Source organism: Rhizobium sp. CFBP 13644, from assembly GCF_014842165.1.
GTDB lineage: Bacteria > Pseudomonadota > Alphaproteobacteria > Rhizobiales > Rhizobiaceae > Agrobacterium > Agrobacterium tumefaciens_C.
On record NZ_JACYVF010000014.1, the window covers coordinates 1 to 56,320 of the forward strand.

Annotated in this window: 56 protein-coding genes, 2 tRNA genes and 1 pseudogene (1 of these 59 cut by a window edge); 33 read left to right on the forward strand and 26 right to left on the reverse strand. The window is 55.4% G+C overall.

The window, feature by feature from the left end; translation table 11 throughout:
* The 4 genes from IFT53_RS22305 to IFT53_RS22320 form a co-directional block, all read left to right on the forward strand.
* The coding region (locus IFT53_RS22305; RefSeq protein WP_192096963.1) for a hypothetical protein at positions 1 to 425 on the forward strand (425 nt) is incomplete at its 5' end.
* A gap of 143 nt (positions 426 to 568) precedes the next feature.
* A complete protein-coding gene (locus tag IFT53_RS22310; protein ID WP_192066572.1) occupies positions 569 to 1,681 on the forward strand; it encodes a phosphotransferase family protein in 1,113 nt (370 codons plus the stop codon).
* Between the two features lie 71 nt (positions 1,682 to 1,752).
* The gene (locus IFT53_RS22315; RefSeq protein ID WP_192066574.1) at positions 1,753 to 2,727 is read left to right on the forward strand and encodes a T3SS effector HopA1 family protein; all 975 of its coding nucleotides are present in this window, start codon (positions 1,753 to 1,755) and stop codon (positions 2,725 to 2,727) included.
* Positions 2,728 to 2,740: 13 nt separating this feature from the next.
* Positions 2,741 to 4,015: a lanthionine synthetase LanC family protein gene (locus IFT53_RS22320; protein ID WP_192066576.1), complete on the forward strand. Its 1,275-nt coding sequence runs from the start codon at positions 2,741 to 2,743 to the stop codon at positions 4,013 to 4,015.
* Between the two features lie 379 nt (positions 4,016 to 4,394).
* Here the strand turns inward: IFT53_RS22320 and IFT53_RS22325 are convergent, their stop codons facing one another.
* Complete coding sequence (locus tag IFT53_RS22325) at positions 4,395 to 5,195, reverse strand: NAD-dependent epimerase/dehydratase family protein (RefSeq protein WP_192066577.1); 801 nt, start codon at positions 5,193 to 5,195, stop codon at positions 4,395 to 4,397.
* A 291-nt stretch (positions 5,196 to 5,486) separates the two neighbouring features.
* Between IFT53_RS22325 and kdgD the strand changes: the two genes are divergently transcribed.
* Both kdgD and IFT53_RS22335 read left to right on the forward strand, forming a co-directional pair.
* Positions 5,487 to 6,392 carry a 5-dehydro-4-deoxyglucarate dehydratase gene (kdgD, locus tag IFT53_RS22330; RefSeq protein ID WP_192066665.1) on the forward strand — a complete coding sequence of 302 codons (906 nt, stop codon included), beginning with the start codon at positions 5,487 to 5,489 and terminating at the stop codon, positions 6,390 to 6,392.
* Positions 6,389 to 7,522 carry a mandelate racemase/muconate lactonizing enzyme family protein gene (locus IFT53_RS22335; protein WP_192066579.1) on the forward strand — a complete coding sequence of 378 codons (1,134 nt, stop codon included), beginning with the start codon at positions 6,389 to 6,391 and terminating at the stop codon, positions 7,520 to 7,522. The genes kdgD and IFT53_RS22335 overlap by 4 nt, the downstream gene beginning before the upstream one ends.
* Positions 7,523 to 7,540: 18 nt before the next feature.
* Here IFT53_RS22335 and IFT53_RS22340 read toward each other — a convergent pair whose 3' ends face one another.
* The 6 genes from IFT53_RS22340 to clpP form a co-directional block, all read right to left on the reverse strand.
* Entirely contained in the window at positions 7,541 to 8,347 is an 807-nt protein-coding gene (locus tag IFT53_RS22340; protein WP_244656372.1) for a dienelactone hydrolase family protein, read from the reverse strand.
* Positions 8,348 to 8,425: 78 nt separating this feature from the next.
* Positions 8,426 to 10,624: an esterase-like activity of phytase family protein gene (locus IFT53_RS22345; RefSeq protein WP_192066581.1), complete on the reverse strand. Its 2,199-nt coding sequence runs from the start codon at positions 10,622 to 10,624 to the stop codon at positions 8,426 to 8,428.
* A 224-nt stretch (positions 10,625 to 10,848) separates the two neighbouring features.
* The gene (gene hupB, locus IFT53_RS22350) at positions 10,849 to 11,142 is read right to left on the reverse strand and encodes a DNA-binding protein HupB (RefSeq protein WP_446737711.1); all 294 of its coding nucleotides are present in this window, start codon (positions 11,140 to 11,142) and stop codon (positions 10,849 to 10,851) included.
* Between the two features lie 183 nt (positions 11,143 to 11,325).
* Entirely contained in the window at positions 11,326 to 13,743 is a 2,418-nt protein-coding gene (lon, locus tag IFT53_RS22355; RefSeq protein ID WP_042619696.1) for an endopeptidase La, read from the reverse strand.
* Positions 13,744 to 14,156: 413 nt separating this feature from the next.
* Positions 14,157 to 15,434, reverse strand: coding sequence for an ATP-dependent Clp protease ATP-binding subunit ClpX (clpX, locus tag IFT53_RS22360; RefSeq protein ID WP_042618478.1), 1,278 nt, complete (start codon positions 15,432 to 15,434; stop codon positions 14,157 to 14,159).
* Positions 15,435 to 15,791: 357 nt separating this feature from the next.
* Complete coding sequence (gene clpP / locus IFT53_RS22365) at positions 15,792 to 16,424, reverse strand: ATP-dependent Clp endopeptidase proteolytic subunit ClpP (protein WP_042618479.1); 633 nt, start codon at positions 16,422 to 16,424, stop codon at positions 15,792 to 15,794.
* Between the two features lie 456 nt (positions 16,425 to 16,880).
* Between clpP and IFT53_RS22370 the strand changes: the two genes are divergently transcribed.
* From IFT53_RS22370 to IFT53_RS22380, 3 genes are all read left to right on the forward strand, one after another.
* Positions 16,881 to 18,128: a diguanylate cyclase gene (locus IFT53_RS22370; protein WP_192066582.1), complete on the forward strand. Its 1,248-nt coding sequence runs from the start codon at positions 16,881 to 16,883 to the stop codon at positions 18,126 to 18,128.
* Between the two features lie 62 nt (positions 18,129 to 18,190).
* A complete protein-coding gene (gene ggt, locus IFT53_RS22375) occupies positions 18,191 to 19,948 on the forward strand; it encodes a gamma-glutamyltransferase (protein WP_192066584.1) in 1,758 nt (585 codons plus the stop codon).
* A gap of 41 nt (positions 19,949 to 19,989) precedes the next feature.
* The gene (locus IFT53_RS22380) at positions 19,990 to 21,243 is read left to right on the forward strand and encodes a cytochrome P450 (RefSeq protein ID WP_192066585.1); all 1,254 of its coding nucleotides are present in this window, start codon (positions 19,990 to 19,992) and stop codon (positions 21,241 to 21,243) included.
* 11 nt (positions 21,244 to 21,254) lie between these two features.
* On the opposite strand, the gene IFT53_RS22385 is transcribed toward IFT53_RS22380, so the two are convergent.
* The 3 genes from IFT53_RS22385 to IFT53_RS22395 all read right to left on the reverse strand — a co-directional run bounded on the left by IFT53_RS22385 (position 21,255) and on the right by IFT53_RS22395 (position 23,438).
* Positions 21,255 to 21,611: a cupin domain-containing protein gene (locus IFT53_RS22385; RefSeq protein ID WP_192066587.1), complete on the reverse strand. Its 357-nt coding sequence runs from the start codon at positions 21,609 to 21,611 to the stop codon at positions 21,255 to 21,257.
* 21 nt (positions 21,612 to 21,632) lie between these two features.
* Complete coding sequence (locus IFT53_RS22390) at positions 21,633 to 22,916, reverse strand: O-acetylhomoserine aminocarboxypropyltransferase (protein ID WP_192066589.1); 1,284 nt, start codon at positions 22,914 to 22,916, stop codon at positions 21,633 to 21,635.
* 87 nt (positions 22,917 to 23,003) lie between these two features.
* Positions 23,004 to 23,438: a CoA-binding protein gene (locus tag IFT53_RS22395; RefSeq protein ID WP_192066590.1), complete on the reverse strand. Its 435-nt coding sequence runs from the start codon at positions 23,436 to 23,438 to the stop codon at positions 23,004 to 23,006.
* A gap of 212 nt (positions 23,439 to 23,650) precedes the next feature.
* Here IFT53_RS22395 and IFT53_RS22400 point away from each other — a divergent pair, with 212 nt between their 5' ends.
* The 3 genes from IFT53_RS22400 to rpsI all read left to right on the forward strand — a co-directional run bounded on the left by IFT53_RS22400 (position 23,651) and on the right by rpsI (position 25,666).
* Positions 23,651 to 24,487, forward strand: coding sequence for an EamA family transporter (locus tag IFT53_RS22400; protein ID WP_192066592.1), 837 nt, complete (start codon positions 23,651 to 23,653; stop codon positions 24,485 to 24,487).
* Positions 24,488 to 24,731: 244 nt separating this feature from the next.
* Positions 24,732 to 25,196 carry a 50S ribosomal protein L13 gene (rplM, locus tag IFT53_RS22405; RefSeq protein ID WP_192066593.1) on the forward strand — a complete coding sequence of 155 codons (465 nt, stop codon included), beginning with the start codon at positions 24,732 to 24,734 and terminating at the stop codon, positions 25,194 to 25,196.
* Between the two features lie 2 nt (positions 25,197 to 25,198).
* Entirely contained in the window at positions 25,199 to 25,666 is a 468-nt protein-coding gene (gene rpsI / locus IFT53_RS22410) for a 30S ribosomal protein S9 (protein WP_192066595.1), read from the forward strand.
* Between the two features lie 120 nt (positions 25,667 to 25,786).
* Here the strand turns inward: rpsI and IFT53_RS22415 are convergent, their stop codons facing one another.
* Positions 25,787 to 27,871, reverse strand: a complete 2,085-nt coding sequence (locus tag IFT53_RS22415) for an acyltransferase family protein (protein ID WP_192066597.1) — start codon at positions 27,869 to 27,871, stop codon at positions 25,787 to 25,789.
* 176 nt (positions 27,872 to 28,047) lie between these two features.
* Here IFT53_RS22415 and argC point away from each other — a divergent pair, with 176 nt between their 5' ends.
* The gene (gene argC, locus IFT53_RS22420) at positions 28,048 to 28,974 is read left to right on the forward strand and encodes an N-acetyl-gamma-glutamyl-phosphate reductase (protein ID WP_192066598.1); all 927 of its coding nucleotides are present in this window, start codon (positions 28,048 to 28,050) and stop codon (positions 28,972 to 28,974) included.
* A gap of 132 nt (positions 28,975 to 29,106) precedes the next feature.
* Here argC and IFT53_RS22425 read toward each other — a convergent pair whose 3' ends face one another.
* Positions 29,107 to 30,225 carry a COX15/CtaA family protein gene (locus IFT53_RS22425; protein WP_192066600.1) on the reverse strand — a complete coding sequence of 373 codons (1,119 nt, stop codon included), beginning with the start codon at positions 30,223 to 30,225 and terminating at the stop codon, positions 29,107 to 29,109.
* Between the two features lie 150 nt (positions 30,226 to 30,375).
* Between IFT53_RS22425 and IFT53_RS22430 the strand changes: the two genes are divergently transcribed.
* Positions 30,376 to 30,588, forward strand: coding sequence for a DUF2842 domain-containing protein (locus IFT53_RS22430; RefSeq protein ID WP_042618492.1), 213 nt, complete (start codon positions 30,376 to 30,378; stop codon positions 30,586 to 30,588).
* A gap of 3 nt (positions 30,589 to 30,591) precedes the next feature.
* Here the strand turns inward: IFT53_RS22430 and IFT53_RS22435 are convergent, their stop codons facing one another.
* Positions 30,592 to 31,233, reverse strand: coding sequence for a tyrosine-protein kinase family protein (locus tag IFT53_RS22435; protein WP_192066602.1), 642 nt, complete (start codon positions 31,231 to 31,233; stop codon positions 30,592 to 30,594).
* A 196-nt stretch (positions 31,234 to 31,429) separates the two neighbouring features.
* On the opposite strand from IFT53_RS22435, the gene IFT53_RS22440 reads away from it, so the two are divergent.
* From IFT53_RS22440 to IFT53_RS22460, 5 genes are all read left to right on the forward strand, one after another.
* Complete coding sequence (locus IFT53_RS22440; protein ID WP_192066604.1) at positions 31,430 to 32,002, forward strand: polysaccharide biosynthesis/export family protein; 573 nt, start codon at positions 31,430 to 31,432, stop codon at positions 32,000 to 32,002.
* A 323-nt stretch (positions 32,003 to 32,325) separates the two neighbouring features.
* Positions 32,326 to 33,879, forward strand: a complete 1,554-nt coding sequence (locus IFT53_RS22445; RefSeq protein ID WP_192066605.1) for an undecaprenyl-phosphate glucose phosphotransferase — start codon at positions 32,326 to 32,328, stop codon at positions 33,877 to 33,879.
* Between the two features lie 65 nt (positions 33,880 to 33,944).
* The gene (locus tag IFT53_RS22450; protein WP_192066607.1) at positions 33,945 to 34,094 is read left to right on the forward strand and encodes a hypothetical protein; all 150 of its coding nucleotides are present in this window, start codon (positions 33,945 to 33,947) and stop codon (positions 34,092 to 34,094) included.
* A gap of 167 nt (positions 34,095 to 34,261) precedes the next feature.
* Entirely contained in the window at positions 34,262 to 34,849 is a 588-nt protein-coding gene (locus tag IFT53_RS22455) for a hypothetical protein (RefSeq protein ID WP_192066609.1), read from the forward strand.
* Between the two features lie 294 nt (positions 34,850 to 35,143).
* Positions 35,144 to 35,220: transfer RNA gene (locus IFT53_RS22460), tRNA-Pro, on the forward strand.
* A 105-nt stretch (positions 35,221 to 35,325) separates the two neighbouring features.
* Here IFT53_RS22460 and IFT53_RS22465 read toward each other — a convergent pair.
* Positions 35,326 to 35,922 carry a dual specificity protein phosphatase family protein gene (locus IFT53_RS22465; RefSeq protein WP_446737712.1) on the reverse strand — a complete coding sequence of 199 codons (597 nt, stop codon included), beginning with the start codon at positions 35,920 to 35,922 and terminating at the stop codon, positions 35,326 to 35,328.
* Positions 35,923 to 36,023: 101 nt separating this feature from the next.
* Complete coding sequence (locus tag IFT53_RS22470) at positions 36,024 to 36,611, reverse strand: YqaA family protein (protein ID WP_192066611.1); 588 nt, start codon at positions 36,609 to 36,611, stop codon at positions 36,024 to 36,026.
* A 449-nt stretch (positions 36,612 to 37,060) separates the two neighbouring features.
* Here IFT53_RS22470 and IFT53_RS22475 point away from each other — a divergent pair, with 449 nt between their 5' ends.
* Positions 37,061 to 37,708 carry an exopolysaccharide biosynthesis protein gene (locus IFT53_RS22475; RefSeq protein ID WP_042618498.1) on the forward strand — a complete coding sequence of 216 codons (648 nt, stop codon included), beginning with the start codon at positions 37,061 to 37,063 and terminating at the stop codon, positions 37,706 to 37,708.
* On the opposite strand, the gene IFT53_RS22480 is transcribed toward IFT53_RS22475, so the two are convergent.
* Positions 37,695 to 37,979: a hypothetical protein gene (locus IFT53_RS22480; protein WP_192066612.1), complete on the reverse strand. Its 285-nt coding sequence runs from the start codon at positions 37,977 to 37,979 to the stop codon at positions 37,695 to 37,697. The two genes, IFT53_RS22475 and IFT53_RS22480, sit on opposite strands and share 14 nt — an antisense overlap.
* A 176-nt stretch (positions 37,980 to 38,155) precedes the next feature.
* Here IFT53_RS22480 and IFT53_RS22485 point away from each other — a divergent pair.
* Together IFT53_RS22485 and IFT53_RS22490 are read left to right on the forward strand one after the other, a co-directional pair.
* Positions 38,156 to 38,230 (forward strand) — tRNA-Asn (locus tag IFT53_RS22485).
* A 175-nt stretch (positions 38,231 to 38,405) separates the two neighbouring features.
* Entirely contained in the window at positions 38,406 to 38,657 is a 252-nt protein-coding gene (locus tag IFT53_RS22490) for a hypothetical protein (RefSeq protein ID WP_244656373.1), read from the forward strand.
* Positions 38,658 to 38,726: 69 nt separating this feature from the next.
* Here IFT53_RS22490 and IFT53_RS22495 read toward each other — a convergent pair whose 3' ends face one another.
* Positions 38,727 to 39,047, reverse strand: a complete 321-nt coding sequence (locus IFT53_RS22495; protein ID WP_192066614.1) for a DUF2934 domain-containing protein — start codon at positions 39,045 to 39,047, stop codon at positions 38,727 to 38,729.
* 132 nt (positions 39,048 to 39,179) lie between these two features.
* On the opposite strand from IFT53_RS22495, the gene IFT53_RS22500 reads away from it, so the two are divergent.
* The gene (locus IFT53_RS22500) at positions 39,180 to 39,428 is read left to right on the forward strand and encodes a hypothetical protein (RefSeq protein WP_236727962.1); all 249 of its coding nucleotides are present in this window, start codon (positions 39,180 to 39,182) and stop codon (positions 39,426 to 39,428) included.
* Here IFT53_RS22500 and IFT53_RS22505 read toward each other — a convergent pair whose 3' ends face one another.
* Both IFT53_RS22505 and IFT53_RS22510 read right to left on the reverse strand, forming a co-directional pair.
* Positions 39,429 to 39,872 carry a TIGR02594 family protein gene (locus IFT53_RS22505; RefSeq protein WP_446737710.1) on the reverse strand — a complete coding sequence of 148 codons (444 nt, stop codon included), beginning with the start codon at positions 39,870 to 39,872 and terminating at the stop codon, positions 39,429 to 39,431. It abuts the gene before it with no gap.
* A gap of 296 nt (positions 39,873 to 40,168) precedes the next feature.
* Entirely contained in the window at positions 40,169 to 40,435 is a 267-nt protein-coding gene (locus IFT53_RS22510; RefSeq protein ID WP_042618502.1) for a DUF982 domain-containing protein, read from the reverse strand.
* A gap of 186 nt (positions 40,436 to 40,621) precedes the next feature.
* Here IFT53_RS22510 and IFT53_RS22515 point away from each other — a divergent pair, with 186 nt between their 5' ends.
* The 4 genes from IFT53_RS22515 to sseA all read left to right on the forward strand — a co-directional run bounded on the left by IFT53_RS22515 (position 40,622) and on the right by sseA (position 45,419).
* Positions 40,622 to 42,070, forward strand: a complete 1,449-nt coding sequence (locus IFT53_RS22515; protein ID WP_192066616.1) for a cryptochrome/photolyase family protein — start codon at positions 40,622 to 40,624, stop codon at positions 42,068 to 42,070.
* Between the two features lie 121 nt (positions 42,071 to 42,191).
* The gene (locus tag IFT53_RS22520; protein ID WP_192066617.1) at positions 42,192 to 43,229 is read left to right on the forward strand and encodes a cysteine synthase A; all 1,038 of its coding nucleotides are present in this window, start codon (positions 42,192 to 42,194) and stop codon (positions 43,227 to 43,229) included.
* 13 nt (positions 43,230 to 43,242) lie between these two features.
* Complete coding sequence (locus IFT53_RS22525; RefSeq protein WP_192066619.1) at positions 43,243 to 43,980, forward strand: alanyl-tRNA editing protein; 738 nt, start codon at positions 43,243 to 43,245, stop codon at positions 43,978 to 43,980.
* 17 nt (positions 43,981 to 43,997) lie between these two features.
* Entirely contained in the window at positions 43,998 to 45,419 is a 1,422-nt protein-coding gene (gene sseA / locus IFT53_RS24110; protein WP_192066621.1) for a 3-mercaptopyruvate sulfurtransferase, read from the forward strand.
* A gap of 54 nt (positions 45,420 to 45,473) precedes the next feature.
* On the opposite strand, the gene IFT53_RS22535 is transcribed toward sseA, so the two are convergent.
* Positions 45,474 to 46,358: a DUF4344 domain-containing metallopeptidase gene (locus IFT53_RS22535; protein WP_192066622.1), complete on the reverse strand. Its 885-nt coding sequence runs from the start codon at positions 46,356 to 46,358 to the stop codon at positions 45,474 to 45,476.
* A 149-nt stretch (positions 46,359 to 46,507) separates the two neighbouring features.
* On the opposite strand from IFT53_RS22535, the gene IFT53_RS22540 reads away from it, so the two are divergent.
* The 5 genes from IFT53_RS22540 (at position 46,508) to msrQ (ending at position 51,335) form a co-directional block, all read left to right on the forward strand.
* Entirely contained in the window at positions 46,508 to 46,975 is a 468-nt protein-coding gene (locus IFT53_RS22540) for a DUF1203 domain-containing protein (RefSeq protein ID WP_192066624.1), read from the forward strand.
* A 92-nt stretch (positions 46,976 to 47,067) separates the two neighbouring features.
* Positions 47,068 to 47,403, forward strand: a complete 336-nt coding sequence (locus tag IFT53_RS22545) for a PilZ domain-containing protein (protein WP_192066625.1) — start codon at positions 47,068 to 47,070, stop codon at positions 47,401 to 47,403.
* 128 nt (positions 47,404 to 47,531) lie between these two features.
* On the forward strand, positions 47,532 to 49,520 hold the full coding sequence (locus IFT53_RS22550; protein ID WP_192066627.1) for a bifunctional 2',3'-cyclic-nucleotide 2'-phosphodiesterase/3'-nucleotidase: 1,989 nt from the start codon (positions 47,532 to 47,534) through the stop codon (positions 49,518 to 49,520).
* A 211-nt stretch (positions 49,521 to 49,731) separates the two neighbouring features.
* Positions 49,732 to 50,673 (forward strand): protein-methionine-sulfoxide reductase catalytic subunit MsrP, encoded by a 942-nt coding sequence (gene msrP, locus IFT53_RS22555; protein WP_192066629.1) that lies wholly within the window; start codon positions 49,732 to 49,734, stop codon positions 50,671 to 50,673.
* Between the two features lie 2 nt (positions 50,674 to 50,675).
* The gene (gene msrQ / locus IFT53_RS22560; protein WP_192066631.1) at positions 50,676 to 51,335 is read left to right on the forward strand and encodes a protein-methionine-sulfoxide reductase heme-binding subunit MsrQ; all 660 of its coding nucleotides are present in this window, start codon (positions 50,676 to 50,678) and stop codon (positions 51,333 to 51,335) included.
* Here the strand turns inward: msrQ and IFT53_RS22565 are convergent.
* Positions 51,307 to 51,714 carry a ribosomal maturation YjgA family protein gene (locus IFT53_RS22565; RefSeq protein ID WP_192066632.1) on the reverse strand — a complete coding sequence of 136 codons (408 nt, stop codon included), beginning with the start codon at positions 51,712 to 51,714 and terminating at the stop codon, positions 51,307 to 51,309. The two genes, msrQ and IFT53_RS22565, sit on opposite strands and share 29 nt — an antisense overlap.
* 61 nt (positions 51,715 to 51,775) lie before the next feature.
* On the opposite strand from IFT53_RS22565, the pseudogene IFT53_RS22570 reads away from it, so the two are divergent.
* Positions 51,776 to 52,648, forward strand: a pseudogene (locus IFT53_RS22570) (DUF817 domain-containing protein).
* Positions 52,649 to 52,923: 275 nt separating this feature from the next.
* On the opposite strand, the gene rplQ reads toward IFT53_RS22570, so the two are convergent.
* The 5 genes from rplQ to IFT53_RS22595 form a co-directional block, all read right to left on the reverse strand.
* A complete protein-coding gene (gene rplQ / locus IFT53_RS22575) occupies positions 52,924 to 53,349 on the reverse strand; it encodes a 50S ribosomal protein L17 (RefSeq protein WP_192066634.1) in 426 nt (141 codons plus the stop codon).
* Between the two features lie 174 nt (positions 53,350 to 53,523).
* Complete coding sequence (locus tag IFT53_RS22580) at positions 53,524 to 54,534, reverse strand: DNA-directed RNA polymerase subunit alpha (RefSeq protein ID WP_042618512.1); 1,011 nt, start codon at positions 54,532 to 54,534, stop codon at positions 53,524 to 53,526.
* 188 nt (positions 54,535 to 54,722) lie between these two features.
* Positions 54,723 to 55,112, reverse strand: coding sequence for a 30S ribosomal protein S11 (gene rpsK, locus IFT53_RS22585; protein WP_042618513.1), 390 nt, complete (start codon positions 55,110 to 55,112; stop codon positions 54,723 to 54,725).
* Between the two features lie 134 nt (positions 55,113 to 55,246).
* Complete coding sequence (gene rpsM / locus IFT53_RS22590) at positions 55,247 to 55,615, reverse strand: 30S ribosomal protein S13 (protein WP_042618514.1); 369 nt, start codon at positions 55,613 to 55,615, stop codon at positions 55,247 to 55,249.
* A gap of 224 nt (positions 55,616 to 55,839) precedes the next feature.
* Positions 55,840 to 56,320, reverse strand: partial view of an adenylate kinase gene (locus IFT53_RS22595; protein ID WP_192066636.1) — the 3' portion only. It continues 134 nt past the right edge of the window; 481 of the gene's 615 nt are visible here — the last part of the coding sequence; its start codon lies off the right edge, out of view; the stop codon is at positions 55,840 to 55,842.

Consider the following 56,320-nt stretch of genomic DNA (forward strand, 5'->3'; position numbering starts at 1 on the left):
ACGGCGCAGCCGCCAATGCTGCACCTCAGCAGCAGCAGCAGAACGTGACGCTGACGCCTGTTTGCCAGATCACGAACATCACGCCGGTTTGCTCAACGGGTATTCCCATCATCTGCAGCGGCGCAGCCGCCGCTCAGGCAGCCGTCACGCCTGCGACGTCCGTCGGATGCGGAACTCTTGCCACCGTTTGCAACCCGACGCACATGCATTGCACGGGTCCAGGCACGGCACCGCAACCTCAGAGCGTGACGCTGACGCCCATTTGCCAAGTCACCCTCACGCCGGTTTGCTCAACAGGCATTCCTATCATCTGCAATGGTGCAGCCGCCGTCCAGCAAGCTGCTGACAGGCCTGTGACTTCGATCGGATGCGGAACTCTCGCTACGATTTGCAACCCGACGCACATGCATTGCACCGGGCAATAAGCACCCGCTGAGACAGCTTTAGCTTTCACGTCAATGTAAGCCTGCCCATCGGCCGCCTGCGGCCGATGGGATCGTTTTAGGCCGGGCTTTGCGCCCGGTTTCCGTGCGTTTTCTAGATATCAACATCTGCCTTGGGGAAAACAATGTATCTGACCAGCGGCACGCTTGTGCCTTATCTCATCGATCGAAGCATACTCTCCGCAGCCGAGCTTCTCGATGATGACATCACGATTTTGGAAGCCGGGCGTCGTAACCGTAATTTCAAGGTTGCCCGCCGGGATGGTTCAGGCATTTTCGTCAAGCAGGTTCCGTTGATGGCGGCTGAGACGACACAATCCGTCAAGCGCGAGGCAGCTCTCTACGCCCTCGTTGAAAACAACGACGCGGCGGACAGCCTGAAATCCCTGATGCCAAAACTGCGGCACTATGACAAACACCGGCATTTGCTGGCCGTCGAGCTTGTTCCAAACTCCCGAAGCCTGACATTCTATCAAATGCAGGTCGCAGGCGTTGCGGGCGCAATGGAAGATATTGCCGCCCAATTGGGAAGGCTGCTTTCATCCTGCCACAAGCAATCATCCGACATCCTTGCGGAACCCTCACGACAAGGGGTTTTCCCCGCTCAACCGCCATGGATCCTGAATTTCTCGCATTATGGCGAGACCATGATGCCGAATATGAGCGGTGGTGCGAAGGCCGTGCTTGCAGCGTTACGCCAGCAGCCGGGGCTGAAAGAGCACATGTCGCTTTTGCAATCCGAATGGAGCCGGTCCTGCCTGATCCATGGCGATATGAAGTGGGAAAACCTGCTGATTTCGCAAGATCAGAACGGCGCCGCAGCAAAGCTTCAGCTGATTGACTGGGAACTGGCTGACCTTGGCGATGCCGCATGGGATGTGGCTTGCGTGCTCGCGAGCTTCATGCAGCCTGTGATCGTCGGGCGGTTTGACATGCAGGGGCGCCCCACCGGCCCTGCAACAGCTGACGAGGTTTCGCGCGCACAAGCGTGCTGCCGCACCTTCTGGCAGACGTACATGAAAGAACTAGCCCTGACTGCGGAGCAGCAGGCGCAGGCAAAGCAACGCTGCGTTCGCTTTGCCGCGGCCCGGCTTGTTCTCACAGCCTACGAGATTGCCCAATCCACTGCGGAAATCTCACCCTCAGCGCTTCTGGCGATCCAGACGGCAGCCAGCATTTTCAACGACCCCGGCAGCGCTGCCACCTCATTGTTCGGCCTTGAAGAGACAGGAGCATGACCATGCGAGCTTTCGACAGACTACTTATCGCAGAAACCGCTCGGCTACCCCTATCATTGCAGGCATCTCTGATGACCATTCTGGGTTCCATCAAGATCATCGGGGTGTCGCAATTCCAGATCGGCACACGAGACATCGTCACACTGCCGCCCATGGCGGCTGCAGAGCAGGCACGCTCCGTTACCAGCCGCCTTTCCGAGAGCCTCTGGCCAGCGCTTTATGAGGCAGCCTATTCAAGGCCTTTCAGCGCACACGCCCCTTCCCCGCTGGCCACACCCGCCGACCTTGACCTGCTATCGCAGCTTCGCGCGGCGTTTCCCGAAGGCGCGCGTTGGTCTGCGCAATGGCAGGTTTACAAGGTCGAGGCGAATGGCTCTGTCCACGTGCGCAAGGGTGATTGCTGCCGCCATGTTTTTCCCGGTGCCTTTGCGGCGGCATCGCATGGCCCTGTGCAGGCCAATTCGAATGTTTCCATTCTGTTGCCAATGGCTTCGTCACAAATGCAATCGGCTTTCTATCACATCACGGGCAACAGCCCGCATTGCGACCATGATGACGCGGCCTTGGCACGCCTCTACCTCAATACGCGTGCGACCTCGGTGGTGACATTGATGGCACGGATGGCCGGACTGCTAAACACCTATGCCGTGCCCTTTCGGGCAAAGACATTGCTGGACCCGGCGACCTATGACCGCACGGACAGCACAGTGTTCTACCTTCCACGAAGACACCTGCCATTCGCCTTGTCACTGCTCAGAGACACGCTTGTGGAAGCGGCTGCGGATCTGGACCCGGATGTTCCGCTCTTCTCGAAACGCATCGCGGATGGCGTTGGCGGTGCAGATGACCCGGGCTATGGCATGAGCTTTGGCCAGACGCGCACCATGCTGCTGGCAGACGCCATCGTCAGCGCCTGGGCAAGTGGCGACCAGACCGCGCAGACGCGACTTGAGCATCTCGAGCGGCGCTTCGTGGAGGAAAGCCTTTCACCCAACGCACCGCATTTGAGCGCTGGCAACAGCGACATCTACGCCATACCGGCCTGAAAGGATTTAGCAGATGAGCTTGATGACACTCCCCACAGCACAGATTGCGCATGGCCAGAGCGGATACCTTGAGGCGGCCAGCCGCATTGGAATGCAGCTTTGCCGCGACGCGATGTGGCACGATGGCCGCTGCACATGGATGGGCTGGGCGATGACGTTAGCCGATGGCAGCGCAACGGCGGCATATCGAACAGCATCCGCTTCACTCTATGACGGTGTTGCCGGAATTGCGCTTTTCCTCGGCCGGCTTGCCGTTCATGCACCTTCTGCGCCTCTTCTCGCCACGGTCGATGGTGCCGTGCGACAGGTACAGTCACGGCTTGCGGATTTCGACGCCCTGTCACAACGGAGTTTTTATACGGGTAGCCTCGGTGCGGCCTATATGTTGTACCAGTTGGGACGCGGCCTCAATCGGCCAGAATGGACAGAACAGGGGCTGGAGCTGGCTGAACGCCACGCGGCACTCCCCTTCGGCGATGACGCGCTGGATGTGATCGCCGGATCTGGAAGCGCTATTCCTGGCCTTATCTATATGGGCAAACATTTTTCCCGCCCGGTATTGACGGCTGCGGCAGTTCGCCATGCCGAACAATTATTGGCAAAGGGCGTGGTGGATGCGCGAGGCCTCTCCTGGCCATCGCTCTTGCCAAAGCATAACAATCTTCTTGGATACGCCCATGGCGTTTCCGGCATGGCGATGGCGCTTCTGGAAGCCTATGCGGTAAGCGGCGATGATGCTTTGCTGCACGGCGCACAGGAAGCCATCCGCTATGAGCGCAATTGCTTCGACCCGGCCCAGCAGGGTTGGCCGGATTTCCGTGTTGATACGATTACCGCCGGTGCCGCAACGCTTGCCCCCACCTGCAACTGCACCTGGTGCAGCGGTTCAACCGGCATCGGGCTAACGCGCCTTCGCATGATGGAGTTGCTGCCTGCAGATTCCGGTGCCGCAGAAGAGGTCAATATTGCGCTTCAGGGTGCCTCACGCTTGCTGATGTCGACAACGACCCCGCAAGACCTTTGCCTTTGCCACGGCCTTTGTGGCACAGCGGATTTCGTTCTCAGCGCAGGTGTTCAGCTGAACAGGCCAGATATTGCGATCTTTGCCGATCAGGTGGGTGACTTCATCATCGAGCATTACCTGAATGCAGAGCAGCCCCTTCCGTGCGGTGTGCAGCAAAGAGGTGAAGCACCGGGCCTGATGATGGGCAAGGCGGGAATCGGCTATTTCTTTCTGCGGCTGATCGAGCGGCAGACATTGCAATCTGTTCTTCTTTTGAAAGGTTGATACCCTGCCGTCGCCGCATTGTGTGCCATAAAAACACGGCGGCGGCGGCACCTCTTATGGAAATTTAGTATTTCATTAAGTACTTTTTCAGCTTGCGTGTATGGCGTCGTATCTCGACACAACGTTAACGCCATCACCCATGAATTCACCTGTTAGATTCAATATTTCTAAAGAATTGTTCGCACATATTGGCGACGTCGACTTCATGATGAAGTCGCGTTGCTACAGGATGAACCATGTTTGCGAACTCGATCGTTACGCTGGCGCTGATTGCGCTGCCAATCTATGTCTTTTTTCGCTGGGTACAGTACGATTCAGAAAGACAGGATAAGCCGAAATAGGTTTCCTTACGGCTATCCCCTCCCCCCAAAGCCCGCAATTACCCGTCTGCCGGATGTCCATAAGTGGTGAACACACCGCCTTGATAGATGTGGGCTGGATCCTTTGGATCTTCTTTTCCGGCTTCGAGAAGCACCTCGGCGCGCCACTTCGCCGAGCTGTCCTGCGGCTTCCAGCCAAGGAATGCTGCGCCGCTATTATCCCACCATGTCTCGTCATTGTTGGACGCGCCGTAGACCACGGCGTGGCCTAGCCTTGGCGCTTCAAACCCACGTGCGCAAAGCTGCACAAAATCGCCAGCGCTCAGCCACGTCGCCAACATCCGGGTCGTGCTGGGTTTTTCGGTGATCGACCCGATTCGAACGGACAGGGTCTCCTGTCCGAACTTATCGAAGTAAAAGCTGGCGAGATTCTCTCCGAAGCATTTTGAGACGCCGTAGAGCGAGTCGGGCCGCATCAAGGAATTACCGTCCAGCTTCTCATCGCGCCGGTAATAGCCGATCGTGTGGTTGGAACTGGCGAAGATGATGCGCGGCATGCCGTTGTGGCGCGCTGCTTCGTAAAGATTATAGACGCCGTCAATATTGCCTTTGAGAATCAGCTCGAAGGGTTTTTCCACCGAGATACCGCCGAGATGGATGATGCCATCGACGCCCGCAACCGCCGCATCGACCTCTGCGCGGTTGGAAAGATCGCATTTCACGAAGCTCTCATGGTCGGCAAGATCACTTATTTCGACCATGTCTGAGAGTACGACCTTTTCAGCGACTTGGCTCAGCAACGGGCGAATGGCCTTGCCAACACCCCCGGCAGCGCCTGTCAGCAACAGATTTTTCAGCATTTTTCCTCCCAGTATGCTTGCGCATCACCACATGCAGATACAAGATGTGGTCATACGTAAATTCTCTTGTTATCTTATGTCTATGCCAGACATTCATGGCATATCAAGAGGAGATGCGCCCTATCTCGTCGTGAACCGCTGACCATCACGGCAGCCCTACACTCAACACATCGCGGCCCCTGCCCTGCCTATCACGACATTTCGGCAACTTGTATTATAAGTTATTGACACAGGTCATATCTCGAATATTATCCGCATCAACACATCATCGGAGACAAGACTTTTATGGCAATGGACCCACAGGAACTCAAGGTCGCCCTCGGCGCAGGCCTTCTCTCTTTCCCCGTAACGCCGTTCAGCAAGGATGGCGAATTCAACGAGAAGCCATATCGTGACCACGTCAGCTGGCTGTCGGGCTTCGATGCCACAGTTCTCTTTGCTGCGGGCGGCACGGGTGAGTTTTTCTCGCTTGCGCCTGAGGAAGTGGCAACCGTGGTCAAAGCGGCGAAATCTGCGGCAGGTTCGGTTCCTATCGTTTCCGGCTGCGGTTACGGCACAAAAATCGCTATTCAGATTGCGCAAAGCGCCGAAAAAGCCGGTGCTGACGGCCTTCTGCTGCTGCCGCACTATTTGATGGATGCCTCGCAGGCGGGCCTCTACGCACATATCAAGGCAGTGTGCGATTCCGTCTCCATCGGCGTGATGGTCTACAACCGCGACAACTCCATTCTGACGGCTGAAACTCTACAGAAACTCTGCGACAGCTGCCCCAACCTCGTTGGCTTCAAGGACGGTTCCGGCGATATCGGGCTTGTGCGCAAGATCACCGCGACCATTGGCGAGCGACTGACCTATCTTGGCGGCATGCCAACGGCTGAACTGTTTGCAGATGCCTATCTCGGCGCTGGCGTAACAACCTATTCGTCTGCCGTCTTCAACTTCGTGCCAGCACTTGCGCAGAAATTCTACAAGGCACTTCGTGCAGGCGACAGAACAACGACCGACCGCATTCTCATTGATTTCTTCTACCCCTTCATGGACATTCGCAACCGTCAGAAGGGTTACGCCGTCTCCGCCATCAAGGCCGGTGTGCGCCTGATCGGCTTTGATGCCGGCCCGGTTCGCGCGCCCCTCACAGACCTGACCGAGGAAGAAGTCGGCATGATGCAGGCGCTGATTGGACCATACAAATCATGAGGATAGAGGCGGTCCGCACCCATTTGCTGGATTACAAACTAGGACATGCCTTTGAGAGCGCATCTATGCGCTTTGATCGGCGCATCCACTGCTTGGTTGAAATCATTTGCGATGATGGCACCGTGGGCTGGGGCGAATGCCTTGGCCCGGCCAAACCGAACGCTGCGGTAGTTGCGGCCTATGCGCCGCACCTCATCGGCAAAGACCCTCTCGATATCGAGATCATCTGGCACCAGCTCTACAATCTGCTTCGGGATCAGGGGCAGCGCGGGTTGACCGTGACTGCGCTGAGCGGCATTGATATTGCGCTGTGGGATATCAAGGGCAAACGCTTCGGAACGTCCATTTCCCGCCTTTTGGGCGGTCGCTTTCGCGAAAGCGTCAAGGCCTACGCCACTGGCTCCTTCCGCAAGGATAGTGTCGACGCGGTACCCGATGTTGCAGCGGAAGTTGCCGGATACGCAGCGCAGGGTTTCCATGCGGTCAAGATCAAGATCGGTTTTGACGTGGCAGAGGACATTGCCGTCATTCGCGCTGCCCGCGAATCTGTCGGGCCGGATGTGCGCATCATGATCGACGCCAACCATGGCTATGATGCGCTTGACGCTATCGAAGTCGGCAATGCGCTTGCGCCGCTGGGGATCGACTGGTTCGAGGAGCCCGTCGTGCCCGAGCAGCTCGACGCATATCAAGCTGTTCGCAAGGGCCAGCCCATCCCGGTTGCCGGTGGCGAAACCTGGCATGGGCGCTATGGAATGCGTGCGCCGCTGGAAAGCCGGGCGATCGATATTCTACAGCCCGATCTTGCGGGAGCCGGCGGTTTTTCCGAAACCAAACGCATCGTGGACATGGCAACGCTGTACGGCGTGCGCGTCGTTCCGCACGTATGGGGAACAGGCGTCGCCATTGCTGCCGCCCTGCAATTCATGGCCTACCTGCCACCAGACCCGGCCCGCCGCAACCCGCGCCCGCCCATTCTGGAGTTCGACCGAACCGAAAACCCCTACCGCCAAGCCGTCCTCACCAGTCCGCTGGACCATGTCGACGGCGTTGTGCAGATACCCGATGGACCGGGCCTGGGGATTGAGATCAACCGGGATGCGTTGGAGCAATATGCGTTAAGAGACTGAAATCCAAGACTGAGTGAGTTATCTGGACAGGTACATCGCCAAGAAATCGGCGGCGGAGCGAAGGGCTACAACCGCGTTGCCGTTGCCGGATTTCAAGAAAAAATCATGTGGTTCGCCTTGATAAACGTTAAGGGTTGCGGGAACGCCAAGTTGCTTGGCTTTCCGCTCCAAGTCGCGACCAATCGATAGAGGAAACGTCCGGTCTGCGCTTCCCCAGATTAGATGCAAGGGCGGCAAAGAGCGGATAGGCTGTGAATAGCCGCTTGGGAGTCCTCCGTCGACCAGCACAAGTGCGTCTATTTTCGAGCTTTCAACCGAAGCAGCCGACGCTATTTGCGCACCCAGCGAAACCCCGATAATCCCAACCTGCCCTCCATGGCGCGGTTGGTCTGTCAGAAAAGCTGCGACGCGATGAACGGAAGCAATCCACTTCGGCAATCTCTGATGATAATATGCCATCCGTGAAGACGCACTTCCGGCATTAACGATTGCACTTAGGTCAGCAGGCGACAAAACATGAACGAGATAGGCGTTCAGGCCCCCCGCTTTAAGAACCCGACCGATCTCGTCATACGCAGCTGATTCAAAGCCCCGACTCCCACTTAGGATCATAACACCAGGGCATGCGGGCTTGTTACAGTCACCAAAACTCTCGATGAGAACCTGACCGTCTGAAGTCGGAACGCTGTATTGCTGTCGTGGCGAAGCGTTGCCAATCCCACACATAGACAAGACGAATACAAGAGTGCAGCAAAACAAGCGCATTTTCTGATCACCATCCTCGTGCGGCGAAGCCAAATCTAGCCAAACAAAAGCCGCCTGCAACTGTGTTGCAAGCGGCTCATATCACAAATGATCAGATCCGTAGCAACCGAACCAAAGGCGCGGCAACTGGTTAGGAGATCAGTGTGTGCCCTTCAGATCGACCGGGAAGAACAGTGTCTCGCCAGACGAATCCTCCACGCCGTCATTGTCGGTTACGGCAAATGCCTTGCCGGATTTGTCAAAAGTGAAGCCTTCGAGCTTGTCCACGACGTAGCCGTTTGTCTGGGCTTTGAGGTCAGGCAAAAAATCATGGACTTCGGTTTTCTTGACCAATGGCAACTCGCCGCCGATCTTGCCGGGCTTCAGGTCAGAGATTGCGACGCTGTAGAGCTTCTTGATCTTGGCCTTATCGCCGATCTGGTTGTCGCGCTCGACGATATAGACATTGTCGCCGTGAGCAGTGATTTCGGAAAGGCCTACCCAGCCATCCTTCGTCTCATCCAGCGGGTAGTGCACGGCGCCCCACTCCTTGGATTTCAGATTGTAGGATACCAGTTTGACCATACCCTTTTCGCTCTTGCCCCATTCACGCTGAACAGCCATCCAGAGCGTCGCGTCGTCACCCTTGCCGACCAAGGTCACGCCTTCGAAACCGAAGCGGGTTTCTCCCTGCAGAAGATCTGTTGGTAGTGCGATTTCGGATTTAATCTCGCCCTTGGCGTTGACGTTGTAAAGCGCGTGCGGAACGAGCTTTTCGCTGTTGCCTTCGGATGCGACCCAGAAGCCGCCCTTGCCATCGAGGGTGATGCCTTCCATGTCGAGCTTTTGCGCCGGTTGGCCGTCACGCTTTACGCGCAAAACGCTGGTGATGAGCGCAGGCTTCTTCGTTGCGTCGATGGTGTAGATTGATGGCTGGTTGCCATAGACCGAGTCGGAGATGGCGTAAAGAATGCCATCCTTGTCTGCATCACCCACCAGACCGGAAAGAGCACCCCAACCGATTGGCGCACCATCGACCGTTGCCGAGGTGAGCTGCGGATAGGCCGCCTGCCCTTCAGCGCGTTCAAAGATCATGACATGCGAACGTGCACCGCCATCTTCTCCCAGATCCGCCTCATTCGCTGTCACCAGCAAGTTGCGCGATGGAATAGCGACAGCGCCTTCTGGTGAAATTCCGGATGGCAGAAGCTGCGTCAGCTGTGGCTCGGCGCCGGTGTCCTTATAGACGCCGACAACAGATGCGCGTTCAGCCAGAACGAAGAAGTATTTTTCACCGCCGAAGGTGGCAGCTTCCAAACCTTCTGGTTCGATGCCCTTCGCCTTGGACCGTTTTTCGGGATAATGACCGATGGCTGCAACTGCCTGTTCCAGGCTGGAGCCCGCTTCGTAGAGCAGCTTGCCGGTCTTGTCGAAGATGGTGAAGCCGCGCGAACCGCCTTCCCAATCACCTTCATTGGCGATGACGACGCGGTCATTGTCCAGCCACTTGACGGCATCTGGCTCGCGCTTGCGGGCTTTCTGGCTGTCAGTGAACTTGAGTTGACCGTCAGATTTCGTGTCAATGCCTTCAAGATCGACGGTGCCAGCGGAGAAGTGGCTCGTGACCTTGCCGCTTTTTCCATCAACGATGGCGATGTGGTTGTTTTCCTGAAGCGTAACAACGATCTCGCCATTGGCATTGATGGCGACGAATTCTGGCTCCGGATCATCAGACGCGATCTCGGCAATGCCGGTCATCTCGATCTTCTTGAGCGTTGAGCAATCCGCAACACCCTCTTTCAAGCCGATGGTTACGAGGAAACCAGCTGGCAATTGCGGCAACGCGCCGTCATTGACCTTCTCATCGCGCTCGTTTTCAATGGCGATGGCTAGGAAGCTTTTGTCGGGAGAAATCGCAACGGAGTCAGGCTGGCCTCCGAGGTCGCAGCTGGCTTCGATTTTCTTACCAGCCATATCGACAGTGACGAGCTTGCCGGATGGCTTGACGAAACTTTCAGACGTGTTGACGCCTGCAAAGACCTTCGTACCGGAGGCCACGACCGATGTCGGCTCACCATCCATCATCAGCGCACCGAGTGCCTTCGGGGCCTTCGCATCGGTAATGTCGATAAAACCGATGCCACCAAGCGGGCTGTCCGAATAGATCAGCGTCTTGCCGTCCTGGCTCGCCGTGATGATTTCAGCTGATGTGAGCGTTTTTGCGTCCTTGTCGGACGGCAGGTTCTGCGCGACTGGAAAGGACGCGATGCGGTTGAAAACCTGTTCGGCAGCAGCCGGAAATGCGACGGATGCGCACAGAGCTGCGGTGAGTGCGGCACTCGGAAAACGAAATGTCATGGTGTCCCCTTCATGGCATTGAAAAATGCATGATGGGTTCTTGGGCTATTGAGATGACAGGCACATGACAATCTAAATTCACTCATAAACAAAAAGCCCGGCGTGGAAAGCCGGGCTTTTTGCATTTCGGTGTCACCGTCGCGCTGAACGCACAATGGGCCAAATTCATTCCTCGTAAGCCGGAGAGCTGTCAGCGCGCCGCTGGCGCCGCAGCCCCTGGAAACTCAAGAATTAACAGCGTCCTTCAGGCCCTTGCCTGCAGAGAACTTAGGAACGTTGCGAGCCGGAATATCGACTTCTGCACCCGTGGATGGGTTACGGCCCTTGGAGGCTTCGCGACGGCTTACAGTGAAGCTGCCGAAACCTGCGAGACGAATGTCGCCACCGGCCTTTAGTTCGCCCTGGACGGTTTCGAAAACTGCGTCTACCGCAGAAGCGGCATCAGCCTTCGTAAGACCAGCCTTTTCGGCAACTGCAGAAACGAGCTCATTCTTGTTCATGTTTCCACCCCTTTCAATGGTTTGAAACGACTCAAATTGGATTGGCGCAGAATACTTATCTATTTGCGTACCGCCACCCAAAAGCGCTGGAACGGCCTGAAAAACAAGGGGTCTCAGGACCTTTTCACAAAAAAGGCTGGCATAACTGCCAGCCTTTTTGCGTTTTTGTGCTTATTCAGCATCATGCCTGCCGCGCACGTTTCAATGTGCGATTGTCTGACCGGCGTCATCCACGCCCTCGACAGTCGCTATAACGGGCGTCTCAATGCTGCCATCCCATTCAATCGGCTCGGGCATACGCACAAGCGCGTGCTTGATGACTTCACCCATGCGCGACACCGGAATGATCTCCATTCCGTTTTTGACGTTGTCCGGAATATCGGCCAGATCCTTTGCGTTTTCTTCCGGGATCAAGACCTTCTTGATACCGCCACGCAGAGCCGCCAGCAGTTTTTCCTTCAATCCGCCAATCGGCAGAACGCGACCACGAAGGGTGATTTCACCCGTCATTGCAACATTCTTGTCGACCGCAATGCCCGTCATGATGGACACGATGGCTGTGGCCATAGCGACACCAGCAGATGGTCCGTCCTTTGGCGTCGCACCTTCGGGTACGTGCACATGGATATCGGACTTGTCGAACCGTGGAGGCTCGATGCCGAAATCAACCGCACGCGAGCGGACATAAGACGCCGCCGCCGAGATGGATTCCTTCATCACTTCCTTCAGGTTACCCGTCACCGTCATGCGGCCCTTGCCAGGCATCATCACGCCTTCGATGGTCAGCAACTCGCCGCCCACTTCTGTCCAAGCCAGACCGGTAACTACACCGACCTGATCTTCGCCTTCAGCTTCACCATGGCGGTAGCGCGGAACACCAAGGTAATCGTTGATGTTTGCAGCCGTTACGGCCACAGACGTCGATTTGCCCTTGATGATTTCCGTGACAGCCTTGCGCGCAAGCTTCATCAACTCACGCTCGAAGCTGCGAACGCCAGCCTCACGGGTATATTGCTGGCTGATGGCCATCAGAGCATCGTCGCTGACGGAAAACTCTTCCGGACGCAACGCATGTTCCTTGATCGCCTTCGGCAGCAGGTGACGCTTGGCGATTTCGCGCTTTTCGTCTTCCGTGTAACCGGCGATGCGGATGACTTCCATACGGTCCATCAACGGGCCGGGAATGTTCAGCGTGTTGGCTGTGGTTACGAACATAACATCCGACAGGTCATATTCCACTTCGAGATAGTGGTCCATGAATGTGGAGTTCTGTTCGGGATCCAACACTTCCAGCAATGCGGATGAAGGGTCGCCACGGAAATCCTGGCCCATCTTGTCGATTTCATCGAGCAGGAAGAGCGGGTTGGACTTCTTGGCCTTCTTCATCGACTGAACGATCTTGCCGGGCATGGAGCCGATATAGGTCCGGCGGTGACCGCGGATTTCAGCTTCATCACGGACGCCACCGAGCGCCATGCGAACATATTCGCGGCCGGTTGCCTTCGCGATCGACTTGGCCAGGGAGGTCTTGCCGACGCCCGGAGGGCCGACGAGGCACAGGATAGGACCACGAATCTTCGTCGCACGGGCCTGAACAGCCAGATACTCAACGATACGTTCCTTGACCTTATCAAGACCGAAGTGATCCAGCTCGAGTGTGGCCTCTGCTGCATTCAGATCCGTCTTGATCTTGGACTTCTTGCCCCATGGCAAGCCGACCAGCCAATCAATGTAATTGCGCACGACGGTTGCTTCAGCAGACATCGGGCTCATCTGACGCAGCTTCTTCATTTCCGCGTCGGCCTTTTCCTTAGCCTCCTTGGAAAGCTTTGTCTTGGCAATGCGCTCTTCAAGTTCAGCCATCTCGTCACGGCCATCCTCGCCGTCGCCGAGTTCCTTCTGGATCGCCTTCATCTGTTCATTCAGATAGTATTCGCGCTGGGTCTTCTCCATCTGGCGCTTGACGCGCGAGCGGATCCGCTTCTCAACCTGAAGAACCGAAATCTCGCCTTCCATAAAGCCGAGCGCCTTTTCAAGGCGCTGCTTTACGCTGACGGTTTCCAGCATTTCCTGCTTTTCGACGATCTTGATCGAAAGGTGGGACGCAACGGTATCAGCGAGCTTAGAATAATCGTCGATCTGGCCGGCGGCACCAACCACCTCAGGCGAAATCTTCTTGTTCAGCTTCACATAGCTTTCAAACTCTGAGATCACCGAACGTGACAGAGCTTCGATTTCGACGGGATCTTCCTCAGGCTCGGAAAGCTGGACCGCAGTGGCTTCGTAGAAATCCTCACGCGCCGTATAGTCTTCGATCCGCGCGCGGCCTTTGCCTTCCACGAGAACCTTGACGGTACCATCGGGCAGTTTCAGCAATTGCAGAACATTTGCGATGGTTCCGACACGGTGAATGGCAGACGTGTCAGGATCGTCATCGCTGGCGTTGATTTGAGTGACGAGCATGATCTGCTTGTCAGAACCCATGACTTCTTCCAGCGCACGGATGGATTTTTCCCGGCCGACGAACAGTGGAACAATCATGTGGGGGAAAACGACAATGTCGCGCAGGGGAAGTACAGGATATGTACCACCAGATGCAGCAGACGGAACGTTTGTCATATCATTTCCTTTCAATGGTCCCCTTGAGAGGGACGCTTGCCGGACTTTCTTGGGGAGGTTCCGGCATATTCTTTGTTGTGACTAGAAGTGGAGTTCGTCACTGTCATTTTCAAGTCACAAAAGCATATAGCCTCGCGATGAACGCAGGCCTAAATCTTACACACGCTACGCATTACAAGACGCTTCACATTCTTCCGTCTTTTCGTGCCATCTTGCAGAATCACAAATCCGGCAAGCGTCGAAAAAACGTCATATCACGCCGCAAATCACTCGAAAACTCTATCGGAGAAGCCAATCCGCTCCAAACGTTAAATCCGGTGCGGCGGCAATATCGCAACGTTTCCGGTGAATAACGAACGAAAAGACCCGCCAGTGGCGGGTCTCTGTTCAACTTTGGTATGCAACGTAACGCCTTAGGCTGAAACGTTGGCTTTCTCTTCCTGACGGTCCGCATAAATGTAGAGCGGACGGGCAGCACCGCTGACGACGTCATCAGAAATGACGACCTCACGAACGCCTTCCAGGGTCGGCAACTCAAACATCGTGTCAAGCAGGATCTTCTCCATGATCGAACGCAGTCCACGTGCACCGGTCTTGCGGGTAATCGCCTTTCTGGCGATTTCACGCAGAGCATCGCCCTGGAACGTCAACTCGACATCTTCCATTTCGAACAGGCGTTGGTACTGCTTGATGAGAGCGTTCTTCGGCTCGGACAGGATCTGGATCAAAGCATCCTCGTCCAGGTCCTCAAGCGTTGCCAAGACAGGCAGACGGCCGATGAATTCGGGGATAAGGCCGAACTTGACCAGATCTTCCGGCTCCAGTTCACGCAGCACTTCGCCAACACGACGATCGTCTTCTGCTTTCACCGTTGCGCCAAAACCGATGGAGGTTTTTTCGCCACGTGCGGAGATGATCTTGTCGAGACCTGCAAATGCGCCGCCGCAGATGAACAGGATGTTGGTCGTATCCACCTGCAGGAATTCCTGCTGTGGATGCTTGCGGCCACCCTGCGGAGGAACGGATGCAACCGTGCCTTCCATGATCTTGAGAAGTGCCTGCTGAACGCCCTCGCCCGATACGTCCCTCGTAATGGAAGGATTGTCGGACTTACGGGAGATCTTGTCCACTTCGTCGATGTAGACGATGCCGCGCTGGGCGCGTTCAACGTTGTAATCGGCAGACTGGAGCAGCTTCAGAATGATGTTTTCAACGTCTTCGCCCACGTAACCGGCTTCGGTCAGCGTCGTGGCGTCAGCCATTGTGAACGGCACGTCGATGATGCGCGCGAGTGTCTGGGCAAGATAGGTCTTGCCACAACCCGTTGGGCCCACCAGCATGATGTTCGACTTCGCCAGCTCAATGTCGCCGTTCTTGGTCGAATTTGCGAGGCGCTTGTAGTGGTTATGAACAGCCACAGACAGGATCTTCTTTGCCTGCTTCTGGCCGATAACATATTCATCGAGGATCTTGATGATATCCTGCGGGGTGGGCACACCCTCGCGAGACTTCACCATAGATGTCTTGTTTTCCTCGCGGATGATGTCCATGCACAATTCGACGCATTCATCGCAGATGAATACTGTCGGCCCGGCGATGAGTTTCCGGACCTCGTGCTGGCTCTTGCCGCAGAATGAACAATAGAGTGTATTTTTAGAGTCGCCGCCGTTGCTGCCGCTGACTTTGCTCATATCTCTTTCCTTCCAGCACGCCGCTGTTTCGCACCGCGAAACGCGGTCAACTTATCGTCTGCAGAAACGGTCGCTTCCCATAAGCATCCATATCCGCTTCGTTCCCGGGGTACTAACCGTTTTCGGACATATGATCCGGCAACGGCGGCAACGAATTCCCCTTCAAACTCCAAAGCAGTGACGCCTCAGCATTTGGTACTGCAACCCCTCTCAGCCCAAACAAGCTTATGCAGGATCACAACAAACTATGTCATAAAAATTCAACACAGCCTTAATAACTACTATTAGCGCTTTATTTTTCGGTTGAAACCCCGAAATTCACTCGGAGCTTCAAACCCGGATCACATTTAAAGCGACTTAGCTGGCGGTAACGGCTTCCATTTCCTGACGCGATGTCAGGATTTTGTCGACGACGCCCCAGCCCTTTGCCTCGTCCGCATCCATAAAGTGGTCACGGTCGAGCGTGTTTTCAACTTCTTCAAGCGTACGGCCTGTGTGCTTCACGTAAACATCGTTCAGCCTGCGCTTCATCTTGATGATGTCGCGGGCATGACGCTCGATGTCGGACGCCTGACCCTGGAAACCGCCAGATGGCTGGTGAACCATGATGCGAGCATTCGGTGTGCAGAAACGCATGCCCTTCTCACCAGCAGCCAGAAGCAGCGAACCCATGGACGCGGCCTGACCGACGCACAGCGTGGACACGGCTGGGCGGATGAACTGCATCGTATCGTAAATCGCCATGCCGGCGGTCACGACGCCACCTGGCGAATTGATGTACAGCGCGATCTCCTTCTTCGGATTTTCCGATTCAAGGAACAGCAGCTGCGCGCAAACGAGCGATGCCATGTGGTCTTCCACCGGACCGGTCAGAAAGATGATCCGCTCTTTCAGCAGACGTGAATAGATATCATAGGACCGTTCGCCGCGATTGGTCTGTTCCACAACCATCGGCACCAGAGCCATGGCGGTATCAACTGGATTTCTCATGTCCGTCCTTTGTCAACTCTAACCCGGCGGCTTTCGCATCCGGAATCAATTCTATTCGTCTACTCTCTACATAGAGTGTGATTGCCCGGTTCTTCAAGACTGAGGTAACGGATATCCTTAATCGCGTCCCGGCAAAAATCCATAGTCGGCTTACACCGCCCCGCTCCGCAACACCATCCGCCTTCTACAAAGCGAGCAACGTCTTCAACCTTCCATCGTATTTTTGGTCAATCAAAGATTAACCGGACAAAAAATTATGTTCAACAATCAGTCTCAGTAACAATCAGAAATAACTTCTTAGGGTTTAAGTGCTGATATTGCCCAAACCCGACCCGGTGTCCCTCCGGTTTCCGGTTTTTGGCGGAAAATTCAAGTAGTGCGCGTTCAAGCATGTGCACGGCAAAGACCGACACGCATATATTCGCGCAAAGCTGTATTTTAAAGTGAGATTGCACAGTGCTGGACGCCAAGACAGGCATGCTACTCTGGTCGATGGAGACTCTGACCCTGTCAGCTCTCCTGGCAGTCGTATGGCTACACAATCCGGCAAAGAAATATCATTTGTGCTTCTCGACTGGCTTTGCCTGTATTGGAATTGGCGCCATTCTTGTTGGCCTGCGCGGTGTCATTCCCAATTTCGTGTCGATCCAGATCGCGAATACCATTGCGCTTTGCGCCTTTGCTCTTTGGCTGGCAGGACTATTGAAGCTTGAAAACCGCAGGATCGATGGCTGGATCGCAATTCCAGCGCTGATCTGGGTTGCTTTCATGTTCATCAACCCTGTCCGCGAGAGCATGGTAGCGCGGATCATTTTGTATCATTTCTGTGCAGGTGTCGGATATTTGATGATCGCCGGGGTGCTTTTGACATCCAAGGAATACATATCGAACACCCGGAAGTTTCTGGCTGTTGCGCTCTCTGTCCAGGCCGTGATGGGCGGCCTCGTTGCATCGATCGTCATCCCCTACAATACAGCCACCGGCCAAGTCGTTCCCCTCACCGGCCCTGTTGCGCTGGCTGGAGCGTTCGGTTTCGTGGTGATCATCATGATTGCGGTCAAGATGTTCATGGAAGACGCCAGTCGCACGTTGCAACATCTGGCCATGACAGACCACATGACCGGCACGCTGAACCGCCGTGGCCTTTTCCATGCTTTCAACACGCTCAAAGCGCGCCTTACAGGCACGTCGAGACACATTGCCTTCATTCTGTTCGACATTGACCATTTCAAAAAGATCAATGACGAGTATGGCCACCAGTGGGGCGATGAAGTGCTGGTGAAGTTCTGTGCGCAGGCTGGAAAAATTGCTGATGGACAGGGCGTTATGGTGCGCATGGGGGGGGAGGAATTCGCCTGTCTGGCAGAGTGCGATGACCCGGCAAAAGCGGCCGTTCTGGCTGAAGCTATCAGGATTTATTTCAGCCGAATCGTCATGAGAACAGACAACAGGGAATTTATGGCGACTGTCAGCGCTGGCGTTTACACCTCACCTGCGGCGGACGCGGATCTCGACACATTGATGATCATGGCGGACCGCGCGCTTTATGGCGCCAAGAAGGAAGGCCGTAATCGCACGGTGGTCCGTGAGGGCACCATCAACATCGTCATACCGTCAGACGACCGGGACGAAGACCCCTGCGACAACAACGCGGACCGCCAGGTTGCCGCCCTCACCCGCATTGCCAGCATCGCTAATCGGTAATCCATGACTTGACCTTCATGCGCGTGCGACCCAATCTTGGGCGCAGCAACGGAGGTTCTGCCATGCCCATCAGGTTTTTCACCGGCGTCTTGCTTTCAGCCGCCTTGGCCGCAGGCTCAGTCGAGGCGCAGCAGGCATCGGACACTCTTGCCCCGGAACGGGCAACGGGTACCAAAGCGGCAAGTCGTGTCGAGGCAAAGAATTTCATGGTGGCCGCGGCCAACCCGCTGGCTGCCGAGGCTGGGCGGAAGATCGTTGCTGATGGCGGCAATGCCATCGATGCCATGGTGGCGGTCCAGACGGTTTTGGGCCTTGTCGAGCCACAGAGCTCTGGCCTGGGCGGCGGCGCCTTTCTCGTTTATTACGATGCTGCGGCCAAGAAACTGACGACGTTTGACGGACGCGAAACCGCGCCGATGGAGGCGACGCCGAAGTTGTTTCTCGACGAGACAGGCCAGCCCCTTAAGTTCATGGATGCCGTCATCGGCGGGCGTTCCGTCGGCACGCCGGGAACAGTGCGGCTGCTTTCGGACGTCCACCGCAAATATGGGAAAACGCCATGGGCCGATGTGTTGAAGCCAGCCGAAACGCTGGCGAACGATGGCTTTCAGGTCTCGCCGCGTCTTGCCTCTCTGATTGCATCGGAAGGCGAAAGGCTGAAAAAATACGATGCGCCCCGCAGCTATTTCTATGATGCCTCTGCCGCGCCGCTGAAGGCAGGCACCGTTCTGAAAAACCCAGCCTATGCCAAGACCCTTAGTGCCATTGCAGCTGGAGGTGCTGACGCTTTTTACAGCGGACCGATTGCGGAGGCTATCGTCAAGACCGTGCGGGAGGCGACCGGCAATCCGGGCGTTCTATCGCTGACTGATCTTGCAAATTATCACATCAAGGAGCGCGAGCCGGTCTGCGCCGACTATCGTGCGCTGGATGTTTGCGGCATGGGTCCGCCCTCCTCTGGTGCCGTGGCTGTGGGGCAGATGCTGGGCATGCTCGAAAACTTCGATCTCAAGTCGCTTGGGGCAGATAATGTGGAAAGCTGGCGGCTGATTGGCGATGCGCAGCGCCTCGCCTTTGCGGACCGTGAACGCTATGTTGCAGACCCCGATTTCCTGCCGCTGCCGACCAAGGGACTGCTCGCCAAGGATTATCTCGCCACACGCGCCTCGTTGCTGGATGGCGACAAGGCACTTACCGCAGATGCTGTCAAAGCCGGAGAGCCGCAATGGGACCATGCCTCATTGTTCGGGCGCGGGCCAACGCTCGAAATGCCCTCGACCAGTCACTTCGTCATTGTCGATACCAAAGGTAATGTCGTCTCCATGACGACGACCATCGAGAGCGGCTTCGGCTCGCGCCTGATGACCAATGGCTTTCTGCTGAATAACGAGCTGACGGATTTCTCCTTCAAGACCCATGACAATGGCGTGCCGGTTGCCAACCGTGTCGAGCCGGGCAAGCGACCGCGCTCCTCCATGGCACCGACAATTGTGATGAAGGATGGCAAGCCGTTACTCGCCATCGGCTCGCCCGGAGGAAGCCAGATCATCGGCTATGTTGCGCAGGCGCTTGTTGCCTATATCGACTGGGGTATGCCGGTGGAAAAGATCGTGGCGCAACCGCACCTCATCAACCGCTTCGGCACCTACGATATCGAATCCGGAACCAGCGCGGAAACATTAGCAGAACCTCTTAAAGCATTGGGTTATCAGGTTAAACCGGGAGAGATGAACTCCGGCCTCCATGCTATCGAAATCACCGGTCAGGGACTCGTCGGCAGCGCCGATCCGCGCCGTGAAGGTGTGGCTGTGGGCGAATAGAATCGCTTTCTCGCGTGATAGCTTTGAGTTAAGGATCAGGCATGAAAACCGTGCCTGAATTCCTTCACATCGACGCCGACAATCGTTCGGTTTCGCTCGACGCCCGCAACCCCGCATTCTATGGCGATCCCAATTCGGTCTATGCGGCTTTGCACGCCCAATGTCCCACCTTCTATTGGGAAGAGCAGAAGCAGTGGTTTTTCACAGGTTATGACCACGTGAACGCGTTGCTGCGCGACCGGCGCTTCGGGCGGCAGATCCTGCACGTTGCCACTCGCGAGGAATTGGGCCTCGCGCCGCCACAGGACCATGTCACCCACTTCGATGCGGCGGAGCGGCATTCGCTGCTGGAAATCGAGCCGCCGGAACATACGCGGTTAAGAACGCTGGTGAACCGTGCCTTCGTGTCTCGCCATGTTGAGAAGATGACACCGGAGATCGAGGCTCTCGCCAATGGTTTGATCGACGCGTTCGAAGCCGATGGCACTACGGAATTGCTGTCTTCATTTGCTGATATCATTCCGGTGACGATGATTGCCCGGATGATCGGCATTCCCGAAGATATGGGGCCTCAACTGCTGAAATGGTCGCATGCCTATGTTGGCATGTACATGTTCAAGCGCACCCGCGAGGATGAGTTGGCCGCCGACATCGCCGCCAAGGAATTTGCGGATTATGTGCGAACCGTGATTGCGCAACGCCGGGCAGAGCCAAAGGACGACCTGCTCAGCCACATGATCCACACCGAACACAAAGGGCAGTATCTCACCGACGAGGAACTGATCTCCACGACGATTGTGCTTTTGAATGCTGGGCATGAGGCGACGGTGCACCAAATCGGCAATTCGGTCCGCGTCATCTTGGAGAGTGGAAGCGACCCCGCTGTGCTGTTTCAGGATGAGAAGTCAACCGACAGGACGGTGGAAGAAACGCTGCGCATCGGCGCGCCGGTTCACATTTTCCAACGATGGGCACTTGAGACCGTCGAAATCGACGGCATCACGTTCCATCGAGGCGACAAGGTGAGCCTGATTCTGGCAGCGGCAAATCTCGATCCGAAGAAATTTACCGATCCGCTGACCTTCAAGCCGGATCGCGCCGAGGCCCCCAACCTCTCCTTTGGCGCTGGGATTCACTTCTGCATCGGCGCGCCTCTAGCGAGGCTGGAGCTCAACATCGTGTTGCCGCTACTCTTCAAACGCCTGCCCGCCCTGCGTATCGCGCAAAAGCCGCAGGTGAAGGACGTGTATCATTTCCACGGCCTCGAGCGGTTAGATCTGGTGTGGGGATCGTAACGCGATTCGACTCACAGCCGGATGACATAGTCCTTGCGAGTCGTTTCAATCACTTCCCAGCTTCCTTTAAAGCCGGGTCTTAAGATGAGACGATCACCCACGCGTAAATGGATGGGCTCGGCACCGTCTTCCGTCAGGACAGAATATCCTTCCAGGATGCTGAAATATTCCCATTCGTCATATTCGACGCGCCACTTGCCGGGCGTGGACTGCCATATTCCGGCGTAGATCCCACCGGAGGCTTCCTCGATGTTCCATGTTGTGAACTTCGGGTCGCCCGAGATCAGCCGGCCGGGTGCGGGTGCACCCTCTTCCGGCTGAACGGCGGAAAGATCGCCCTCTGACTTGAAGTTGAGACTATGGGTCATGGGCAACCTTTCCTGATGAGATCAGACCTTGGCGAGTGCCTGCTCAAGGTCTGCAATGATGTCCTTGACGTCTTCGATGCCGACGGACAGACGGACCACATCCGGCCCTGCACCTGCCGCTGTCTGCTGCTCCGGCGTCAACTGCGCATGCGTTGTGGATGCCGGGTGGATAACCAGAGAGCGCGTATCGCCGATATTGGCAACATGCGAGAACAACTGCAGGCCTTCAACAATCGCCTTGCCAGCCTCGTAACCGCCCTTCACGCCGAATGTAAAGACAGAGCCGGCGCCCTTTGGCGAGTAGCGCTGCTGAAGCGCATGATTGGGGCTGTCTTCCAGACCCGCATAGTTGACCCAACCCACTTTCGGATGGGCCTTGAGCCACTTGGCAACCTCAAGCGCATTGTCTGAATGGCGCTGGACACGCAGGGACAGCGTCTCGATACCCGTCAGAATGAGGAAGGCGTTGAACGGCGCAATCGATGGGCCAAGGTCGCGCAGACCAAGAACGCGGGTTGCTATGGCGAAGGCGAAATTGCCGAATGTCTGGTGCAACACCACACCGGAATATTCCGGGCGCGGCTTGGACAATGCGGGGAATTTATCGCTGGCCGACCAATCAAACGTACCGCCATCCACGATGACGCCACCCATGGAATTGCCGTGGCCACCCAGGAATTTCGTCAGTGAGTGCACGACGATATCGGCACCGTGTTCGATGGGTCTCAGCAGGTATGGGCTTGCCATCGTATTATCGACAATCAGCGGCAAGCCGTGCTTGTGCGCGACCTCAGCAATCGCGGCGATATCGACAAATGTGCCGCCCGGATTGGCGAGGCTTTCGATGAACACCGCTTTCGTGCGTCCGTCGATCTGGCTTTCGAAACTGGCGGGATCTGCGGCATCGGCCCAGCGGACATCCCAGCCGAAGTTCTTAAAGGAATGACCGAACTGGTTGATCGATCCGCCATAGAGCTGACGGGCTGCCACGAAGTTATCGCCCGACTGCAACAGCGTGTGGAAAACCAGCAACTGTGCCGCATGGCCTGATGCCACGGCCAAAGCTGCCGTGCCACCCTCAAGCGCCGCGACGCGCTCTTCCAGAACGGCCTGAGTCGGGTTCATGATGCGGGTATAGATATTGCCGAATTCCTTCAGCCCGAACAGCGCCGCCGCGTGGTCGGAGTCACGAAATTCATAGGCGGTGGTCTGGTAGATCGGCGTGGCGCGCGCGCCGGTGGTGGGGTCGGGTTCCGCTCCGGCGTGAATTGCCAAAGTCGAGAAACCGGGATTGTTTGCTGACATGTGTCCCTCCAATTATTGTTTTGCCTGCCTTGAGAGCAGAGGGATAATAACGCTCTCAAGGCAAATGATAAGTGCGAGTTGTGCTAACTATGCTGCAATATTGAGCCGCGGATACTCAATTGCGGGGCATCGGTCCATCACGACTTCTATGCCGTAGGCCTCAGCCTTCGCAGCCGCATCGTCATGGCGAACCGATAGCTGCCCCCAGATGACCTTTGGCCTTGGCGACAGGAGAATGACCTCTTCCACGACAGCAGGCAGGAATTCCGCCGCACGAAAAACATCCACCATATTGATCGCTTCAAGAATGTCGGCCAGTTTCGCGTAGACGTGCTGGCCCAGAATTTCCTTGCCTTCCTGGCCGGGATTGACCGGAAAAACGGTGTAACCCTTGCTCAGCAGAAAATTCATGACGCCATGACTCGGCCTTGCCGGATTGGGCGATGCACCCAGAAGAGCAATGGTTTTGACATCTTTCAGAATGCGCCTGATGTGATCGTCTTCGTAGCTATCGTGGTTCATCACGTCCTCCAGTTCTGCGGGTGAGTTATAGCACCAGTCTGCTCCAGCGAGTCATAAAACTGGGCTGAATGGCTGTTGCTATCAATGAGTGACGGTAAACAGCGTGTTCGATCCAACGTTCCAAACAATCCGCAATGGTTGGCTTACGCACCGGTGCAAGTTCGGGCCGGAGCGCATAAGCTGGCGATGTTCAAACAAATGTGAGTCGCACCTTGTCCCTTGATGTCTTGCTACTGGTGTTGCTGGGTGCGCTTTTGCATGCGGGTTGGAACGCGCTCGTCAAATCCGGGGCAGACAAGGCGCTGGATGCGAGTTTGATCGCCGCCGGTGCCGCCACCTGCTCTATTCCCTTCCTTCCTTTCGTGCCGATGCCCGGCTCTGCGGCCCTGCCCTTTCTGGTGCTGTCAGCTGTTTTGCAATTCACCTATTTCAGGCTGGTTGCCGCTGCTTACACGGTTGGCGATATCGGCCTCGTCTACCCCATCATGCGCGGCGTGGCCCCTCTCATCGTAGCCGCCAGCAGCAACCTTTTTCTGGGTGAAACACTGAGCGCAGCCGCCATTGCTGGCATCGCCATCATCTCCTCAGGCATCCTCACACTTGCGCTGGAGGCCCGCAGTGGCGGCAGGCGGCCTATTTTACTGGCGCTCGCCAATTCGGTTGTGATTGCGGGCTACACCTTCGTAGATGGTGTCGGCGCACGGCTTTCCACCAGCCCGCTCTCCTACACATTGTGGATGTCACTTCTGCCGCCGATGATGCTGTTTTCCTGGGCCTTCTACCAGCGCGGCTGGCAACCGGTTGCCACGCATGTGAAACGGCACTGGTGGCGTGGTCTCGCGGGAGGCGCGGGCTCCATTCTCTCATACGGCCTAGCGCTCTGGGCAATGACGAAGGCACCCGTCGCAGTCGTGGCAGCGCTGCGAGAAACATCCATTCTTTTCGCCATCGTCATCTCTGTCGTCATCCTCAACGAAAAGGCCAGCCTATGGCGATATCTGGCAGGCGGCGTCATCGCTTTGGGCGTTCTGACCATGCGATTAGGCTGATTTCAGCGATATTTCTTGTGGTATCATAAAACCACATAAATAACCTACTGATTTTACTTGTCATTTTCGGCAGGCATCAAAAACTCTGCCGTTGACGAGATTTTAGCGAGCGCCTATAAGCGGCCAGACAGGATTTCCTCGGAAATGCGGTCTTTTCGGCTGTGAAACTATGAACAGCCTCAAGCAACAAGAAACGCCTGCGTGCTCCACTGGAGCGTGACAGGTCCTAGAGAAAGTTAAAAGAATGTCTACTTTCGTTCAGAAGCCTGCCGAGGTGGAGAAGAAGTGGATCATCATCGACGCCGAAGGCCTCGTTGTTGGTCGCCTCGCCACCGTTGTTGCAACCCGCCTGCGCGGCAAGCACAAAGCAACCTACACACCGCACGTCGATGATGGCGACAATGTCATCATCATCAATGCGGAAAAGGTTGTCTTCACCGGCAAGAAGTATTCCGACAAGAAGTATTACTGGCACACTGGTTACCCAGGTGGCATCAAGGAACGTACAGTTCGCCAGATCATCGAAGGCCGCTTCCCGGAGCGCGTTCTCGAAAAGGCTATCGAGCGTATGATTCCACGTGGTCCTCTTGGCCGTCGCCAGATGAAGAACCTCCGCGTTTACGCCGGTTCCAACCACCCGCATGAAGCACAGCAGCCAGCCGTTCTCGACGTGGCAACGCTGAACAGCAAGAACGTAAGGAGCGCCTGATAATGGCCGATCTTTCCTCCCTGAAAGACCTCGCCCCTGCATCGGAAGCTTCTGCTCCCGTGCATGTTCGCAAGGTTGACACACTCGGCCGCTCCTACGCGACCGGCAAGCGCAAGAACGCCGTAGCCCGCGTATGGATCAAGGCTGGCTCTGGCAAGATCATCATCAACGGCCGTGACTACTCTGCGTATTTCGCACGTCCCGTCCTGCAGATGATCCTGCAGCAGCCACTCGTTGCAGCAGCACGCGCTGGCCAGTTCGACATCATCGCAACTGTTGCCGGTGGCGGTCTTTCCGGCCAGGCCGGTGCAGTTCGTCACGGTGTTTCCAAGGCTCTCACCTACTTCGAACCAGCCCTGCGCTCGGTTCTGAAGAAGGGTGGCTTCCTGACCCGCGACAGCCGTGTTGTTGAACGTAAGAAGTACGGTAAGGCCAAGGCTCGCCGTTCGTTCCAGTTCTCCAAGCGTTAATCTCTATCGGACTACGACATCTGGAAAGGCGGGGCTTCGGCTCCGCCTTTTTTATTGGATCAATTTCTACGGTCAGGCATTCAAAACGAGAGGGTGCGACCCCAACGAGGTTTAACGTCGTTACGGACGGAGAGCCGCGGCTTCTTTGGCCTCTGGCTCGTTTTCAAGCTCGTCCATGATACCATCGACAACCAATTCAGCACCCTTTTGCGTGTAGTGGCTCTTATCGGCTATGAAGGGTACGCTATCACGTCCGAGATAACACTGGTCGGAGCTAGCAGGTCCGCAGAAAATGGTTTCCGGTAGTACCTTTTTGATCTTGTCATCTGCGCCACCATTCAGAATGGCATAAGCCCGCGCTGTATCCTCCTTGAAACGCGCAACCGGATAGGCAAAATCCGGCGTGCTATCGCCCTTGATCATCATTGCCGCCATCAGCTCCGGCACTGGTTTGCTGAAACGCGGGGTTGGATATACGAGAACAACACGCTTTCCGGCTTGCTCGAGTTTCTCAACAGTACGTTTCAGCCTGTCTGCCAAGACCGGAACGGTAATCTCTGCGCCCTCCAATTCCACACCATCTACCGACATGTGGGATGCATTGAAGAAATTGACCCATGATGCCGCCAGGACGACGACTTCGACTTTGCTTGCCAAAAGATAATCCAGAGCGCGCCGATTGAACTCCATGCAATTGACGGCTTGATCGTTTCGCGAAGTCCAGACATCGGCAATGGGAGCGCAAAAACCGTGCGTAAGTTGGACCAATCCGACATTGCGTTTCTTCAACTCTTTTAGCAGAGCCGGTGAGATTGCAGCGGAAATCGAGTCACCCCAGATCGCATAGGTCTTGTGCGCTACGCCTGTATCGAAAGAGCATTTCTTATCGGGGAGTGATGGAAGGCCATCCTTGGACTGGAACAGGCACGCATCGCTCCAGATGGCCGTGTCCATGAAGTTGGCAACCTTGGGATCCACTCGGAACGGCAAACCCTCCTGCGCACCCCAACTGCCAAAACCGACCGCCACCGAGAGGCTGAGAGCCAACGACATTGCAATTCTGCGGCCGCTGGCCTGAGCGTGCCGAAACGGCTGCTCGACAAAGCGCCAGCTTACGGCTGCAAGGAGGAGCACGAGGACAATCAGGCCGGACATCATCAATTGGGTTGGCGGCTCAAGGCTCCAAATCCTCGCAAAGGCGAAAACGGGTTGATGCCAGAGATATGCGCTGAAACTTATGCGGCCGATCCACACAAGTGGTGCCAAGGACAGGATTCGCCCGACGACCCCTGCTTGATGGGAAAACAGGATAACAAGGACGGTTCCACCAACCGGTAGCAAGGCGGCAAGAGATGGAATGCGGGTGGAGGACTCAAACAGGAAGATCGCACAAGCAATGAGTATCAGCCCGAGCGCTGCCAGAAAACCATTTGGCCGACGCACTCTGTCCATCAGGTAAAATGCACAGAGAGAGCCAGCCAGAATTTCCCAGGCTCGCGTCGGCAACAGGTAATAGTTCGCCGAAGGGAACCACCAAGACCCAATCTCGCTTGTAATAAGGCTCGTGGCCGCCAGCACTGCTACTGTGATGAAAATAGTCCGCGTCTTCAGTCCAAAGAGAAAAAGCAATGGGAAGAGAAGGTAAAACTGCTCCTCAACTCCAAGGCTCCAAGTGTGCAGAAGCGGCACCTCTGCAGCATCGGCTGCAAAATAGTCCGTTTTTTTGAGAAAATAAAAATTCGATACGGAGAGCGCCGACAGCATCAGGCTCTTTGAAAAAGCTTCGTAAGCTCCGGGAAGCAGCAAGAACCACGCCATTGCGGCAGAACAGGCCAGCACGAAAAACAAGGCTGGCAGGATGCGCTTGACACGACGCTGATAAAATCGAGCGAGTGAAAAATCGCTTCGGCGATAGTCTTCGAGAATGATGCTGGTGATCAGATAACCGCTCAACACGAAGAACACATCGACCCCGATGAAGCCTCCGCCAAAAAGGGCGATGTTCGCGTGCGAAAAAATAACAGCAAGGACAGCGAGCGCGCGCAGCCCATCAATATCGGAGCGATAATTCATCAATAAAAACCAAAAATACAACCAATAGCGATTAAAAATACAACCATTTAAGAAGCCATCTATAATGGGTTGAATGCCGCGTAAAGGCCGCAGCGGTTTTGAAAGTGCGAATTCAGCATTAAACTCTGTCAATCGGCATGAGCAGACAAATCGTCATTCCCCAAGCTCATTGCCGGGGCAACTTGAGCCATGTATATGCTTAGGCGCGTGCCTCACAGCTGGTGAAAGCGAGTTGACAGATTGAGTCACGTGCCTGGCACATTGAATCCGCCTACAATTGTAACCTATTGAAAGTTCAGGATAAGGACATGACAGCGAAAATCTTCATCGATGGCGAACATGGCACGACAGGCTTGCAGATTCGCACACGCCTCGCTGATCGCCGCGATATCGAACTGCTGTCCATTCCGGAAGCAGAACGCCGGAATGCGGCGATGCGAGAGGATATGCTGAACAATGCAGACATCTCGATTCTCTGCCTGCCGGACGACGCCTCCAGAGAAGCCGTGCAGATGGTATCGGGCAACAACAAGGTCCGCATCATCGATACGTCGACGGCATACCGGGTTGATCCCGAATGGACCTATGGCTTTGCCGAGATGGATGGAACGCAGGCCGAAAAAGTGCGGTCCGCGCGTTTCGTTTCGAACCCCGGCTGCTACCCAACGGGTGCAATTGGCCTGATCCGCCCGCTTCGTGCCGCTGGCATTCTGCCGGATGGCTATCCCGTCAGCGTCAACGCCGTGTCGGGTTACACCGGCGGCGGCAAACAGATGATCGCGCAGATGGAAGACCAGAGCCGCGACGACGCTATCGCCGCCAACAATTTTCTCTATGGCCTGACACTCAAGCACAAGCATGTGCCCGAGATGAGAATTCACGGCCAGTTGGATCGCTCCCCGCTGTTCTCGCCCTCCGTCGGCCGCTTTGCGCAGGGCATGATTGTTCAGGTGCCCCTGTTTTTGAGCGACCTGAAAGAGGGCACGAGCAATGAGAGCATTCACGCTGCCCTCACTGCCCACTATGCCGGTCAGAACATCGTTAAGGTCGTGCCGCTTGAAGACAGCAAGTCGATCACGCGGATCGATGCCGAAGAACTCGTCAATCAGGACACGATGAAGCTTTTTGTGTTTGGAAGCTCAGAACACATCAACCTCGTCGCGGTTCTTGATAATCTTGGCAAAGGCGCATCCGGCGCAGCGGTCCAGAACATGGAACTGATGCTGTCAGCATGATCGACGCCTTGGCTTGAAATGCCATAGACCGGAATTTGGAAAGGCGGTGGAGCATCTCCACCGCCTTTTTCTATGATCACAATGAGGGGCCTACAGGCCATTCTGTCAGCGATGGCCACCCAATGACGGAAATCAGCTTTGTGACACAGCCGTTGCGTCGGCAGGATATTCCCCGACGAAACCGCGCCAATGCGCGATTGCGAAAGCGAGGACCAGAAGCGCCATGCCCTGATGGGCAAGAGCCACGTGAATGTTCACGTGCATCAGCAATGTCGTGATGCCGAGCGCCGCCTGAAGACAGATCAAGACAAAGAACAACACCGAACGACGGGCGTGGGGCGTGCTGGGGTTCGCGCGCAGCAGTGAAATCATATGCCAGAGCGTTGCCGCGAGGAGACCGTAGGCGCCGAGACGATGCACGAACTGCACGGTTTTCGGGTTTTCAAAGAGGTTGATCCACCATGGCTGTTGTAAGAAGAGATCGCCGGGAATCAGCGCGCCATCCATCAGCGGCCATGTGTTGTATGAAAGCCCGGCGTTCAAGCCTGCGACAAGGGCGCCAAGATAAATCTGGAACAGACAGAAGAAGGCCAGAAACGCGGCGAACTTCCTGCCCTGTCGCTGATGGGTGGCATCTGCCGAATGGAGCGAGAGACCACGCAAGATCCACATACAGGCTGCGAAAATCAGGCAGGCAATCGTCAAATGCGTTGCCAACCGGTACTGTGAGACGTCAGTCCGGTTGACCAGACCGGATGAAACCATCCACCAGCCGATGAAGCCCTGAAAGCCACCCAGAGCGAGCAGACCCAGCAGAGGCATTTTCAAACGCTTTTCGATGCGCCCGGTAAGCCAGAAATAGGCCAGTGGCAGCCCGAAGATCAGCCCGATTGCCCGGGCCAATAGCCGGTGCGCCCATTCCCACCAGAAGATGGTCTTGAACTCGTCCAGCGACATGCCCTTGTTGATTTCCTGATACTGGGGAATGCGCTTGTAAAGCTGGAATTCCTCTTCCCATTCAGCCACGGAAAGCGGCGGAATGGCACCGTGGATCGGCTTCCATTCAGTGATGGAAAGACCAGACTCTGTCAGTCGCGTCGCGCCACCGACCAGCACCAGACAGAAAAGCGTAAACAGCACCACACGCAGCCAGATGCGCAAAAGATGACGGTCTTTCGCCTGCTTGTTCAAAGCGTCCGAGTGCCGCTGCTCGACAGTAATTTCTGATGTGGCCACCGTGTTTGCCCGCATGTATTGACACTCCACAAGTCTTTAAGGTGGTTTGCAACAACACACCGTGCAAAACAAGCCCTCAGCCCCCTGCTCCACGGCAATAAGCTTTACGGCATTGGGTCGCGCCTGTATAAGAAACCTTAGACATTAACGCGAACGGAAGACGGCATGCCCCAGCGACTCAGGTCATTTATCGGCACCATCATCATCATCTGTCTGGTAATCGCCTATGCGGTGGTCGCAACAAGCTTCGCAACAGCCGCCCTATCCACCCAACCCTGGTGGGTGCATCTAAGCTATTTCATGGCAACAGGCCTGCTCTGGATTGTGCCAGCGATGTTCATCATCCGCTGGATGGCTGGGCCTAAGCCACAAAAGTAACTCTCACTCTGCTGCGAGATCAGCGGACTGAATTCCACCGATGACCATGACATCGGCATAGCCGTGTGATTGCAGTTCGAGCTGTATCTCTGCTTTTGCGGAAGCGTCCGATCCCGGAAGGGACAGGATGACTTCAGCATCAATGTATTTCAGCAAGGTCGCGACGCCTGCAATGTCAGCGGCACCGAACTCCAGCAACACGGTGTCGTAGCTATCCGAGAGCGCATTCAGGATCATGGTCAGCCTCTCGATGAGCCTTATGGCGCTACGCGGCTGAGCGACACCCTGCGGCACTATATGTGCGCTTGAAAGGCGGTCGTGATGGATGGCTTCGCCAAATGCCGTATCTCCGAACAAGAGATCTGAAATCCCTGAGAGATCCGGCTCCTGAGACATGAGCTTCGTTGGGCAGCCGGAGGCAGTCATATCGACCAGCACGACGGATTGACCGAGCTCGGAAATGGATCTCGCCAGCATTACGCTTGCGGTAGAGCCATCATCCCCACTGGGTGAAAGCAGGGCAACAATCGGCTTTGCACCCCGCATGGAAAGAAAATCGGCTACGTCGTTGACCGAGAGGTTGCGACGTATTTGCGGAGCGTCATCAAACTCACCTGCGTGAGGGGCATTTTCGTTCACATTCATTCTCGGTTTTTTGAGCGCAGTGTTTCAATTCGGATCATCGGGAACTCTAGTTGCATCCGGTAACACAAGCGTTAAGGCGACGCCTCAGGACTATGAAACAGGACAAAATCGAAAAGGAAATTCTTTTGTTTACTGTGTGTTAACCATAACGCCCCGATAACTGCGTCATGACATTTCCTTCGGAGCATGATTGCGGATGACATTCGCTGCCCCACCCTTGATATCGGCGCTGATCGTTGCTGTAGCAGCAACTCTCGCCGGCTGCTCGGCTTATAAGCCGGCACCGCGCGCCTTTAATGAGGCAGCGCTTGCTCCCTATCGTCTTGACAGTGGTGACCGCTTGCGTGTCAACGTTTTCGATCAGGCCGGGCTAACGAACACCTACACAGTCGACCAGGCTGGTTACGTAGCGTTCCCTCTCGTGGGGCAGGTTTCTGCTCGCGGCAAAACCGTCTCGCAGCTTGAATCCGGCATTGCGCAGAAGCTGCAGCAGGGCTTCCTGAAAAATCCTGACGTCACGATCGAGATCGACCGCTACCGCCCGGTATTCGTCATGGGTGAAGTCGGCAGGCCGGGCCAGTACTCCTATGTACCCGGCATGACAGCGCAGAATGCCATCGCCGTTGCGGGCGGCTTCACATCCAGGGCCAACCAGAGTGACGTCGATATAACTCGAAAAATCAATGCCAATGTCATGACAGGCAGAATCATCATATCTGGACCAGTCATCGCCGGAGACACCATCTACGTTCGCGAACGATTCTTTTGAGCCGTACCCCTCCATCCCACGGTACAGGCGCTCTACCTCAAGAGGAATTGAGACCAAGTTTGTAGCCAGGAACCAGCACGCCAAGCGCGTCGTTTCCAAATGGCCCACAGTTGCGGGTAAACAGGTATTGCGTATCCCGCGCCCTATATTTGCGGATGGACAGTTAAGCTGTTCATCCGCAATAAAAAATAGTCATCGAGATTACTAAGCGGCTATTTAGACATCTGAGATTGATGTAGGCATACAAAATAAAGTGTGTTTCTAAGCATTTTTTAGGAAGTTATTTTTACTCTCTTCTCCAGTCGAGAATGCGGAATGATGAAATGAGCGATTTAGGAGGCGAGAACACCCCGATTGATCTGGATGCTTTGCGCAAGAAGCTGACTGGAAACAGCCAGGAAGCGCCGGCACAGGAACGCCAGCAGGTTCAGCTCAATCCCGTTGCTCTCCAGGTTGCAAACCAGCTTCGTGCAGTGAGCCATTCCCCCAATATCGTCATCGGTCAGCTGCGGCTGTTCGATTTTGCTATTCTGACGGCTCTGGGAATCTTTATCACCGCATTCGATGCTCCAGCGACATTCGGTTTGCAGATAGCGCTCGTTTCCATTTGCATCTGGAACAGTCTGTGCTGCACCATCCTGCTACAAATTGCGGATACCTACCAGCTACCCATGCTGCGACGCTCCATCGGCACGATGCCGCGCGTTCAAATTGCCCTCCTCGCTTCATTTTTGCTGACAGCTCTGGTGATAATCGCAACATTGCCGGCGGAGGATTACAGCTGGCAGACACTATGGCTGTGGTACGGCACGAGCGTCGCCTTTCTACTGATTGAGCGGATCATCGTCGGGTTGATGATGCGCCACTGGGGCCGAAATGGCGTCATGGAACGGCGCGCTGTCATCGTTGGTGGCGGCCAGGCGGCAAAAGACCTTATCCGCTCACTCGAACAGCACGATAATGACATTCGCATCTGCGGTATCTTTGATGACCGTAAAAGCGCGCGGTCGCCAGATGTTGTCGCTGGCTATCCCAAGCTAGGCACCTTTGCCGAGCTCGTCGAATTCGCCCGCCTGACGAAGCTCGACATGCTGATCATTTCGATCCCCATGAGTGCCGAAGGGCGCATACTTGAGCTCATTCGCCAGCTTTGGGTTTTGCCGGTCGATATTCGCATAGCCGCGCATGCCAACAAGCTACGTTTCCGCCCTCGCTCCTATTCACACATCGGCAGCGTGCCGATGCTTGATGTCATGGACAAGCCGCTCCGCGACTGGGACGCGGTTGCCAAGCGGGTCTTTGACATTGTTTTCAGTCTTATCTGCATCTCCCTGCTGTGGCCTTTGATGCTAGGCGCTGCAATCGCGGTAAAAACGACATCCAAAGGTCCCGTTCTGTTCAAGCAGAAACGGCATGGCTTCAACAACGAGACGATCAATGTCTGGAAGTTTAGGTCAATGTATACCGAAATGAGCGATCCGACGGCCAAGAAGGCCGTCACGAAGAACGATCCTCGCGTAACACCGGTCGGCAGATTTCTGCGCAAGTCGTCTATGGACGAACTGCCGCAAATGTTCAACGTTCTTGCGGGCGATCTGTCTCTGGTTGGACCACGACCACACGCTGTACATGCGCAGACTGGCGACCTGAAATACACCGAAGTTGTCGAGCACTATTTTGCGCGCCACAAAGTCAAGCCGGGCGTGACGGGATGGGCGCAAATCAATGGCTGGCGCGGTGAAATCGACCACGGCGACAAGATCAAGAATCGCACAGCTCATGACCTTTACTACATCGAGAACTGGTCTCTGTGGCTTGATCTCAAGATATTAGTGCTAACGCCGATCCGCCTGCTCAAATCCGAAAACGCCTACTGATTGGCGTGGAACCTCTTGTCATTCCAGACGTTTGCACCTGGCAAATTTGTGCACAGGAAAAACACATGACAAGAACCAACAATCTTTACCTCATCATTGGCGCGCTGATCATCGCCGTTGTAGGCCTCGGAATTTACGCCTGGAATGAAGAGACAAAACCAAAGGGCATCGAGATGAACATTGGGCCCGGCGGAGTCTCCGTACAAGAAAACTGATTGACTCCAGTTTCGCGCATGTTGACGAATTTAGACCGGTTTGTGTCAGTTTTTTAAACGACAAAGCCGGTCTTTTCATGAGAAGAGCCCACGTAAATGCTCGCTTATGGGAAGCGGTGGCCAGAGCGCAGATGAATGCGCCAGCCTGAAATAGGAAAATGCCAGCAATGGTTTCGGCTCTTGGAACTCACCTGAAACTTTCTTCTACGCAACTTGCATTAAAAGTCATCGCGCAGCATGAAGCTCAGATCGACATCGGCCTGGAGTACCCCTCCTCCGCAAAAAGCCCTGAAAAGATCTTGCTGGATGCCACTGTGACCGCCAAAGCGCGGGTTGAGATCAGGGCCAATTCCACCAGATCGGATGACGATATCGCTGGCGGCGTTTTCATGACGAGCCTCAAGACATGGATTGTAGAAACCTCATGTGACGCCGCCAGCGCCGCTCAGGGCAAGGCTATGTCTGCAGCTCTCACGTCCGGGACATTGAAGGTGTGCGACCCCGTTGAGGGCATCGTCGTGACCGCGTGGGATGTGGAGGGCGAAAGGCCCGTACACGTCAAACGATCTCAAATTACGCCGGCAGGCTGGAGCCTGTTTCTGAAGCAGCACGTCAAGCGCGAAGATGGCGTTGGTTACGTGAAAGACGCAGATGGCGGGTATGTGGATGTGATGTCTGGCGAAAGTGCCTATTTTGGCGCTGTCGGCAGCAAATTCTACTACCTGACCTGGCCTCGGCTCATCAGCAATATTTAAAAAGAAAATCGGGAGACCCGTCGCTGTCCCACCCAGCAAATGACGGGTCTCAACCTTTTACCCCTCCAGTCAGGGCAAGTAGAGAGAACCACAGTCTAAGAATTATGGCAAGATCGCGGCAGTCTATTTGTCTAATAAATATTCACCCTGCCCGAATAATAGCTCAATCCGGTTTCGCGCGGCATCCGACGGCAATCTGAGCGTTTTGTCATCGGTTTCTACAGCTGTTTTTTCGACCACGGCAATTTTCCCCTTGCGCATGAAGAGGCATCTATATAAACGCCTTTCCTGTGTCGGAGCGTAGCGCAGCCCGGTAGCGCACTTGACTGGGGGTCAAGGGGTCGTGGGTTCGAATCCCGCCGCTCCGACCATTATCTTAGAGGCATCCCCCGTGCCTCAACTTCCCAAGATCCAGATATTCTAAATGCAAGGTGCACCTTGCATCTATCCCTATTGTCGAAGCGCTCAATGGCCGATCAGATGACCTGCTTCGTCGCATTTGCGATGATGGGTGCGGGTTTCATGGTCTCAATGACTTCCCAGCTGCGGTCCATGGCATAGGCCGATGAAAAATAGGGAATGCTGAGGTGACCGAAGCGAATCGAGAGTTGATGCTCTGCTGTGTCTTCGTCCAAACCGGCAACGCGGTTGACGTAGATCGCTGACGCCAGCCCCGTACGATCGGCTCCGGACTTGCAGTGGATGAGGATCGGCTTCGGCGCGTCGCGCATGATCTGGATGAGTTGCGCCACTCGCCCCGGCGTCAGCTCCTTTCGGGCAGACATTCCGAAATCCACATGCTGAACCCCAAGTTGCTCCGCCGATGCCACTTCACTGCGATACCACTCGGATCCATCATTCTGGCCGCGCAGATTGATAATGGTCTTGATGCCATTGGCCTTCACATAGGTCGCAAGCTGGTCCTGCGAAAGCTGGCTGGAGCGATAAAGCTGCCCGGGGATGACTTCATGGAAGTTTCCGGAAAGCTGGAGCGCCCCAATGTAGAGCAGAAAAGCGCATGATAGGGCAACCAGAACCAAAACACCGCGAAATACCAAACTGCGCATCATCATCATCATTCCCGTTTTTCTTTCGAGAACGTGGCCTTGAATACTGACACTAAGCTGAATGCGATGACAGGGCGCGAGCGGCCATTTAGCTCAGCCTGAACATGTCACCGGACGAGGACATAAGTCGCGTAGATGGCAATTAGCACACCGGCGGCGATAGCCGTGATGATTCCCAGGCGTTTTTCGATGAAATGGCGGATGGGTTCGCCATATCGCTGCAGCAAGCCTGCGAGAATGAAAAACCTTGCAGCGCGGGTCACGACGGCAGCGGCAATGAACACGCCGAGATTGATATTTGCGGCACCGGAGAGAATCGTCACCACCTTTATTGGTGGCAGATGGGCAAGACCAGACGTTACAAGTAGCAGCAGGATTGTCTGGTCATCGACGGAGGCCTTCAAATGCTCGAAGCTGTCCAGCTTGCCATAAAATTCCAGCACAGGCCTCGCGATGCTTTCAAACGCATAGTGCCCCAGATACCACCCGCCGATACCACCCAGAACGGAAGCGACGGTGGCCACCAGTGCATAGACCATGGCCCGCCTCGGCTTGGCCAAGACCATGGGAATGAAAAGGATATCGGCTGGCACGAGAAAGACAGAGCTTTCTACGAACGCAATAAGGGCCAGCCACCATATGGCCGTCTTGCGGGCAGCCAGCGCCATTGTCCGCGCATAAAGTTCTCTCAGCATTCCGCACCTCACCTACTGGCCCATCCAGCTTAAGGTTTAAAATGCTTCATGCGAGGCAATATTGCGGCGGCGGAATGGTTTTTCTTGCATCGCAACATTCCAATCACCCCAGAACTGCGGCCATTTCGTAACTTTATGGTGCACTGCAACTATAAATCAATTTATACTAGTAAATTTTGATGGATTCCATTATATTCGTAATGGGACAAATGGAGGAGGAAATGAGTATGGACTATGTTGGCTTCGTTACTTCGCTAAATCCGTTTATCATTGGCATTCTGTTTCTGGTTCTCGCGGCTGGCGCCTACAGTTCCTGGGTTTCTCACTGAGGTTAGACCCGGCTGTAATGTATCAGGCACATCAAGAGTTCTAGCTTACATGGGTTTGCCATAGGCACGTCGTTTTACGAGTGTTATCTATCCCGCATCAAACATGTTTCGGGATAGAGTATGACGAGCAAAACGACATTCGCAGACACATCGGAGAGCCTGAGCGCGGTTCTCCAAAAACTGATCGATAATCTGAAAGGCGCAACGATTACCTTGCGGGAGCTAATGGAGGCCATTGGCGAGCAAGGTTTGCTCCTGATGTGTGCCATCGCTTCTCTGCCATTTCTGATTCCGGTATCGATTCCCGGTGTAAGTACTGTTTTTGGTGCGGCAATTGTGATGATCAGCCTGGCGATCACGCTTAACCGGATGCCATGGCTGCCAAAACGCATTCTTGACAAGCAGATGGAAACTGAAAGGCTTCGCCCTGCCCTTCAGAAGGGGGTTGGGATCGTTTCCAAGCTGGACCGCTATATGCGCCCTCGCCTGCCCGCCTTCACCACTGGCGCAGTTATGGCGCGCGTTAATGGCCTTGCCATCATGTCTGCAGGAATCTTGCTTATGATGCCGCTGGGCTTCGTGCCGTTTTCCAACACTCTGCCCGGAGTCGCCATTTTGCTTTTCTCAGCAGGAATGATCCAGCGCGATGGCGCGACGGTGCTGGGCGGCTATCTCTTCCTCATTCTGACGACCATCTACTTCGCCATATTGGGCTATGCCGCGTTCTGGGCAGGCCAGGGCATCACCAACTCCCTCACGGGCGCGTAATGCCTTCCCGGCGCGCTTCACGGGCGCGCCGGCGACGTGCCCACCAGACAGCCAATCTTCGGCGCTGACGGCGTACAAAGGGCAGATCCTGCGAAAGGACGAGAAGCCCCAGCGGGACCATCCAGAAGCCCAGCACGGGCAGGAAGCCCAACAAGCCACAAATAATGAGCAAAACGCCAATAACGATGCGCCCGACTCGCGAGCGAGGCATCGGCATGCTCCATTTTCCCACATGAAGACGCCCCGTTTGGGGGTGAAGACCGAAAGTCATCGCGCTAAACCCCTTTCAGGAACATCCGCCAAAAACTTTTTTATTGCTAACATGCCCGGAAACGTGGGGTCTTCGGTGGATAAAACAAGATGATTTCATTTTTTTTGAAAAAACCGCTTGGCAAATCGCCAAAGCGTTTGTATTACCCCGCTCACACCGCGCCAAGCAGCGCACGTTCCCTGGTAGCTCAGCGGTAGAGCATTCGACTGTTAATCGACAGGTCGCCGGTTCGAATCCGGCCCGGGGAGCCATTTCTTCCAAGAGTGAAGAAATGGATTGGAACAGAGATACTGTTTCGTTCGCTGCACTTTATTCTCATTGAACTGAATAGCACTTTCATCACGACAGGATTGTGTAATCGAAATCGATTGGGACACCATCCAGCGCGATTGGGATTGGGCTGGCCATATTCTGGAAGCCATCGTCATGGCCGGCATTGTGGCCGCGCTGGCGCGCATTTTGATGAAATGGCGGGATGCAGTGATTGTTGGCCTCGCATTCGCTGTAGGCCACTTCCACGGGCGTGAAAAGTGTGACTTCGAAACGTCGGTGCAGATGCAGCCCCCTCACCTCGAAGGCTACTACCTCTGGAACTGGTCTTGGGACCAAGCGACAGATTTTTGGCCAGTTGCGCTTTTGTGCCTCGCCCTCCTCATCTTGTGGATCAGAAAAAAATAAAGCGCGATGCATGCGGCACCGCGCCTTAAAATATCGAATAGAGATTTTCTCGAATCAACGAGACTGGGCTTAGCTTTTTTTCTCCGAGGCTCCGCCTGTCACTGTCGAGGATGTAGCGGAAACTGGGTCGCTCGCAGGGAAGCTATCTTCCAGCCCTTCCTGAAGCTCGCTGTCGCTGCCCTTGCGCTTCGTCTCAGTGCGCTCCTGACTAAGGGATGCGACGGCTGGAGAGTTTGCAGCCTCGCTTGGGTCAACGCCGTCTGCGGTGTCAGTGTCTAGCTCGTGCTCCGCTTCAGCCCAGTGGCGCTCATGCTCGCCTTCTTTACGGCCTTCGCTCTCCCACTTCTCATGGGCTCGGGCACGGATTTTGTCTTCGCGTTCTGTCGTCATGTCATGTCTCCGATTTTAACCTGTCGGAGCTCAAACAATCCGGCGTGGGATTTGGTTCCTGCTGCTGATGCACACCAGCAGGGAACCTCAAGGCATGGCACCTCGTTAACAGGTTAACAACGGAGTAACCAAATGGACGAGAAACACACAAAACCAATGGATCAGGAAAAGCACACTGATTCCCTGGATATTGACGACAAGGACGTCGCCAACTTTCGGACAGAACGTGAGCTGAAGGGCGAGTCTGAGGAAATTGATCCCGATGAGTCGATCAATCTGCGCGCACGCAAGCAGGCGGCACGACAACACGAAGACGCATTTATCGTCGCCACAGACCTCGAAGACGATGACCAGAGAGACGGTATGCGAGAACAGCCGTAACTATCGGCGCACCGAGACTATCGACTTACGGCTGAAGTTTGAGACCTGAACCCGGCCAGACTGATTGCCGCCCAGTATCTGGGCGGTATTCTTGTCCAGGCTTTTCAGAATACCAGCATGGTAACTAGCACCGCTTCGGACAACAACGACGTCGCCGGGCTTCGCGTTGCTCTTTGTAACCGCATAACCAAAAGACGTCCACGACTTGGCGATAGCAGATGATTTCGGGGGCTGCCTGCCGGATTTTTCAGCCACGACGCTAAGGAAATGCCCGCACCAAGGCGTTTTTCTTGGATTAACGCCGAGAATGGCCTTGAGCGTCTTGTTGTTTTTTCCCTCATGAAGCCCGGAGTAACGCTCGGCTTGATTGAGCATGCCAGCAGACGCAGGTGCAGTGAGCGCCGCGCAGACAGCGACGGCTAGAATGTACGCAGATACTTTCAAATTCTTGCCCTTTAGAAGCATGTGACACGTTCCGGCCCCGTGGGAGGTCACACACATGCATATTCAGAGTGTGTCAGCGCTGAAGGGCGAGCGCCCTCTGGCTGATGGCATTTGACCTATTCCTGCAATTTAGCGAGAATTTGACGGGAAATAGGCGAAAATTAGAATGAAATTTCCAGGCCTTTATTAATGGCCCAGCATGCACAGGCGCTCCCGGGCATGCCCCGAAATAATCGCCCATATGCAAAAAGCCACCCGGCGGTTCGCGCGGGTGGCTTTTATCGATAGGTCAGACATCAGGATGCGAGTTTGCGACCTTCAACCAGGCAATGGGCGTCGCGGCTCGCTTCTATGAATGCAATGCGCGCTATCTCTCCTCCCACGCTGCCCATGAGGGAAGCCCTGCACAGTCGCAAGGCTTGCTCATAGACCTTGCCATGGCGGCTCGGCCACTCATGCTGCAAGAAATCGAAAGCTTCATAGGCGCCGGTGAAAGTTCTAGGTGCGCCATTTTCCAAGGAGATAATCACCGGGCTCTCCCATTTGACGTCATTCAGCATCATTGATTGGACTTCCATACTCAATTAACCCGCCTCTAACGTTGGACCCGGGATATGGTTCCGCGCTAATTGGTTTCAAGAGGCAGCGATTCACCTATTGCAAACCATATCAATGTGGGCGCGATATGCACGGCAATTGGGAACAAGGCCGATCAACAAACGTTCAGTCCAAAGTGAACCGGGTGACATATGACAGAAAAAAACGCTCCCGTTATTGTGTGGTTTCGCAGAGACTTAAGGCTTGCTGACAACCGTGCCTTACTTGCTGCCATCGACAATAATGGACCGGTTATTCCGGTCTATATTCACGATGATAAGGTGGCCCTGCAGGCGGCTCTCGGCAGTGCCCAGCAGTGGTGGCTACACCACTCCTTGCAGGCGCTTTCGAGTGCTCTGCTGACGCTGGGAAGCAGGCTCGTTTTGCGCAGCGGGAGCTCGCAAACGGTGCTCAAAAAACTGCTTGAAGAGACAGGGGCGCAGACTGTTTTCTGGAACAGGCGATATGATCCTGATGGACAGAAGCTCGATAGCCAGATCAAGGCAGACTTTCGTGAAGAAGGTTTGGAGGTAGAGAGCTTTGCCGGTTATCTTATCCACGAACCATCGCGACTGAAGACAAAGACCGGAGGCTCTTATCGTGTCTACACTCCGTTCTGGCGCGCCATCGAAGGTGGCGATGAACCAGCCGAGCCCGTCGCAGCACCGAAAAAACTGTTGTCTCCTTCGAGCTGGCCCAAGAGCGAAACCGTCGAAAGCTGGAACCTTTTGCCCTCCAAGCCGGACTGGGCAAGAGAGTTTTCTGACGTTTGGACGCCGGGTGAAGCCGGTGGCCAGGACAAGCTGAAAGACTTTATCGAAAACGGCCTGAAAGGCTACGAGGAAGGCCGTGACTTCCCGGCAAAGCCTGCCACCTCCATGCTCTCGCCACATTTGACTATGGGAGAAATCTCTCCTGCTCAGGTCTGGGACGCAACAAGAAGCCTGCCCAGCAACATTGCGTCAAATGACACGAGCCGGTTCCGCAAGGAAATAGTCTGGCGCGAGTTTTGTTACCATCTGCTTTTCCATTTCCCTGAGCTGGATGAGAAGAACTGGAACGGCAGCTTTGATGCGTTTGAGTGGCGCGCTGACGACAGCAAGTTCGACGCTTGGACGAAAGGAATGACGGGTTATCCAATTGTGGACGCTGGCATGCGGCAGCTGTGGCGCCATGGCGTGATGCACAACCGGGTACGCATGATCACCGCTTCTTTCCTGATCAAGCACCTGCTGGTGGATTGGCGAAAGGGTGAGAAGTGGTTTCGGGATACGCTTGTGGACGCCGACCCGGCGTCCAACCCGGGCAACTGGCAGTGGGTGGCAGGATCGGGTGCCGACGCCTCACCGTTCTTCCGAATATTCAACCCTATCCTCCAGGGCGAAAAATTCGACCCGGATGGAGACTATGTGAAAACCTTTGTGCCGGAGCTTGCCCGGCTTGAGAAGAAGTTTATTCACAAGCCTTTTGATGCACCCAAGGACGTGTTGAAGAAGGCTGGCATCGAACTGGGCAAGACATATCCTGCGCCGCTTGTTAATCACAATGAAGCCAGACAGCGTGCGTTGAGCGCGTATTCCGACATCAAGAAAAGTGAATAAAGCGTGCGCCGGGCAGGATTTTGCGCCTTGCCCGCTTTCGCCAGAAGATATTTCCTTGTCATAGAACGCGATGACAAGGAGAAACGAAGCTCAATTGCTGACCGAACCAAAAGGCCCGACCATGACCATTCACAGTTCTGTGCTGACCGCCATCGGTAACACGCCACTCATCCGTCTCAACGCTGCATCCGAGGCAACGGGCTGCGAGATATTGGGCAAGGCAGAGTTTATGAACCCGGGTCAGTCGGTCAAGGATCGCGCGGCTCTCTACATCATCCGCGATGCCGAACGCCGTGGACATCTTCGCCCCGGCGGCACCATTGTGGAGGGCACGGCGGGCAACACCGGCATCGGCCTTTCGCTGGTGGCCAATGCACTGGGCTACAAGACGGTTATCGTCATTCCTGAGACACAGAGCCAGGAAAAGAAGGACGCGCTCAAGCTTCTGGGTGCGACATTGGTCGAGGTGCCTGCAGCGCCCTACTCCAACCCGAACAATTACGTGAAGGTTTCCGGCAGGCTGGCCCAGCAACTGGCCGCGACAGATCCGAATGGCGCGATCTGGGCCAACCAGTTTGATAATATCGCAAATCGGCAGGCGCATATCGAAACGACGGCTCCCGAAATCTGGGACCAGACCGATGGAAAGGTGGATGGCTTTATCTGCGCCGTTGGCTCTGGTGGCACATTGGCGGGCGTGGCGGATGGTCTTCGCGATTTCAATCCCGATATCAAAATCGGCCTTGCCGATCCGGATGGTGCCGCCCTTTATGAGTATTATCAGAATGGGGCGCTGAAGTCCGAGGGTTCCTCCATTACCGAGGGCATTGGGCAGGGTCGCATCACGGCCAACCTGGAAGGTTTCAAGCCTGATTTCTCATTCAAGATTGCAGATGCAGAGGCGATCCCGCTGGTGTTCGATCTCATCGAGAAGGAAGGTCTGTGCCTCGGCGGCTCGAGCGGAATCAACATTGCCGGTGCAATTCGGCTTGCCCGTGAGCTCGGTCCGGGCCATACAATTGTGACAATACTTTGCGACTACGGCAGCCGCTATCAGTCGAAGCTCTTCAACCCTGATTTCCTGCGGTCAAAGGGTCTTCCCGTTCCTGCATGGCTGACGGAAAAAACGCAGATTTCGGTGCCTTACGAAACTGCATAGAGGTCAATGCCCCATGCCTGTGAATGCCCTGTTTCGTGACGATTTCTATCTTTCCACATGCGACGCGGTTGTCACAGCTGTTCATGAAGATGGTGGCGTAGAGCTGGATCAGACCTGCTTCTATGCCACTTCGGGCGGCCAACCCGGCGACACGGGCTTTCTGCAGAGAGCGGATGGCTCCAAGATCGAGCTGGGCTTGACCCGGCATGGCGCGGATAAAAGCGTCATCATCCATTCGCCTCTTGAAGGTCAGGCATTGCCTGACATTGGCGAAAAGCTGACACTGCATGTTGACTGGCCGCGTCGCCTCAAGCTCATGCGCATGCACACGGCCTGCCATTTGCTGTCCGTCGTCTGCCCTTGGCCGATTACGGGCGCTGCCGTTGGTGAAGATGAGTCCCGCGTCGATTTCGACATGTCAGAGACAATCGACAAGGACGAGGTCACGGCAAAGCTGATGGCGCTTGTCGAAGCCAATCATCCGGTCTTTCTCAAATGGATCACCGACGAAGAGCTTGCCGCAAATCCCGATATCGTCAAATCCAAGAATGTCCGCCCGCCTGTTGGATTAGGGCGCGTTAGCCTTGTTTGCATCGGAGAAAACTCTGCGGTTGACAGCCAGCCCTGCGGTGGCACTCATGTAGCCAGCACGCAAGAAGTTGGCGAAATTCATATCGCCAAGATTGAAAAGAAGGGCAAGGAGAACCGCCGCTTCCGAATTCGTTTTGGCAAGCCCGGTGAAACCGCCTGACATCTGGGAGACACACAGTGAGCACGGACAAAAGCCGTTTCGTCGTTTCGGCGGATTGGGTCGAGCAGCAGCTTGGAACCCCGCATTTTCGTTTGGTGGATGCCTCGTGGTATTTGCCTGCGCACAAGCGCAATGGCAAAGAGGAATATGCAGCCGGACACATACCCGGCGCCGTGTTTTTCGATCAGGACAAGATTGCCGATCACGATACCGGCCTGCCCCACTCTCTCCCCTCACCGCAATTCTTTGCTGATCAGGTGGGTGCGCTGGGCATTGGCGAGAGCGACACGATCGTCGTTTATGATGGCCCCGGCTTCTTTTCCGCGCCTCGCGTGTGGTGGATGTTGCGGGTCATGGGCGCTGACAAGGTTTATGTTCTGGATGGCGGCCTGGACGGCTGGAAATCTGCGGGCAAGCCACTCGAAGCAGGCGTGACGGAAGTTGAGCCTGTCATTTTCGACGCACACTTCAAACCCAAGCGCGTGACGTCCTTCGCAGCCATGCGCTCCATTGTTGATGCCGGCGAAGAGCAGGTTGCCGACGCCCGTGGGGCCGGACGCTTCACCGGCGAAGAGGCTGAGCCTCGCGCAGGCATGCGTTCTGGACATATGCCGGGTGCGCGCAACCTGCCCGCAACCGCCTTTTCAGAAAACGGCCACTTCAAGGATCTGCCGACCATCCGCAAGATGATTACGGATGCGGGCATCGATCTGTCCCAACCCGTCATCACAAGCTGTGGCTCTGGCGTAACGGCGGCCGTCATTACACTTGCGCTGGAATCACTTGGGCATACCGACAACTCGCTTTATGATGGCTCGTGGTCCGAGTGGGGCAGCAAGCCGGATACAGCAATCGTGACCGGGCCCGCCGAGCCCATGGAAACTGCGCCCTACGGCCCGATCAAGGCGCATGTTACGCAACTGGAAATGACCTCGGCGCCGAAGATGAGCCTGCCGGTGCCGGTCAACATACAGACTGCCATTATGCGCACCACGGAAATCCCGCTGCATTTCTATCGCTATCTGTTCTGGCGGGTTGGAAAACGCTGGCATTGGCAGAAGCGGATGCGCATGAGCGATGCCGAACTGACGGCAACATTGCGCGACCCCGCCAACTCCGTGACAGTTCTCTATATGAACGGCGCACCCGCTGGCTTCTTCGAGCTGCACAAGGTCGATTCGGACGTGACCGAACTGTCCTATTTTGGTTTGATGGAAGAGGCCATCGGCGCTGGTGTGGGCAAGTGGTTTCTGCTGCAGGCGCTTTATTCGGCATGGCAGGACAGCCCCAAGAAGGTCACAGTTTCCACCAACACGCTCGATCACCCGCGCGCGCTCCAGCTTTACCAGATGATGGGTTTCTCGCCCGTCAGCACCTATGAGACATGGGTAGAGCCGCTGACGGACAGCGAATATCTGGAAATTTCAGGTCGGGGATAATCTGAATTTCTCCGCCATCCTCGGCTCAACCCGAGGATGGTCAGGCGCAACTCGTCAGAGCTCCAGCCCGAGGTTTACCGCTGTCGGTATTTCCTGAGCTGGGGCGCTTTCTTTTTCGCCGCCTCCGGCAGATAGATGCGCCGCGATCAATTCACCGTGGAATTTGCCTGTCTCGTAGCAATACGTGATCTCACGCTTTTCGGCTGACCAGTAAACGTCGGGCCGTCCGCATGTGCGCGCCGTCAACTTCACTTCACCCTTGAGATCGTATCCATCGAAACTGCGGGCGATCAGATCGAGGACCTTCGATTCCTTCAGAATGGTCGCGTAGATATCCAGAAAAGGATCACGCGCAGGCTCATATCGGGCCACGAACTTCGTGGCGCCAGGCTTGGCCACGTGAGGCTGCAAAGCCTCGTTCCAATGCGCGACGGTTTGCGGATAGGCTATTTCGCAGGCTTTCCATTCCGTCTTCGCAAGGCCCATCATATCGGCAAGATCGCCATAGCCACCAGCATCCTTGCCCACCATCATGCAGGCCATCTGCTTGTCGCGAGAGGTGTTGGGCACCAGTGAGGAGAACAGTGGCGCACTGTGATCAGGCAGAACCTGCACTGAGCGCGCAAGATACCAGCTGTCTGTGGCATTGACGATGGCTGTATCCAGCCACTCTTCATTTGCCTCCAGCATGATGGTTGCCGCCAGCTGATCAGCGCTATCTTTCCCGCCGCCCAGTTCCGGCAAGGCAAGGTCAGAAATCAGCATGCGCGATGCTTCATGGTACAGGCTGAAAATCGCGTTTCCGATGACGAAGTTGACCGTCTGCTGCAGTTGCTCCTCGGAAAGATCATCCAGCGCGGGCGCTGTTTGCGCGTGGGCTGCAGGTGAAAGAAGAGAAAAAACGGTGACCAGAGATGTGGCCATCAACCTGCGCAGCATGGATATGAACTTTCCAAAAAGAGGATGTTCGATTGATTGCCACACTCAACAGCACAAGCAATGGGGTTGTCGCATTCTGACGCAAGAAACGGGTGGATACACGCATGTTTGAAGAGCATAGCGGCAAACCAGCAACGCAAGGAGCCGCTATGACCAAGATCAATTTTACTGCAATGGCTGCCGATGAGGCAGACGCTTTCCGAAACGGCAAACCGGATGCAAACGGCCAAGTGCCGGAACGCCATCACACGACAGGTACCCTGCCCTGCCGGGTCTGCCTCGGGCACATAAAGGATGGAGAAAGCGTACTTTTGCTGGCCTATCGCCCTTTTCCGGCGCTGCAACCTTTTGCGGAAACCGGCCCGATCTTCATTCACGCCGAATCATGCGCCCCTGACGAATCGCATGGAATTCTGCCCGCCATGTTGGACAGCCCCGATTACATCATACGCGGCTATAGCCATGACAATCGCATCGTCTATGGGACCGGTGCCGTTACCCAGACAGAGCTGATCACCCAGCGAGCGGAACAACTTCTTGCAAGGGATGACATCGCCTATGTTCATGTCCGCTCAGCCCGCAACAATTGCTATCAATGCCGCATAGACCGCGCCTGAAACGCCACTGCGTGTAATTTTATCCAATATTCTAAAGGGGTCTCAAACCTTCCATGCGAGTTTTGGACAAAAGCAAATGTGGACCCCATGGAATGACCAGCAGTTTAAACATGCAAAATCGCAATGCCGGACGCAGCAAGACACGCATTTACGGAACCGTCCATTATCTAAACCAGACGGCAAGCGGCCGCGTGGTCGATCTTTCGGCCACCGGCATGGCGCTTGAGCTTGAGGGGCCGTTTGCTGCGGCGAAGGGAAGCCGGGTGAAGGTGGAGAGCGAGGATCTCGGTTATATCGAGGGAATCGTGCAGTGGCAGCGCGGAAGCCGCCTGGGGCTTAAACTGGAGCTTTCCACCAACACACTCGCGCAGCTTTCATCCTACTTCCGCTTCTTCCATGATGAGGTGAAGCCGACGCTAGCAGGATAAGCCGGTTTTACCGGATGGTTTAAAATCCGGGACAAGTCATAAGCCTGTCATTTTGATGATGGACTCCTCTTGAATTCATCTTACGCTGCCCTCACCCCACGCAGCCAGGATTTCATCGAGGAGTTTCCATGTCTTCGTTTACAGGCCTTCACCCCATCACGCGACGTTCCCTGCTGGGAGGCATTGCCGCCTCATCAGCCCTTGTGATGCTGCATCCCTTCGCGGCACGCGCACAGGGCAACCAGGCGCATCTGCGCATTATGGAAACGACTGACATCCATGTGCACGTCTTCCCTTATGATTATTACGCCGATAAGCCGAACGACACGCTGGGGCTGGCGCGCACGGCCTCCATCATTGATTCCATTCGTGCAGAAGCTGGTAATTCCATGCTGGTGGATAATGGTGATTTCCTTCAGGGCAACCCGCTCGGCGATTATATTGCCTATGAGCGGGGCATGAAGGCTGGCGACAAGCATCCCGTCATCAACGCCATGAACGTGCTGGGCTATGATTGCGGAACGCTTGGCAATCACGAGTTCAACTACGGCCTCGACTTCATGTTCAACACGCTGGGCGGCGCGGGCTTCCCTTATGTCTGCGCCAATCTCACCAAGGGCCAGCTTGCCTCCGACCCCAAGCAGGACGACCTTTTCTTCAAGCCGTATGTCATCCTCGAAAAGCAGATCAAGGACGGCTCTGGCGCCACAAGCCCGGTCAAGGTCGGCATTATCGGCTTCGTGCCACCGCAAATCATGATGTGGGATGCCAAGAACCTTGAGGGCAAGGCGCAGACCCGCGATATCGTCGATGCTGCCAAGGCCTGGGTGCCTGTCATGAAAGAACAGGGTGCCGATATCATCATCGCGCTGTCGCATTCCGGCATCGATGGCAAGGGTCAGAGCGAGCGCATGGAAAACGCTTCGCTTTATCTCGCGGGGGTCAAAGACATCGATGCCGTCTTCACCGGCCACCAGCATCTCGTCTTTCCCGGCCCCAAGACCTGGGACGGCATTGAGGGTGTTGATCCCGTCAAAGGCACGCTGATGGGCAAGCCCGCCGTCATGGGCGGTTTCTGGGGCTCGCATATGGGCCTCATCGACCTGCTGCTGGAAAAGGACGGCAAGAGCTGGAAGATCGTGGATTTCACCACCGAAGCACGCCCGATCTATCACCGCGATGACAACCGCAAGATCGTCGCAGACGTGAAGGACAAGGCGGAGGTTATCGCTGCCGTGAAGGCCGATCACGAAGCGACGCTGGCCTATGTCCGCCGCGCCGTGGGCAAGAGCACCGCGCCGCTCTATTCCTATTTCGCGCTGGTGGCGGATGATCCATCCGTGCAGATCGTTTCCAATGCCCAGACCTGGTACATCAAGGACATGTTGAAAGACGGGCAGTACAAGGATCTGCCGGTTCTCTCGGCCGCCGCCCCTTTCAAGTCTGGTGGCCGTGGTGGAGCCGACTATTATACGGATGTCCCCGCCGGTGACATCGCCATTAAGAACGTTGCCGACCTCTACCTCTATCCCAACACGGTTCAGGCCGTCCTCATCACCGGCGCGCAGGTTAAGGACTGGCTGGAAATGTCTGCCGGCATGTTTCAGACGGTCAAGGCGGGTGCCAAGGATGCGCCGCTGCTCAACAGTGATTTCCCCTCCTACAACTTCGATATCATCGATGGGGTGACGTATCAGATCGATGTTTCCAAGCCTCCGAAGTTCGATAAGGATGGCAAGGCGATCAACCCGGACAGCAACCGCATCATAGGCTTGCAATTTGCTGGAAAGCCCATCGACCCCGAGCAGAAATTCGTTGTTGCGACAAACAACTACCGCGCCAGCGGTGGCGGCAAATTCCCCAATATCGGCTCAGACAAGATCATCTTCGTTGCGCCGGACACCAACCGCGACGTCATCGTGCGCTACATCATAGCCCAAGGCACCATCAACCCCTCGGCAGATGACAACTGGTCGTTTGCGCCGGTTGCCAACACAACGGCGATCTTCGAGACCGGCCCTAAGGCCCGGCAATATGTCGGCGATGTAAAAAGCGCAAAGATTGAGGAAGCAGGCGATGGCGCAGAAGGCTTCGCCAAGTTCCGCCTGACGCTTTAAAAGCGGGCCCGCGAGGCACATTTTCTGGTGCGCCTCGCGGGCGTCGATATTTCAACGGGACCGGATCTCGATTTTTCTCCTGATCTCGTAAAATTGTTTTCTCCCCCTGCTCCAATTCCTTTTTTTCCTCGTAATATGAAACATATCTAACGAGGCCAACTCCTGGGTATTGGATAGCAATACCGTTGATTGGCTTTTTCAGGAGGTTTTCATGCCCGCCTACCGCCCGCCCCGCATTTCATCTTCAGAAATCACGCCGCGCGATATCTATCTTTCCAGACGAAACTTCCTCGGAACGGCGGCAGGTTTGGCGACAGTTGGGCTGACGGCACAGGGCGCAATGGCTGCGCCACTTTCTGCCAAGCCCGGCCCCTACAAGCTGGATGATAAACTGACACCGCTCGATGCCGTTACCAGCTATAACAACTTTTACGAATTCGGGACGGGCAAGGCGGACCCGAAAGAAAATGCCGGCAGCTTCAAGCCCACGCCATGGACCGTGAAGGTTGATGGTCTTGTTGGCAAGCCGCAGGAGTTCGGCATTGAGGAGCTGCTAAAAAACCCGCTTGAGGAGCGCACCTACCGCATGCGCTGCGTTGAGGGATGGTCGATGGTCATTCCGTGGATCGGTTTTCCGCTCTCCACCATTCTCGACAAGGTCGAGCCGTTGGGCAGCGCCAAATTCGTAAAATTTGAAACCGTGTTACGCCCGGAAGAAATGCCGGGTCAGAGCGGTCTGTTCCAGCCGCTGGATTGGCCATACGTCGAAGGCCTGCGTCTGGATGAGGCCCGTCACCCGCTGACAATTCTGGCTGTTGGTCTCTATGGAGAAACCTTGCCCAACCAGAATGGCGCGCCGATTCGCCTCGTCGTTCCATGGAAATATGGCTTCAAGGGAATCAAGTCCATCGTCCGTATTTCGCTGGTAGAAAAGCAGCCTGAGACGACGTGGAAGAACTCCAATGCCCGGGAATATGGCTTCTATTCCAACGTCAATCCACAAGTGGACCATCCGCGCTGGAGCCAGGCAACAGAGCAGCGCATTGGCGAAGGCGGCTTCTTCAGCACCCAGCGCCGCCCGACCTTGATGTTCAACGGCTATGACGAAGTTGCAAGCCTCTACAGCGATCTTGATCTCAAGGCGAATTACTGATCATGGCATTGGCCCTTTCGCTTCCATCTTTGCCCAAGCGGTACCAACCAGCGGCCATCTGGGCGCTGTACGGCTTGGGCCTCTGTCCCGGCATATGGTACTTCTACCTCGCAGCAACCGGCGGGCTTGGGTTCAATCCCGTCAAGGAATTCGAACACCTTCTAGGAACGTGGGCACTACGTTTCCTCTGCATCGGCCTTCTCGTCACGCCGCTGCGCGATCTCTTCAACATCAATCTGATAGCCTACCGGCGTGCATTGGGCCTCATCGCCTTCTACTACGTACTTGCCCATTTCGCGGTCTATATCGTTCTCGACCGCGGACTCGTCTTGAGTTCCATCCTGTCAGATGTGCTCAAGCGGCCTTACATCATGTTCGGCATGGCGGCACTCGTCATGCTCATTCCGCTGGCGCTGACGTCCAACCGTTGGTCGATTCGCAAGCTGGGCTCGCGATGGAACACGCTCCACAAGCTCTCATACCTCGTCTTGATCGGTGCCGTCCTCCACTTCGTGCTCGCACGCAAATCGCTGACGCTGGAGCCCGTATTCTATCTGTCGGTGATGTTTATCCTGCTGGGGTACCGTTCCATCCGACCCGCAATCATGGCGCGAAAACGAGCCCGTAAAGCGGCTATGTCTCCGAGACCCTTGACGCGATAACGGCGGCCAAGCCAATGCCAGCCAGATAGCAGGCAATATTCCACAGCGAGAAAACACGCCCGAGCAGCAACGCACCTGCCGTTGTTGCCCGGAATGCGTCCAGCGCAGGAAAATGCACTAGGCGTATAAGCTCCACCACAACGGCAACACTGCACGCTACGACAATTGCAGTGCCCCGGTTCCGACAAGGCAGCAAGCTGGCGACCAGCAAGAAGACCATCGATCCCCACAGGATCGAACCACCATACTTCACAACAACAAACGGCAGGCCGATGTCGTAGCCGAAACGCCGCAATACCAGCCCTGCAAGAATCACTCCGCATGTCGCGGCCAGAAGGCACGCGCGACGGTTAAATAGGCGGTGTCGATATTCGATCATGATGTTGCTTTAATCTGGATTGCTATAGATATCCAATCTAACCGCGCAAGAGGATATCGGATTGAGTACGGAAAACACATACCCACCAAGCCGTCTTTCCTCACTCGATGCGCTTCTCTGCGATGCCAAACCTTGGGATGAATTGACGGGAATAAAGCGTTTCATCGTCGAATTTCTGTACTTCGGAGTGAAGGAAGCGCGTGCCTGCATGTTCGCAGGTCTGTTCTTCTTTTCAATTTTCCTCGTGCCGCGCGAAGGTGTTTTAGGGCTACCCCGTTACGACGTCCTACTCGTTATCACGCTCGCCATACAGTTCTTCATGATCTGGAGCAAACTGGAAACGATGGATGAGGCCAAGGCGATCCTCATGTTCCACGTCGTCGGCTTCGCTCTTGAGGTCTTCAAAACCTCTGGCACTATCCAATCCTGGTCCTACCCGGATTTCGCCTATACCAAAGTACTGGGCGTGCCGCTATTTTCAGGCTTCATGTATGCTGCTGTCGGGAGTTACGTTATTCAGGCGTGGCGCTTGCTAGATGTCCGCATCCGGCACCATCCGCCCTACTGGATGGCAACCCTGATCGGCATTGCCATCTACCTCAACTTTTTCACCCACCACTATATTGGCGACTACCGCTAGTACATCGCAGCTTGCGCCATAGGCCTCTATGCCCGTGCGACCGTCATCTACCGCCCCTATGACCGGGATCGAAAAATGCCGCTGTTGCTATCCTTCATTCTCATCGGCTTTGTCGTATGGCTGGCCGAAAACATCTCCACCTTCTTCGGCATATGGAAATATCCAAATCAGTTGGGAGCATGGTCCGTGGTCCACATCGGCAAATGGAGTTCGTGGTCTCTCCTTGTGATCATGACCTTCTCCATCGTGTCTCACCTCAAGCACATCAAGACCCGGATCTCGGTGCCTGACTGATGGGGCAACTCAAGTGAAAATTGCCACTGCGCAGAGCGTCGTGAGCAAGGATATCGCCGAAAACCGACGGACTATTAGGGATTCGACATTTCACTGAGCAAGGCTCGTTCATGGCGAAGGCAAGCGAGGTGTGGCGAGATTCCCAGGAGAACGCAAAGCTAGAACTGATAGGGCTGATGTGGAATTTTCAAATACAGTGCTCGAACGGAAAAATACAAAAAGCCGGATGATCGCTCACCCGGCTTTTTGTTGTCTGCGCTTAAAAGCGCCGAACCTTATGCAGCTTCTGCAGAAGCGTTCTCAGCAGCAACGCGAGCCTTGTCGGCTGCGCCCTTGGCATCAACGTCACGCTCTACGAACTCGACAACAGCCATGGCAGCGTTGTCGCCCTGACGGTAGCCAGCCTTCATGATGCGAAGGTAGCCGCCGTTACGGGTTGCGTAGCGCTCAGCGATGGCATCGAACAGCTTGCGAACTGCGTCCTGATCCTTGATCTGGGATACAGCCTGACGACGAGCGTGCAGATCGCCGCGCTTGCCGAGAGTTACGAGCTTCTCTACGATTGGGCGAATTTCTTTCGCCTTTGGCAGAGTTGTGACGATCTGCTCATGCGTGATGAGCGAAGCAGCCATGTTGGCAAACATTGCCTTGCGGTGGCTGGCGGTTCTATTGAGCTTGCGGCCTGAATTTCCGTGGCGCATTGCTATTCTCCTTTAATGCAGGTTCCCTATCCGGGCCTGCCGTTTCCTGGCACATGCAGGCGCTGGGCCTGCTGTTTGACGGGGAAAGGCAGTCTGTAATGGGTCTGCCTTCTTATCTGGTTTATTGTTGATCAGCCTGCGAGGGGAAGCCGCTAGCGCGGCACCCCAAGCTGCTTAGTACTGGTCTTCGTAACGCTTAGCGAGATCTTCGATGTTCTCTGGTGGCCATGCTGGCACTTCCATGCCGAGATGCAGCCCCATGGAAGCAAGAACTTCCTTGATTTCGTTTAGCGACTTGCGGCCAAAGTTCGGAGTGCGAAGCATTTCGGCTTCGGTCTTCTGAATGAGGTCGCCGATATAAACGATGTTGTCGTTCTTCAGGCAGTTCGCAGAACGAACAGACAATTCCAACTCGTCGACCTTCTTGAGAAGCGCAGGGTTGAATGCCAGTTCGGTCACCGACTCTTCTTCAGCTTCCTTCTGCGGCTCGTCGAAGTTGACGAAGACGCCAAGCTGGTCCTGAAGAATGCGAGCGGCAAATGCAACGGCGTCTTCGCCGGTTACAGAGCCGTTGGTCTCGATCGTCATGATCAACTTGTCATAGTCCAGAACCTGACCTTCACGGGTGTTTTCCACCTTGTAGGACACTTTCTTGACCGGAGAATAAAGGCTGTCGACCGGAATGAGACCGATTGGAGCGTCTTCCGCACGGTTGCGTTCAGCCGGTACATAACCCTTGCCGTTGTTGACAGTGAATTCCATGCGGATTTCAGCGCCATCATCGAGCGTGCAGATCACGTGGTCAGGATTGAGGATCTCGATATCGCCAACGGTCTGGATATCACCAGCTGTTACCGAACCTGGACCCTGCTTACGCACGACCATGCGCTTGGAATCATCACCATCCATCTTGATGGCGATTTCCTTGATGTTGAGAACGATATCGGTCACATCTTCCCGAACGCCGGGAATGGACGAGAATTCGTGCAGAACACCATCAATCTGCACCGCAGTCACAGCAGCACCACGCAGAGACGACAAGAGCACGCGACGAAGAGCGTTACCGAGCGTCAAACCAAAACCGCGTTCAAGCGGCTCTGCAACCAGCGTCACCTTGGTGCGGCTGGAAGACGTGAACTCGACCTTGTTCGGCTTGATCAGTTCCTGCCAATTCTTTTGAATCATCTTTAAACCTTCCGTTCGCCGCCACCATTCAATCGTGGCGGACCGAGCATGATCACCGAGAGGAACCAAAGGTTCATCGGAGGGTTCTTAAAGCGTAAGGAAGGCCGGGTTACCGGCAGGCCACACGCCACATACGCGAAAATTCCGCCAGCCAGAAGGCAAGGCGGAATTCTCAGGATACGGTCGCGTCAAACGCGGCGCTTCTTGCGCGGACGGCAACCGTTATGCGGGATTGGCGTAACATCACGGATAGAAGTGATCATGAAACCAGCAGCCTGCAAAGCGCGAAGCGCAGATTCGCGACCGGAACCCGGACCGCAAACTTCAACTTCCAGCGTCTTCATGCCGTGTTCCTGTGCCTTCTTGGCAGCATCTTCAGCAGCGATCTGAGCAGCAAACGGCGTCGACTTACGCGAACCCTTGAAGCCCTTTGCACCAGCAGACGACCAGGCAATTGCGTTGCCCTGTGCGTCGGTGATGGTGATCATCGTGTTGTTGAAGGTCGAGTTGACGTGCGCTACGCCCGTCGTGATGTTCTTACGTTCGCGACGTTTAACGCGAGTGGCTTCCTTGGCCATGGTCTACCTTTCTTGGATCTCTGCACCGCCGTAACACCAGCGGCTACACCGGCGAAAACCTCTTACGACGCTCCCGCCAAACTCAGAAAGGCTGGTGCGGCTTGCACCAGCCCTCCACTCCGAACAATCGGAAATTACTTCTTCTTACCGGCAATCGCCTTCGCTGGACCCTTGCGAGTACGAGCGTTGGTGTGCGTGCGCTGACCGCGGACCGGAAGGCCACGACGGTGACGCAGACCACGGTAGCAACCGAGGTCCATAAGGCGCTTGATGTTCATCGATGTTTCACGACGAAGATCACCCTCAACGCGATAGTCGCGGTCGATTGCTTCACGGATCTGCAGAACTTCTGCGTCCGTCAGCTGATGAACGCGCTTCTCAGCCGGAATACCGACTTTTTCAACGATTTCCTGCGCGAATTTCGTGCCAATCCCGTGAATATAGGTCAAGGCGATAACAACGCGCTTAGCCGTCGGGATGTTGACGCCAGCGATACGTGCCACGTCTATTCTCCTTGCGTTCCAGATGCCATCCGGCAAGTGGTGCTTTCATTTGAGCGGCTCTCGTAGCCGCCAGTTCAAAATTCGTGTTCGTCACAAGTCAAAACGACCGAACCCGGACTTTCCTTCCCTTGAGGAAAATCCGCGCCAGTCGCTTGGGATGTCGCGAGTTGGCGCGGTGTTTAACGGAATCAGTTCAAAAAAGCAACCGGCCCCGCCAAGATTCTTTACAGATGAGCAACAGTAGCCTGTGTAGACCCATCTTTTTGCAGCACAGCCTCAATAGCGGCCGAAACAGTGTCGAGATCAGCCATGCCATCCAGAACCACCAGCTCGCCCTGCTCCTCATAATAATGAGAGAGCGGCGCTGTCTTTTCGCGGTACTCGGAAAGACGCTTGCGGAACGACTCGGGATTGTCATCCGAGCGAACTACGCCGCCAGCCGCGATAGTCTCTGCAACACGGTTTTCGATTCGGCGAACAAGCGCGTCCTCGTCGACTCTCAACTCGATAACAGCATCGAGCTGAATGTTCTTCTGGCGCATATTATCCGCGAGTGTCTTCGCCTGCGGAACCGTGCGAGGGTAACCGTCGAGAATGAAACCCTTGGCACAGTCAGGCTGCTCTATCCGTTCAGACACGATCTGATTGACGATATCGTCCGATACAAGACCACCGGCATCCATCACTTCCTTCGCGCGCCGCCCG

Bases quoted from the DNA above. Each gene is read 5' to 3' on its own strand.
- IFT53_RS22310 (WP_192066572.1), top strand. From the start codon at position 569: ATGTATCTGACCAGCGGCACGCTTGTGCCTTATCTCATCGATCGAAGC.
- IFT53_RS22315 (WP_192066574.1), top strand. From the start codon at position 1,753: ATGACCATTCTGGGTTCCATCAAGATCATCGGGGTGTCGCAATTCCAG.
- IFT53_RS22320 (WP_192066576.1), top strand. From the start codon at position 2,741: ATGAGCTTGATGACACTCCCCACAGCACAGATTGCGCATGGCCAGAGC.
- IFT53_RS22325 (WP_192066577.1), bottom strand. From the start codon at position 5,195: ATGCTGAAAAATCTGTTGCTGACAGGCGCTGCCGGGGGTGTTGGCAAG.
- kdgD (WP_192066665.1), top strand. From the start codon at position 5,487: ATGGACCCACAGGAACTCAAGGTCGCCCTCGGCGCAGGCCTTCTCTCT.
- IFT53_RS22335 (WP_192066579.1), top strand. From the start codon at position 6,389: ATGAGGATAGAGGCGGTCCGCACCCATTTGCTGGATTACAAACTAGGA.
- IFT53_RS22345 (WP_192066581.1), bottom strand. From the start codon at position 10,624: ATGACATTTCGTTTTCCGAGTGCCGCACTCACCGCAGCTCTGTGCGCA.
- lon (WP_042619696.1), bottom strand. From the start codon at position 13,743: ATGACAAACGTTCCGTCTGCTGCATCTGGTGGTACATATCCTGTACTT.
- clpX (WP_042618478.1), bottom strand. From the start codon at position 15,434: ATGAGCAAAGTCAGCGGCAGCAACGGCGGCGACTCTAAAAATACACTC.
- clpP (WP_042618479.1), bottom strand. From the start codon at position 16,424: ATGAGAAATCCAGTTGATACCGCCATGGCTCTGGTGCCGATGGTTGTG.
- ggt (WP_192066584.1), top strand. From the start codon at position 18,191: ATGCCCATCAGGTTTTTCACCGGCGTCTTGCTTTCAGCCGCCTTGGCC.
- IFT53_RS22380 (WP_192066585.1), top strand. From the start codon at position 19,990: ATGAAAACCGTGCCTGAATTCCTTCACATCGACGCCGACAATCGTTCG.
- IFT53_RS22385 (WP_192066587.1), bottom strand. From the start codon at position 21,611: ATGACCCATAGTCTCAACTTCAAGTCAGAGGGCGATCTTTCCGCCGTT.
- IFT53_RS22390 (WP_192066589.1), bottom strand. From the start codon at position 22,916: ATGTCAGCAAACAATCCCGGTTTCTCGACTTTGGCAATTCACGCCGGA.
- IFT53_RS22395 (WP_192066590.1), bottom strand. From the start codon at position 23,438: ATGAACCACGATAGCTACGAAGACGATCACATCAGGCGCATTCTGAAA.
- rplM (WP_192066593.1), top strand. From the start codon at position 24,732: ATGTCTACTTTCGTTCAGAAGCCTGCCGAGGTGGAGAAGAAGTGGATC.
- rpsI (WP_192066595.1), top strand. From the start codon at position 25,199: ATGGCCGATCTTTCCTCCCTGAAAGACCTCGCCCCTGCATCGGAAGCT.
- argC (WP_192066598.1), top strand. From the start codon at position 28,048: ATGACAGCGAAAATCTTCATCGATGGCGAACATGGCACGACAGGCTTG.
- IFT53_RS22425 (WP_192066600.1), bottom strand. From the start codon at position 30,225: ATGCGGGCAAACACGGTGGCCACATCAGAAATTACTGTCGAGCAGCGG.
- IFT53_RS22430 (WP_042618492.1), top strand. From the start codon at position 30,376: ATGCCCCAGCGACTCAGGTCATTTATCGGCACCATCATCATCATCTGT.
- IFT53_RS22435 (WP_192066602.1), bottom strand. From the start codon at position 31,233: ATGAATGTGAACGAAAATGCCCCTCACGCAGGTGAGTTTGATGACGCT.
- IFT53_RS22440 (WP_192066604.1), top strand. From the start codon at position 31,430: ATGACATTCGCTGCCCCACCCTTGATATCGGCGCTGATCGTTGCTGTA.
- IFT53_RS22445 (WP_192066605.1), top strand. From the start codon at position 32,326: ATGAGCGATTTAGGAGGCGAGAACACCCCGATTGATCTGGATGCTTTG.
- IFT53_RS22450 (WP_192066607.1), top strand. From the start codon at position 33,945: ATGACAAGAACCAACAATCTTTACCTCATCATTGGCGCGCTGATCATC.
- IFT53_RS22455 (WP_192066609.1), top strand. From the start codon at position 34,262: ATGGTTTCGGCTCTTGGAACTCACCTGAAACTTTCTTCTACGCAACTT.
- IFT53_RS22465 (WP_446737712.1), bottom strand. From the start codon at position 35,922: ATGATGATGCGCAGTTTGGTATTTCGCGGTGTTTTGGTTCTGGTTGCC.
- IFT53_RS22470 (WP_192066611.1), bottom strand. From the start codon at position 36,611: ATGCTGAGAGAACTTTATGCGCGGACAATGGCGCTGGCTGCCCGCAAG.
- IFT53_RS22475 (WP_042618498.1), top strand. From the start codon at position 37,061: ATGACGAGCAAAACGACATTCGCAGACACATCGGAGAGCCTGAGCGCG.
- IFT53_RS22480 (WP_192066612.1), bottom strand. From the start codon at position 37,979: ATGACTTTCGGTCTTCACCCCCAAACGGGGCGTCTTCATGTGGGAAAA.
- IFT53_RS22490 (WP_244656373.1), top strand. From the start codon at position 38,406: ATGGCCGGCATTGTGGCCGCGCTGGCGCGCATTTTGATGAAATGGCGG.
- IFT53_RS22495 (WP_192066614.1), bottom strand. From the start codon at position 39,047: ATGACGACAGAACGCGAAGACAAAATCCGTGCCCGAGCCCATGAGAAG.
- IFT53_RS22500 (WP_236727962.1), top strand. From the start codon at position 39,180: ATGGACGAGAAACACACAAAACCAATGGATCAGGAAAAGCACACTGAT.
- IFT53_RS22510 (WP_042618502.1), bottom strand. From the start codon at position 40,435: ATGATGCTGAATGACGTCAAATGGGAGAGCCCGGTGATTATCTCCTTG.
- IFT53_RS22515 (WP_192066616.1), top strand. From the start codon at position 40,622: ATGACAGAAAAAAACGCTCCCGTTATTGTGTGGTTTCGCAGAGACTTA.
- IFT53_RS22520 (WP_192066617.1), top strand. From the start codon at position 42,192: ATGACCATTCACAGTTCTGTGCTGACCGCCATCGGTAACACGCCACTC.
- IFT53_RS22525 (WP_192066619.1), top strand. From the start codon at position 43,243: ATGCCTGTGAATGCCCTGTTTCGTGACGATTTCTATCTTTCCACATGC.
- IFT53_RS22535 (WP_192066622.1), bottom strand. From the start codon at position 46,358: ATGCTGCGCAGGTTGATGGCCACATCTCTGGTCACCGTTTTTTCTCTT.
- IFT53_RS22540 (WP_192066624.1), top strand. From the start codon at position 46,508: ATGACCAAGATCAATTTTACTGCAATGGCTGCCGATGAGGCAGACGCT.
- IFT53_RS22545 (WP_192066625.1), top strand. From the start codon at position 47,068: ATGACCAGCAGTTTAAACATGCAAAATCGCAATGCCGGACGCAGCAAG.
- IFT53_RS22550 (WP_192066627.1), top strand. From the start codon at position 47,532: ATGTCTTCGTTTACAGGCCTTCACCCCATCACGCGACGTTCCCTGCTG.
- msrP (WP_192066629.1), top strand. From the start codon at position 49,732: ATGCCCGCCTACCGCCCGCCCCGCATTTCATCTTCAGAAATCACGCCG.
- msrQ (WP_192066631.1), top strand. From the start codon at position 50,676: ATGGCATTGGCCCTTTCGCTTCCATCTTTGCCCAAGCGGTACCAACCA.
- IFT53_RS22565 (WP_192066632.1), bottom strand. From the start codon at position 51,714: ATGATCGAATATCGACACCGCCTATTTAACCGTCGCGCGTGCCTTCTG.
- rplQ (WP_192066634.1), bottom strand. From the start codon at position 53,349: ATGCGCCACGGAAATTCAGGCCGCAAGCTCAATAGAACCGCCAGCCAC.
- IFT53_RS22580 (WP_042618512.1), bottom strand. From the start codon at position 54,534: ATGATTCAAAAGAATTGGCAGGAACTGATCAAGCCGAACAAGGTCGAG.
- rpsK (WP_042618513.1), bottom strand. From the start codon at position 55,112: ATGGCCAAGGAAGCCACTCGCGTTAAACGTCGCGAACGTAAGAACATC.